Genomic DNA, 52,953 nt, shown 5'->3' on the forward strand with positions numbered 1-52,953 from the left:
TACCGACCCCACTTAGCCCTAAAATATCAAACGCCCGATGACGTACATCATCAGGCGGTGATGAGTAAAATAAGTGTCAACGTATATCAGGACTAGACACCGTCGCCTTCCAAATTGCCGCCGTGTTGGCTCAACTTAACATTGATTGAGTCTATGTTTTCAGCAAACCAGATTTCCGGGGTTGCCAACAGCCAGCGTTTACCATCAAAAGGGACAATACCGTTTTTATCCTCACGCATAATTACAGATTCAGACAATGGCAACGACACGACAACAGCCGCAGTATCTTCATTCGCTTTGACCGTCATGGTTGGACGTTCCTGTCCCTGATTGGGATTTCCTAATTCACTGCTTTGTTCTGTCAGCCACGCATCGATTAACAGCGGAATATATCGTGGATCACAATCCCTGTAGGGGAAATTCCACCATGTCATCACCGCCTCATATTTTTGGATAAACATCTGGTATTGCCCCAGCCCTAAATCCCGTTGAGCCTGAATAAAACGAATTTTCCCCATTTCACTGATAAACTCCGTTTTATCTGGCAAATTTTCTCGTAAAAATGTCGTTAATTGCTGTAATTTACTCATATCATGCATACCGCTGTTAGTTTCAATTCTTTCATTATTACGGGTAAAAAATTCGCCTTGGCTCATAAATGGGTGGCAATCCTTTGCCGAGGCGTTTTCACGCCTGATTGTGGATTAAACTGAGATATTTAATCTCTTCCGTTCAACTCAGATGTATTATTACGAATTTAATCGATCACTGCGAATAGTTTAATTCTGATAAATTCGGATATCATTCCATAACCGAATCAGGCCGAAATTTAGATTATTTATTATAAAGGTGATTTTATAAAAGCGATGGACGGAATATTTTTCTATCCCTGGCAATCCTATTTCCTCTAATTTAAATTTTATACATCGAGAAAAGTTAATTTAAAATTTGAATGCTATTCTTGGCTATCTCTTAAAGAGATTCATCATTCAGTTTCATTTCAGAGAATCAAGCGAAGATGGAGAGCTTGTCATATTCAGCAGAACTTCAAGGAAACCAGAAAATTTCCGTTCGCAAAAGTCCGGCTGACAGATGCGAACGGTCTGGATCTTTTTGAATAATCGGTTAAAAGTACCTTAGCATTAAGCCGCAGAGCCTGCTTTCAATAATGCTAATGCTTCCTGACGCTGTTGCGGGCTGAGGTTATTCACCACAGTCCGCAACAATTTGTCACTGGTTTTAGCGCTGGGGGTTAAGGTATGGGAAAAAGTCAAGTTCATGACGAATCGATACCCACATTCAATATCAGAACACGCACAGTAAAGATCTGCTATTTCAGGATGTTTACGGTTTGTTTTACCAATAGCTGCTTTAGCCCCACACTCAGGGCAAATAATTTTTAATACGCGCATGTTACTTATTTCCAAGAGATTTATTTTCAGAGATTGGAGATTGTGACTATTGGCGTATTTTACCCAAAAGTTAGGTGATCTTAATTAATAGGGGTATGTAATGTTACTGATACATCAGCTTGCCTACTCGATCATGATTCTCCAAACGAGATGATTTACCTTCATAAATCTTTTCACTCATGAGTATCAGTTTTTCTCGTTGTATCTCTGTGTAAGAAACAGCTATAGTCCGCACCACTCAAAGTCATTGAGTGACTTACCTACTGCTTAAATCACCAAGATATATCCCAGTCCTTGGCATATATCGTGATCGCCATTCGGCAAAATCTTGATGAGAAGCAGCGCATTTCTGGCTGATTTTTTTATGTGGAGACGACAGTAGTGAAACTGCTGCGCAACAATGACAGTGCATTTGTACCTGTTACGGGTTTGACTGTTTTTGCAATTGCTTCTGGTTACCTAATGAGCTTAATTCCATTGTCGATGGCAAGTTTCAACATCGATACGATTTATGCCAGTTGGTTAGCCAGTGCTTATTATACAGGTCTATTAATAGGCTCAATGATGATTGAACCTGTTATTGCGAAGATAGGTCACCGTCTTTCCTTTATTGTTTTTTTGTTGCTTCTGGCTGCAACAGTGATTGTATTGCCTTTTTTTCCAAATAAAGAAATCTGGTTGCTTATTCGTTGTGTGGCTGGCATCGCTGTTGCCGGGATTTTTGTCGTGGTCGAGTCTTGGCTATTGATTGGCGATAATCCCAAAGAGCGTGCAAAACGCTTAGGCTTCTACATGACATCACTCTACGGCGGAACAACTTTGGGTCAGTTGTTGATTGGGCCTATCGGGACTCAGGGAATGCTCCCTTTTATGGTCGTTTCTGCTCTGCTGCTGTTAGCGATTTTGCCACCATTATTCGTGCGTCATGGGCAACCACCTTCGCTTCATCATCAGAGTTTATCACTGAGAAAAATCACCCAATTCAGTAAGCCCGCTATCGTTGGTTGTATAACATCCGGCATTGTCATGGGCACTATCTACGGGTTGATGCCTTTGTCATTAAGCCAAAGTCATTTCAATGCCGATCAAGTTGGTGTGTTGATGGCTGCAATTATTCTGGGTGGAATGGTTATACAGCCAATTATCAGTAAGCTATCTATTATCATGAGCAAAACTTTCCTACTGGCCTTAGTTTCATTACTGGGTGTGTTTGCCGTAGGAATGACGTATCTTTTTGAACATTATATTGTGACGATAGTGGCGCTGGCTCTGTTGGGAATGTCTTCTTTTGCCCTGTATCCCGTTGCTATCACTCTGGCCTGTGACAAACTGGATTCATCCTATATCGTAGCCGCAAGCCAAGTCATGCTGTTAAGTTACAGTATCGGTTCTGCTATCGGGCCTCTGGGCGCGGGGCATTTTATGCTGCAACACTATTTCAATGGACAGCATAACGGGTTAATGAGCTTCTTTTTTATTGTTTTGTTAGCTACTGCAATTTATATGCTACTGGCAAGTTTGCGTCGCAAAGACCGCGTATTGGCAAGCTAATACAAAATAATCCTGAATCTGATGAAAGCGCCACAAACTGTGGCGCTTTTTTACTTTTAATATGCTTACGCACAACGAATGATATTAGCCCAATTGCATTACATTATTTTTACTTTAAGATAGCCGAAAAACACTCAACCAAAAACCGAAAGCGATAAAAATATGTGGAGATATTAAATGCAAATACAACAAGCCACCGAAGCTGATTTCACAGCACTTATTCAGATTTGGGAAGCCTCCGTACTTGCTACTCATGATTTTCTTCCTAAGGCCATGATTGAGATCTTGCGTCCACAAATCCTTAATGATTATTTGCCTAATCTCACTGTCTATAAGGCGTTGGATGAGCAACATAACATCGTCGGATTTATCAGTACCGCTCAACATCGCGTGGAAATGTTGTTTATTACACCACAAGCCCGGGGTACAGGGGTTGGCAAGATGTTGCTGAAATTTGCCATTGATAAATTAAAAATCAGTGAGTTGGATGTCAATGAACAAAATACACAAGGTGTTGGCTTCTACCAACATATGGGATTTCAGGTTTTTTCCCGCTCAGAGCTTGATGGGCAAGGAAATCCGTTTCCACTATTACATATGAAACTGACACATATGAAACTGGCCTGAACGCTCAATATCCCAATAAAAATAGAATCATTATCTGAATGCTAAACCTCGTTCTGAGGTTTTCTGGATAATCAATAATAGCCATCCTATAGAAAAACCAAGACTTATCCAATACTTATATAGGACACAAAAAAGAACAATCATTAGTAAAATTAAACAAATGCTAATTAATTCATTAAAAGGATGATTATTATAAATTAATCTGTATTACAATAGGATTTAAAAATACCAACAAAGCAAATAGGCTTTATATAAAATACATAAACCTAAAGTAATGGAATGTTTTGTAAACATTTAAGTAAAGTTTACAAAATCAATGATATAATCGGGAGCGTATAAGTATTTTTATTTCTATTGAGTCTGAGCATTAATGAATTATCTACAACAACCTGCAACTTCAGGAGTGAAGCTATTTGCCGATCTCGTCAGAAAACGTGTTACTCCAGGGGAACATTGGCATTCTTCCAGTAACCGCACTAAATTTGCATTTCGCAGCATTCTGACACCTGTTTCTACGTTGAAGCTCTTGGATAGTCTTGCCAAGACGCCACGCTATTTGGATATTTTAAAAAAACAACCCAGTTTACCTTGCAAATTACATCGCCCGTATTTGAGCATTAATTTTAAACGCAGACAGATTGTCTGTGCACTGAATGAACATTATAAATTACTGTTCCAGCAATTAGAGCCAACTGTTATTAGCAAAATATTTGATGTTCATGCTTATCTATTGACAACCATTCAGGGAAAGAATGAATCATTTATGATTTACATTGATTCACTGGATAATTTGAACAAAGAAGGGGAGCTTTCTTTATATATTACCACCGCAGAAAATGTCATTCTGGCAAAGTGTGCATTTACTTTATTAGCGGTAGATGGCAAACAAACATTATTCATCGGGGTATTACAAGGGCCAGCCAAAGGGGATAATTCTCTGGAGATTATCCGCCATGCAACGAAAGAGTGTTATGGATTATTTCCTAAGCGCCTATTGATTGAAGCTATCTGCTGTTTTGCCGCACATGTGGATTGCGGGCAAATTTTGGCGGTCAGTAATGAGACTCATATCTACCGCAGCATTCGTTATTGGCATAAAAAGAAAAACCAGATGGTAGCCGATTATAACTCCTTCTGGGAATCATTAAGTGGGGTCAGAAAGGAAAATAATGATTTCCATTTACCCTCAATCATAGAAAGAAAAGCGCTGGATGATATCCCCAGTAAAAAACGCGCCGAATATCGTCGTCGTTATCAATTACTGGATGAATTGGAAAACAGCATCAAAGCATCCCTTACTGCCTGATCCCGGTCAGAAAGGGATACTTTGGCTGACATTTAACGCGGCTGCGCCATTAACCATGTAAGATGTGCCTTAATGGCGGGCCATTCATTAAGAAGAATACTATAGACGCAAGTGTCTCGTATCGAACCATTCTTAGCTCTCGAGTGACTGCGCAGAATACCATCCAGTTTTGCCCCCAACCGTTCAATCGCTCTGCGGCTCTGTTGATTCAGAAAATGAGTCCGAAATTCCACCGCTACACATCCCAATTCTTCAAAGGCATACTGCAATAGCAAAAACTTTGCTTCCGTATTAATTGCGGTACGTTGAACAGAACGTGCATACCATGTAGAACCAATTTCCAATCTGGGAGTATTGGCATCAATATTCATATAGGTTGTCATCCCAACGGCGGCTCCCGTTGCATTATCGATGACAGTAAAAGGCAGCATACTTCCCTTGGCATGCAGGGCTAGACGACGTTCAATCTCCGCCTGGACATTTGTCGGATCAGGTACGCTGGTATACCACAGTTTATGTAATTGCCCATCGTCTATGGCACGAACGAATTCATCATGTTTATCATGTGACAACGGCGCTAAGGTTACACTTTTTCCTGCCAAGGTGACCCGATCAGTGATTTTTTTCATGCTTATCTACCATTGTTGAAGAATACATTGGCAGTATGCCTAGTTAAGAAATACACAACAATCATAAATAAAAGCCATTTCTTGCCTAATAGACTCTTATTCAAATGCTGTTGATATTTTTTCTATACCCAATAGATTTCATGATACTTGTCACAATCAATTAACAAAGAGATTCCAATCAAGCTGGAACTGTCTAAATTTGATCACTATCTCATCCGACCACTTAGCCATAACCAAGTGAAAAACTTAAGCCATACGAAAAAAATAATACTTTTTGAGTAACCAAATATTTGATGGAGAATGCAATGAGCAATTACCCTCACCTGCTTGCACCGCTGGATTTGGGCTTTACCACGTTAAAAAATCGTGTATTGATGGGATCAATGCATACGGGACTTGAGGAACATCCTAATGGTGCCCAACGGCTGGCCAAGTTCTATGCAGAACGGGCGGCCGGCGGCGTCGCATTAATTGTGACGGGCGGTATCGCGCCAAATCCACAGGGCGTTGTTACTGCCGGAGCAAGCGTCCTGAATAGTGAAGATTCCCTGCCCCACCATAAGATTGTCACGGATGCAGTCCATCAGGCTGGTGGGAAAATTGCCCTGCAAATCCTGCATGCGGGACGTTACAGCTACCAAAAAAATCTCGTCGCGCCCTCCGCCATTCAGGCACCCATTAATCCCTTTACGCCCCGGGAAATGTCCGAGGAAGATATCCAGCAAACAATCAAGGACTTCGCCCGCTGCGCCCAGCTTGCCCAACAGGCAGGCTATGATGGGGTTGAAGTCATGGGTTCAGAAGGTTATCTCATCAATCAATTTCTGGTCTCCCGCACTAATCATCGGCAAGATAAATGGGGAGGCTCTTTCGACAACCGGATGCGCTTTGCTCTGGAAATTGTCAAAGCCGTCCGAGCTATAGCGGGAGAGCACTTTATCATTATCTATCGCCTTTCCATGCTGGATTTAGTGGAAGATGGTTCTAACTGGCAGGAAATAGAGCAACTGGCGCTGGAGATTGAAAAAGCAGGTGCATCCATCATCAATACCGGCATCGGCTGGCATGAAGCCCGTATTCCAACGATTGCAACTATGGTGCCCAGAGCCGGATTCAGTTGGGTGACTCAAAAATTAATGGGGAAAGTCAGCATCCCTTTAATTACGACCAACCGTATCAACGATCCTCAAGTTGCCGAACAAATTCTCAGTGAAGGTTGTGCCGATATGGTTTCCATGGCTCGCCCTTTCCTTGCTGATGCAGAATTTGTGTTGAAGACTGAGCAGAACCGTGCGGATGAAATCAATACCTGCATCGGCTGCAACCAAGCTTGTCTGGATAGAATATTTGTCGGCAAGCTGACCTCGTGTTTGGTTAATCCACGCGCCTGCCACGAAACTGAATTCATTGCCGAACCCGCAAAAGCCCCCAAAACCATTGCTGTTATCGGCGCAGGGCCGGCGGGTTTATCCTTTGCAGTCACAGCCGCCAGCCGTGGACATCATGTCACACTATTTGAACGTGAGAACAGAATTGGCGGACAATTTAATATCGCCAAACAAATCCCCGGCAAAGAAGAATTCCATGAAACTTTGCGTTATTTTGATCGCCAATTGGCATTAAATGGCGTTGAAGTTCGTCTCAATCAGACCGCAACAGCCGATCAACTTTCCTCATTTGATGAAGTTGTCATCGCGACAGGTATTACACCACGCACTCCCAATATTGACGGCATTGACCATGAAAAAGTGCTGACTTATCTGGATGTATTGAAACACAAGCGGCAAGTCGGAAAACATGTCGCCATTATCGGTGCTGGCGGCATTGGTTTTGATACCGCAGAATATCTGAGCCAAAGCGGGCAAAGCTCCAGCTTGAGCAGCCATGCGTTTAGCCAAGAATGGGGAATTGATCAGACAATTATACATCGGGGCGGATTATGCCCAGAAGGAGCAAAAGCCGAGCATTCCCCACGGAAAATTTACCTGCTGCAACGCAAGGACTCGAAAGTCGGTGATGGTTTAGGAAAGACCACGGGGTGGGTACATAGAGCCAGCCTGTTAATGCGGGGGGTGACGATGCTAAACAGCGTGCAATACCTGAAAATTGATGATCAAGGGCTGCATATTCGTCGTGGTGATGAGCAACAATGCCTTGCAGTGGATAACGTCATTATTTGTGCGGGACAAGAGCCGCTGAAAGAGCTGTACTCACCTTTACAAGCAATGGGAAAAAGCGTGCATGTGATTGGTGGTGCGGATGTCGCTGCTGAACTGGATGCCCGCCAGGCAATTGATCAAGGGACTCGATTAGCGCTTAAAATCTAATGGATAGAAGCCCAATAAGTGGCGTTTAATAAAAAAACGGTGATAATTTGTAACTTATTATCACCGTTTCATTCCGGCTAGCAAATCAACCCAGCGAATAATTAACGTTGCGCTAATTGGTCTGACGCGAGGCGATTATCTTCTGCCTGACAAGCCGCAGCGGTAAACAACACATCGGTAGAAGAGTTCAGCCCGGTTTCAGCAGAGTCCTGCAATACGCCAATGATAAAGCCTACCGCAACAACCTGCATGGCAATGTCATTGGAAATACCAAACATGCTACACGCCAACGGGATCAACAATAATGATCCTCCCGCAACGCCTGATGCTCCACATGCTGCAATGGCTGAAACCACACTCAACAATATTGCATTAGGAATATCTACCGTTATACCCAGAGTATTAACTGCCGCCAGTGTCAATACAGTGATAGTCACTGCCGCCCCGGCCATATTGACGGTTGCCCCTAAAGGAATGGAAACGGAGTAAGTATCTTCATCCAAATTCATCCGACGACACATTGCCATATTGACGGGAATATTAGCGGCAGAACTACGCGTAAAGAATGCCGTGATACCACTTTCACGCAGGCATTCAAAAACCAGCGGGTAAGGATTGCGACGGATTTTCCAGTACACAATCAACGGGTTAACGATCAGCGCAACGATAATCATGCAGCTAATGAGTACCGTTAACAGGTGAGCATAACCCAATAGCGTCTCAAAACCCGTTGTGGCAATGGCTGAAGACACCAGACCGAAAATACCGACAGGGGCCAGACGGATAACAACGCGAACGAGTTTTGTCACAGCTTCTGATAAGTCTTGAACCAGTAATTTAGTTGACTCATTAGCGTGACGTAAAGCTATCCCCAAGCCAATTGACCATGCCAGAATCCCGACATAGTTTCCCTTTAAGATTGCATCAATCGGATTGGCAACGATGTTGAGCAACACTTCTCTCAGCACTTCAATAATATTTTCTGGTGGTGATATCTGAGCATCATTTGTCACCAATGCCAATGTCGACGGGAACAGCATACTGCCAATGACGGCCACAACCGCAGCTAAGAAAGTGCCAATCAGATACAAGAACAGGATGGGGCGAATGTTACTTTTCTTCTGGCCTGCTTTATGATTTGCGATCGAAGACATGACCAGAACCCATACTAAAACAGGCGCTACCGCTTTTAGTGCCCCGACAAAGAATTTTCCTAACAGTTCAACTGACTTAGCCGCAGAAGGCGCCAGCCATGCCAGTAATACTCCCAGAATTAATCCGAGTAAGATTTGTTTTACTAGGCTTCCTTGTACAATATATTGCACAAAGCCTTTTTGTTGTTTTTCCATAGCCTATCCATTTGATATTTTTGCTCGATGAGCCTGGTGTTTGCTTTCCCGAGTATAAGGAAATTAAGAAAATCGCAAAGAATAACTAGTTGCAATATACAGAGTACGCAATATTTGATAACAAATTGCTTACATTTGTGTGATCAAAACGTCAGTTTTTCCATTTAAATAATCTCATGGAGTAAAAAGCATTACGATAAAAGTTATTATTTTTCTTTATATTCATAAAGTTAAAAAATAACACTCTCAATAATGATCACAGATTATTTTTCTGTCACCAAAAGTGCGGATAGATTACTTTTCGGCACGAAGCGATCAACAGGAATGGATTTAACTGGCAAAAAACATAAATTCAACCCATCCACAGGTAAAATAGGGTATTCATGTTATTTTATAAAACTTTAATAAATAATTAATCAAACGATATAACGGGATGAATTTAATTTCACATTTTGACTAATGTTCAATTGATCACCAAAATTTTCTGTTTCGCCAGTGCTGATTTTGTTAAAGTGTCACAGTCAATCTTTATGCCATCTTGAAGGGATTTTGAGGGCATTTTATGACAGCGGATATTTAATGCTTTGTGTTTACTCAGCATCCAATAGAAATTCACCATAAATGCACCATAAAAGTAAGATGCAGTCCTTAACCGGCGTTTTAGGAACATTTGATGGAAATTGTAACAGACCTTATTTATGCACTTTGGCACCAGGATTACGAAACATTAGCTAATCCATCGTTAGTATGGGCAATCTACATCCTGCTATTTATCATCCTGTTTCTGGAAAATGGGATATTACCTGCCGCATTTTTACCGGGCGACAGCCTATTGATATTAGTCGGCGTCTTAATCTCCAAAGAAACCATGAGCTTTCCAGTGACATTAGTCATTCTCACCGCCGGTGCAAGCCTTGGCTGCTGGATTGGATATCTTCAGGGGCGGTGGCTTGGCAATACCAAATTAGTTCAAGGCTGGCTATCACATCTTCCCGCCCATTATCATCAACGCGCACATAATTTATTCCACCGTCATGGCTTATCCGCCTTGCTGGTAGGACGCTTCCTTGCTTTTATCAGAACCTTGCTGCCAACATTGGCGGGCCTTGCGGGGCTGAAGAGCGGACGATTTCAGCTATTCAACTGGCTCAGCGGGTTCTTGTGGGTGGTTATTCTTACAACATTGGGCTATATACTGGGTAAAAGCCCTCTGTTCCGTCAGTACGAAGAGTATCTGATGAGCTTTCTGGTACTGTTACCTGTATGTCTGTTACTTATCGGCTTGATTGGCAGCCTGACAGTTATTTGGCGCAAGAAACGCTCCAATAATACCCTTTCATAATCCTCCATTTTTTCCTGTGGTATTTTTCCTGTGATTGATATTGTGGAGAAACATACCGCAGGACATCCTGCTTGGTTACCCACAGCATCTTGTCCATTAAACTGTTACGTTTATCCACTTAAACAATATTTAAGATTAATTTGCGATATATTGTGACAATTTTTCATCTATTCTCACTTTAAACTCCTTATAAAAGCGACTATGGTAGAAATTCAACCATCGTATATTTAAGGAGCCAGGCCATGCCACAGAAAAAAAATTCTGAAGATCTACGTGCTGAATTACAATCCCTTGCGGATACTCTGGAAGAAGTGCTCAATAACTCTGGTGATAAATCAAAAGCGGAACTGGAAAAACTGCGTAGCAAAGCAGAAAAAACGCTGAAAGATGCGCGTGTTACCCTCAGTGATGCCAGTGATAAGCTGATCAACCAAACGAAAGAATTTGCAGGTCATGCAGATAATTATGTCCGTGAAAACCCATGGACAGGTGTTGGTATTGGTGCAGCCGTTGGCATCGTCTTAGGTGTATTGCTATCAAGGCGCTGAGATGACTTCACCATCCCATTCACAAGGCCCAGGAAAAGGGCTATTTGACACTTTACGGCGGGTAGCAGCGATTATTGTTAGCATGGTTGAAAAGCGTATCCAACTCGTTGCAGTTGAGTTGGAGGAAGGTACTGCGATGCTGACACAACTGCTGCTGATGGTAGGGTTCACATTGTTATTCGCAGGCTTTGGCCTGATGTGCTTACTCATGCTGATATTCTGGGCCATCGATCCGAACTATCGGGTAATGGCAATGGTTATTACTGCCGGAACGCTACTGATTCTCGCCGTATTTAGTGCAATCTGGACGGTCAGAAAAGCCCGAAAACTCACCTTTTTTAATACAACCCGTGAACAACTGCAAATTGATCGCAAAATGCTGGAGGATGATCATCATGAATAAAGCGTGGCATCATCAACGAGAGTTACGAAAGCAACAGTTATTAAAAGAGATCCAGCAGCAACGTCAATCACTCTCTGCTTGCTGTCAGCAATGGCTTGATATCACACAGCCCTATGATAAAGGCTGGCAGACTCTCCTTGCTTTCAAACCCTATGTTGCCATCGGTGCTGGCATTACCCTGTTTTATGGGCTATGCCGTCATCCGCAAAAATGTTATCGTTGGTCACGCCGGATGATCACTATTCTTGGTGTCATAAAAACGATACGAAACATGCTGAATAGATATTAGCCAATCAGCCTCAATAGCTAAACCTCAATAACTCTCTTTCAAAAAAACTGCATTAAATTGTTAGTATTCTTTACTATCAACAAATAACGCCTCTTCTTAGAATGCCACCATCAGATAATGATTAACAAATTGTGCTTTTTTGTCCGTTTTTTGGTCATTTTAATCTAGGCAGACAACTTATTTATCGTTACCCGCAGTATTCTTGGAGACAATAATGAAAAAATTTGAAGATAGTGGCTTGCTGATCGCTCGTATTTTAATATCCGTTCTTTTCATCATCGCAGGATATGGAAAATTGGGTGATGCCTATGCGGGGACGCAAGAATTTATGGAAGCCATGAAAGTGCCAGGCATTTTACTGCCATTAACAATTTTGCTTGAACTCGGTGGTGGGCTTGCTGTGATGTTCGGCCTGTTAACGCGTACCACATCCGTATTTATATTTATTTTCTGTATCCTGACAGCGGTCCTGTTCCACAATGATTTTTCAGATGGAATGAACCTGACGATGTTCCTGAAAAACTTCTCCATTGGTGCAGGCTATCTGATGCTGGCAATGATGGGGCCGGGTAAATTTAGTATTGATGGTGCATTGAAGAAAAACTGGTAATCAATAATACAAAAGCCCCTTGCTTTGAATAATCAGCAAGGGGCTTTTTTTATTTCTTCATAAATAGCTTAGGAATTTCACGCAAGCACCAAGACTTGGCTTCTCCCATACTATCTCGCCGCCATGCCATAATGATGTTGGTTTCATGGCTATATTCTGAACCAATAACACGCAATCGACCTTCAGCAATATCCTGTTCTACCATCGGATATGGCATCGTCGCCACTCCCAATCCTGCCAAAAGCGCCCGGCGCTTGTCTTCCAGTGAACTGACCGTCAGGCGCCGTTGTTTATCCAACAACTGAACCGTCAATACAGGACGCTCCCGTGCTGTATCCGCTACCGCGATCCCACGGTACTTCACCCGTGTGGCATCAGACAATGGTTCAGGTTCATGATGAATAGGATGATCCACACTGGCAACATAGACGTTATTAATAGAATAAAGTGCACGTGAATTTATTTCAGCCGAGGCCCGGAAATGGAGATCCGGTGCAATTACAATGTCAGCATGTCCCGTTTCCAGGCGCTCCCAAGCTCCTGCCAATACTTCTGTCATTAACGAAAGCTGAGTGTTCGATTTTTTTGCCAATCGATCCACAAGAGGAAAAAGCGATGAAATCGGAAACAAAGCTTCACATACAATGGTCAGATGCGTTTCCCAACCACGAGCAAGCGATTCCGCATCTGCTGTCAATTTATCCGCCGCCTCAAGCAATAACCGCCCCCGCTCCAGCAGCATCCGGCCAACATTGGTAAATTTCGTACGATGACCGGAACGATCAAACAGCACCACATCCAGCTCTTCTTCCAACTTCTGCATGGTATAACTCAATGCAGAGGGAACTCGCCCCAATTCATCCGCTGCCGCCGCAAAACTTCCCCGTCGATCTATCGCATCCATGACTCGTAGGGATTCCAATGTAAGCGCACGTTCTTTGCCCATATTTTTCTCAATCAGGAATTTTGAATATAGCCACCAGATTAACTGGCTAACATTTCAACGTCCAGATAATTAAGATCGGGACCAATAGGTTTATTGGTTAAAGAGATGACAGCTATGATGATAACGAGAACAGCAAAGCAATGCGGTACAGCCGATTATGGCTGGTTACAAGCTCGCTATACTTTTTCATTCGGCCATTATTTTGACCCAAAATTTTTGAACTACCGGGCGCTACGTGTTCTTAATCAGGAGGTTTTAGCGCCTAACGCCGAATTCCAGCCCAAGTCTTACCCCCATGTTGATATTCTGAATATTATCCTGCAAGGAGAGGCTCAATACCGTGACAGCGAAGGAAACCATTTCCACGCGAGGCAAGGGGATTGTCTGCTGTTTTCTGCCCGTCAGGGCATTAGTTACAGTGAACATAATTCCAGTGACAAAATCCCCCTTACACGGTTGCAACTCTGGCTTAATGCCTGCCCCCAGCAAGAACCCCTGCCATTACAACATAAGGTTCTGCCAAATGTACCATTAACATTGCTGGCTTCCCCTACATCAGAAAACAACAGCATGTATCTGCGCCAACAGGTATGGATAAGCTATCTTGCGGTGAAAAGCCATGATAGCCAAATTCTGACTTTGCGAGGCAAACATGCCTACCTGCAATCTATCAGTGGCAATGCCCGCATTCACGGCAATAAAAATAATAATCTCGAGATTAAATGTGGGGATGGCGTTTTTATTCAGGAAGAACAGGAAGTCACATTGCTGGCAGATACCCCATTCCGGGGACTGTTGATTGATTTAGCTGACTGATTCAGCATCGTTTTCTTTTTTCCCGGAAATTTTCCCAGAAATTGTTCCCAGAAATAAAGAAAAGCCCTATAAAGCAAATACTTTATAGGGCTGAATTTGTGAAGTTGACCGATAAGCCGGGTTCTGTCTTGGACAGCCATTCATCTAGGCCAGCACTTGCGCACTGGCTCAAGCAACCTACCCGGGTTCGGTACGGGCCGTACCCTATGAACCCCTATTTGGTCTTGCTCCGGGTGGAGTTTACCGTGCCACGAACTGTTACCAGTCGCGCGGTGCGCTCTTACCGCACCCTTTCACCCTTACCTGATCCCGACTTTCTTTTTGCAAAGAAACGGGCCATCGGCGGTTTGCTCTCTGTTGCACTGGTCGTAGGCTTTCACCTCCCAGACGTTATCTGGCACCCTGCCCTGTGGAGCCCGGACTTTCCTCCCCTCTATTTCTCCTGAAAGAGAGATAAAGCGGCGACTGTCTGGTCAACTCCGGCGCGGATTATAAGAGGTTTGCTATCCAATGTATAGGGATTTTCACGCGTCTTCTTCAATTTGTTCAAGGGCTGAATTTTGATCCAAGGCGTAGCGGTACAACGCATTTTTCTTCACACCGTGGATTTCCGCAGCCAATGCCGCTGCCTTTTTCAATGGCAACTCGTTTTGCAATAATGCCAGTGTCCGCAAAGCTTCCAACGGTAAACTATCTTCTGCCGGTTTGCGATACCCTTCCACAATCAGCACCATTTCACCCCGGCGGCGCATTTCATCTTCTTTGATCCATGCCAGAAGTTCACCCGCAGGCATCCCCTGAATGGATTCCCACGTTTTAGTCAACTCCCGTGCCAACACAATATAGCGATCTGCACCCCACACTTTCACAATATCTTCTAAACTGTCCAACAACCGATGTGTCGATTCGTAGAAGATCAACGTGCGTGTTTCTTGCGCCAACTCACGCAGGGTATCTTGACGCCCCTTACTTTTTGCAGGAAGGAAGCCTTCATAGCAGAAACGATCAGACGGCAGGCCAGCAGCGGACAGTGCCGTAATCGCTGCACAAGGGCCCGGCAATGGGACTACATTGATGCCTGCTTCACGACAACGACGAACAAGATGATAGCCGGGATCGTTAATCAAAGGCGTACCTGCATCAGAGACTAATGCGATGCTCGTTCCTTGTTCCAGCTTCGCAATTAATTGATCTGCTTTTTGCTGTTCATTATGATCATGAAGTGCGAACATGCGCGCATTAATGGCAAAATGTTGAAGCAACAAGCCAGTGTGTCGCGTATCTTCGGCTGCAATCAAATCGACATGTTTAAGAACTTCAAGAGCACGCTGAGTTATATCCCCCAGATTTCCAATAGGGGTTGGCACAACATACAGCGTGGATGTCGTAACCACTGCTCGATTGGTTTGATTCATTGTTTCATCCGAATGACCGATTTAAAATTGAGCATCTTTGAAAAAAACATCACTGGATACAGTATGCTTCCCTCAATTTTTGTGCGTTTCAAAACTGTTTTAGTCTACACAGCCTTACTGTCGACTATGATTATTGCAGGGTGTACCATGCCCGAACGGCAAGGGCAACCAACTTCTCAGCCTCAAGACAAGATCAGCGCAGAGATTAACCGCTATCAGGCCATTATTGACGCAGCCCATAACCAACCATCACTTGATGTGATCCGTGCTTACATTGCACTGGAGCCTCATGTGACAGATGAAGCTGGCCGACAGAAGAATATTGATGAGACATGGCAAGTTCTGACGCATCTTTCTCCACAACAACTCAGTGAGTTGGTGATTAACGCCAATGAATATACGTTGCAGGGCTGGCTCGATTTACTCAATGCTTACCAGACTAATAGGCAGGATCTCGATAAATTGCGTTCTGCCATCCACGATTGGCAAATCCGCTATTCAAATAATCCTGCTGCACGTAGCTTACCTACCGAACTGCAACAAATGCTGCAAAAATCAAAAGATGGTCATGCAATCATTGGCCTGTTCCTGCCGTTGAGCGGTCAGGCAAAAGTGTTTGGTGAAGCTATTCGTCAGGGTTTCCTTGATGCACAAAAAGGATTGCCAAAGCCGTCATTGCCAGCCAATGTTACAGATTCAGGCAGTAACGATACAACCAACGCTGCACATACTCAGAATACAGACGCCACCGCTGCGGCATCAACACCAGAAGGAGAATCAGTGGCTGGTACTTCAGTTGCCAGTATTTCAGATGCTAGTAACACACCGCTTGCGGATGAAACTAACCGATCATCTTCAACCGAAATTTCAGCAACCACTACTTCTTCCACAATCAATGATGCCCCGGTTAATGATCAAGCCGTAAAAGTCTATGATACCAACAGCCAGCCACTCGCAAATCTACTCGCGCAAGCAGAGCAAGATGGCGTGACATTGGTTGTTGGGCCATTATTAAAACCTAATGTGGAACAATTGGTACAGGTTGAGACGCCATTGAATATTCTGGCCCTCAATGAATTGGATGTGCCACAAGTACGGCCGAATATCTGTTATTTCTCACTGTCTCCTGAAGATGAAGCGAAAAGTGCTGCCATACATATTTGGCAGCAACAGAAGCGTAATCCCCTGATCTTAATACCTCGTACCGATTTGGGCAGCAGGGTTGCAAAAGCCTTTGCAAAAGAATGGCAGAAACTAGGCGGTCAGGCGGTATTACAGCAAACTTTCGGGACTACGGGAGAAATGAGACAATCCATGAACCGTGGCGTTGGCATTCGCATGTCTGGCACACGGGTTCCGGTCAGTGCTTCTGTGACAGATTCAGCTCAGGGCAATATTTCCCAGAGCAATATTTCTCAGGACAATATTTCTCAGAACAATATTTCTCAGAACAATACCAATACACCGGTTATTTCCCCAAGCTCAGCCAATGGCCCGGTGGATGCGGTTTACATTGTTGCAACAGCGGATGAACTGTCAATTATTAAGCCAATGATCGATATGGCGATCAGTTCCCGCAAAAAACCAGCTCTTTATGCCAATTCACGCAGTAATAAATCAGGTACAGGCCCGGATTTCCGACTAGAAATGGATGGCATGCAGTTCAGCGATATCCCATTGCTGACAGGTACGAACGTTCCGCTGATGCAGCAAGCAGCCAAAAAATTTACCAATGATTATAGCCTGATGCGCCTTTACGCAATGGGGATAGATGCGTGGTCACTGGCAAATCAGTTTACGCAGATGCAACAAGAGAGTGGGTTCCGTTTGAATGGCGCATCAGGGGAACTTTCTGTCACAGATAATTGCATTATTTCGCGACAGCTACCCTGGATGCAGTTCAGCAATGGCCGTATCACACCTGAAAATTCCAACCACGTGGGAAATAGCACTGGCACTGACGGCATAAATAACCCCGACAATGTGAACGATTCAGATAATGTAAATAATTCGGGTCAAAGTAATGCGGTACAATAAGTACCGGACTGACGTAATAAATAACGCAAATACATGGCGTGAGTATAGGCGCGTTCAACTGTTGGCGCGCCTTCTGCCTCACTGACTGTAAATCAATAGGTATCATGTTTTATTGGTTATTTTAGGATGAAAAAACTAACAACTAATCGCTATGCGCAGGGACGCCATTACGAACATCAGGCTAAACAGTTTTTACAGAAACAAGGGCTTGCCTTTGTTGCAGAGAATGTGAAAATTCGTGGCGGGGAAATCGATCTGATCATGCGTGATAAACACACATGGGTATTCGTTGAAGTCCGTTTCCGTCAGAACTCACAATACGGAGATGCCATTGCTACAATTACCAAAAACAAGCGTAAGAAGCTGCTGCATACAGCCGCTGTTTGGTTGTATCAACGCAATGAATGTCTGGAAACGGCCTCGTGCCGCTTTGATGTTTGTGCGATAACAGGTCAGAAATTTGAATGGCTGAAAAATGCTTTCACCCTGAATGAGAACCTATTCCTGTAGATTCTCAGTTTTCTCGCTAAATAAACATACCCAATATACATAGGTCATAACGTGCTGGATAGAATTAAAGTCTGCTTCACAGAAAGTATTCAAACTCAGATCGCAGCAGCAGAAGCATTACCCGACGCAATATCACGCGCCGCAATGATGCTGGTTCAATCACTGCTGAACGGCAACAAAATTCTTTGCTGTGGTAACGGCGGGTCTGCCGCAACCGCACAGCGTTTTGCCGCCAGCATGATAAATCGCTTTGAAACAGAGCGCCCAAGTCTGCCAGCTTTGTCACTGAATACTGATAATGTGGTGATCACTGCCATCACCAGTAGTAAACAGCCTGACGAAATCTACGCTAAACAAGTCAGAGCATTAGGGCATGCCGGAGATGTTCTGCTCGCCATTTCTACGCATGGAAACAGCCGGGATATCATCAAAGCAGTGGAAGCGGCTGTCACGCGTGATATGACGATTGTTGCGCTAACAGGTTACGATGGTGGAGAAGTGGCGGGATTACTGGGGCCGCAGGATGTTGAAATCCGGATCCCCTCACACCATAGCATCAGGATCCAAGAGGTTCATATGTTGACAATCAATTGTCTGTGCGACTTAATCGACAATACGTTATTTCCTCATCAGGATGAATAAGGAGCCAACTAATGCGATTATTTTCTCTATTATTGGTATGTTTCAGTGCAATGTTATTACAAGGATGTATTGGCGCTGCTGTCGTGGGTTCCGCCGCGATTGCGACAAAAGCAGGTTCAGATCCACGGACTATCGGGCAGCAAGTTGACGATACGACTTTGGAAGCCCGGGTCAGCAATGCGATTAGCAAAGACCCACAAATTAAGGCACAAGCCCGGGTCGTGGTCACTGTATATCAAGGCAAAGTTCTTTTGACTGGGCAAAGCCCCGATATGGCTCTGGCTGATCGGGCAAAGCAGATTGCTTCAAAAGTTGAAGGCACCGACGTGGTATATAACGAGATCCGCCAAGGCAATCCGGTTGCTCTGGGTACTGCCTCCGCAGATACTTGGCTGACAACCAAAGTTCGTTCGAAAATTTTAACCAGTGATGCAGTCAAATCCTCCAGCATCAAAGTAGTGACTGAAAACGGTGAAGTCTTCTTGTTCGGTATTGTGACTAAACAAGAAGGGGCAGCCGCAGCGAAAATAGCCAGTGAAACCAGCGGCGTCAGACGCGTGACAACAGCCTTTACTGATCTCAACTAAAGAATTCGATTTAAACGCTCAACGACAGCCTACAAGCGGCACAAATCAGTGCCGCTTTTTTATTGGTTTTCCACTCTTACCTCAGTGGATTTTCTATCTCAAATGATGTTGCTTTAGGAAGTTCTCTCCCCCCATTAACTGCATTTGCCGCAAAACCCATTGTTGACGTTGCAATATATAGGCAGAAGGCGCATTGATTTTATAACGGTGAGGATTTGGTAATACAGCCGCGAGCAACGCAGCTTCAGACGCGGTCAATCGGCTGGCGGGTTTACCGAAGTAATGCTGAGCCGCTTCTTCCACGCCAAAAATGCCATTGCCAAAATCAGCAATATTGAGATAGACCGTCAGGATACGCTTCTTTGACCACAATAATTCCAGTACTGCCGTTATTCCCGCTTCCAGTCCTTTTCTTACCCAACTACGCCCTTCCCACAAAAATAAATTTTTGGCTGTTTGCTGAGAAATCGTCGATGCTCCCCGCATGCGCGACTGATATTTTTTGTTATGCTCCATTGCAGTTTCGATAGCATCAAAATCAAATCCCCAATGTTTTGGGAATTTTTGATCTTCGGCGGCAATAACGGCTAATGTCATATAAGGCGAAATTTGATTCTGATCCACCCATGAAGAACGAGAAACATAAGATAAATTAATTGAGATTAAGGCGCTTATTTGTCGCTCTATCATCACCATAGAAAACGGCACCGGCAGAAATGAAAACGCGATTACAGCAACAAACCATAGGAGTGTGATCCATACGGCAATTCTTTTCAGCCAGCACCATAATATTGAAAAAGGATTTTTCATCCGCTTACTCAATCATTTCCAATATTTTCCTAACCAATTTATCAATACCTTTTTCTGCCTGGGACAAAGATTCTGCGAGCATATAGGCTGGGGTTGTTACAATTTTGTTTTCAAAATCAACGACAATGTCATCAACAGGACATTCAACGTGTATGCCGCCCATTTTCTCTATTTGTGCAGCCGTTTCAGGATCATTACCTATGGTGACTTTTATCGGTTTGCCTAATATTTTAGGTACCATAACAGGCGAAATGCACATAAACCCCATAGGTTTGCCTTGTTGATACATTCCCTGTATAATACTTAATAATTCTTTATTTATTTCGCAATCTGACCCTTTAAATGCGAAATTACATAAATTCTTGGCTGCACCAAATCCTCCCGGAATAATTAAAGCATCCAACTCATTAATATCAACTTGCGATAAAGGTTGTATATTTCCCCGTGTTATACGGGCAGATTCTTCCATTACATGGCGGATTTCTTTTTTCTCTTCCCCATTAAGGTGATTAATAACATGGTGTTGTACCTCATCAGGTGAAAAAAAAGACACTTTAGCGCCAAGACGGCTTAAAGAGAGCATAGTCAGAACTGATTCGTGAATTTCACTTCCATCGTACACTCCGCAACCACTCAATATAACGGCAATAGATTTCATATTTCTCTCCATTTGTAGTAGATTAATGCTTAACCCCTTAGAGGGTTAAACACCAATCTTCATCACAGATTTTAATGAATCTTGTAACAAAAAATCTTATCTTTGCTATGTTGGTACCTGTGTTCTGTGTAGAAGAATTCTTTCATTACTCGCATCGAAAATAAATCTTAGATAAGCGGGTAAACAAGTTTCCCTGGTGTTGGCGCAGTATTAGCGCACCCCAACTTCGGTTGGGGTTATTTTTTTGTAACGTCCGACAACCAATTTCTCAATATTTCTATATCATTCTTCCACTCCAGCTTTAACTCATCCACCCATTCCTGCACATTATCCCACCATGCCGGTAAATCAGGTGATTGAATCTGCTGGGCCAACTGCTGTAAATGACGCAATCCAACAGAACCCGCAGCACCCTTGATCTTATGCGCTTCTTCCGTAATGCCTTTTTGATCTCTGGCAGTCATGTTCGAATCCAGTAAAGCGAGGTAACCGGGCATCATGGTTTCGAAAATAGCCAGATTGTCAGCAATCATCTTTGGCCCAACCAATTCGATATACTGGTTAAGCAATTCCATATCGAGTCGTTCTTCATCTTTTTTCACAATATCAGCCTCTGGTAATTTGCCTTCAGAATCAGATGCCTTACCCCAATATCTTTCCATCGTGGCAATCAACTCCTTGACGGAAAGCGGCTTATTGAGAACGTCATCCATACCTGCATCAAGGTATTCTTTCTTATCCTTTAACACATTGGCTGTCAGGGCGATTAATGGAGGTAAGGATTGAGAGGAGTAACGCTGGTGTAACTGACGCGCAATATCGAGCCCTGTCATATCCGGCAATTGGATATCCAGTAACACCAAGTCATATTCGTCAGGATCAAACATCGCCAGCGCATCATGCCCGTTCATGGCAACATCGACACTATTTCCCAATTTCTCCAATACCGAACGGGCAACGATGACGTTCAGTTCAATATCTTCCACCAGCAAAATATTAAGAGCAGGCAATGGCAAAGTATCTTGATCTTCTTTTCCTTCGGGATGTTCATCAATGGCCGGAGCAACCACAGACAAAGTAAAGCAAGAGCCTTGACCTAGCGTGCTTGTCACGGCAATGTCTCCTCCCATGCTTTGAGCAAGGCGTTTCGAGACAGCCAGACCAATCCCTGTTCCTGTCGCAGGGCGTCCGCCAGCACTGTCTGTCACCTGGTAGTACATGGCAAAGATCTTTTCCAGCTCATCAGAAGGAATACCGATGCCAGAATCCGTAACTTCAAATAACAGCCGCTCTCCTTCTTCACGCCAGATACGCACCCGAATTTCCCCTTTAGGCGTAAATTTCACGGCATTGCTAATCAGGTTCCATAAAATTTGTCGCAGGCGTGTTCCATCGGTCAAAACCTTAGCAGGCAGTGACGATGCAGGTTCCAGTACGAATTTAATGCCTTTCGGCTGTGCCAGTAATCCCGAGATGTTTTCCAAATCCACCATAAAACCGGTGAAATCGATCGGCTGATTGTCCAACTGGATTTTACGCCGCTCAATTTTATCCAACTCAATAATATCATTGAAAATATTTCCAAGAGTAATGGCACTGACATGGATAGTTTCCAAATATTTACTCTGCTCTGGTGTCAAGTCGGTATCCATCAAGATCCGGCTCAACCCAACAATGCCATTTAAAGGCGTACGAAGCTCATGGCTAATCGTAGAGATAAAAGTGGTCTTATCCCTGCTGGCATTCTCCAAAGCATCCTGATAGCGCTTACGCTCCGTTATATCCCGTCCGAATCCCATTAATCCATGTCGCTTTCCAACGCGATCATAAAAAGGGACTTTTCTGAGTTCAAAACAGGCCTTGCGCCCATCGGGATAAACCAGCCATTGTTCGTAAGTCAGGGAGACATTATGGCGAAATACTTTTTCGTCAGTTTCCATCACTTTACTGGCAATTTCTTTATCGTAAACTTCCGTCGGGGTCAGGCCAATAAGCTGTTTTTCACTTCTGCCAGTCAGCAGTTCCATCGCCCGATTACAGCCGGAAAATTCATTGTCTTCATTGCGGTAATAAACCAAATCCGGAGAAGCATCCAAAAATGAACGCAATAGTACTGATTGCTGTTCAAGCTCAATCTGCGTTTTTTCACGATGCTCCATTTCCAATTTAAGTTTATCCAGCAATATCAGATGCGCTTTTTCCGCTTTTTCCCTGTCGCTGATCTCTTGATTCAATTGAGCAATGTTTTCTTTGAGTTGCAGATTCAAAATAGCATCACGCTGACGCATCTCTTCCAGCTTATCGACCAGGCTGGATAAACGTTGGCGAGATTCTTCAAGTTGTTCCACAACGATGGAAAGAAAGTAAACGGCCCAAGGGGTAATCACCAAACCAAAAAAGATAGAGCGAATTAAATCAATACGCTGTACTTCCCCATGCAATACAAATGTAACTGCCATTTGCATGACCATCGCAAGAATAACCAGAGCAGAGGCAAGCAATATCGAAAAACGCACCAACCCCAGTTTCATCATCAAATCTACATAATATTGGGCAAGCCCTCGAATCAGCTTCATAACCGTTCCCAGTAAAGTAATTTCCAGTAAAGTCACCAGATTGAATCATAACGTAAAAAAGGCTCGACTTCGTTGAGGGATATCACTCCTAATTCACAATAGAATAAAAACACATAAAAACAGAATAATTATTCATTTAACTTTTTAACCTCTTTTTTAGCCCAAGAAACAATCAATCATTTATTCTTATCAAACATAAAATACACAACAAAATTCCTAAAAAATAAAAAACTATAGATTAAAACACTGGTAACATCGTGTTTTAGAGCATATCTAAAATAGATAATGCGACAATTTTAGTGATATAGCTCACACCATTTAAGGCTCATGATCTTGGTCACAAAACACAAAACAACATTATTTACTATTTAAATTCAATTACATAAATAAAACATCATTGCAATAAACCTCATTTGACATTATTTGACCTGCTCTCTTTTTACCGTTAAGTTGGGGATTCACTGAAAATCACCTGCCGGATAATTACTCGGCTCATATTTATGCAGTAACACAACATCATTTTGATTTACCGCTTGTTATTGCCAATAAAGTTATTGCCAATAAAACAAGTGGCGATTGACTGAGGGCGCAAATCAGACGCCTGTAGAAATAATATATCTATATCATCTCGCGAGTGATGTGAGAGCTGGACAGAACTTGGGGAGCTTTACAATGTTGTATGATAATTTGCAGGAAAAAGACAACTGTGGTTTTGGATTAATCGCACATATTGAAGGAGAGCCAAGCCACAAAGTGGTGCGCACCGCCATACATGCACTGGCTCGGATGCAGCACCGGGGCGCGATTTTAGCGGATGGAAAAACGGGCGATGGTTGTGGCTTATTAATGCAAAAGCCCCATCGTTTTTTTCAGATGATTGCCAACGAACATTCATGGCGGCTAGCCAAGAACTACGCCGTCGGTATGCTGTTTCTGAGTCAGGATGCCAAAATAGCCCAATCATGCCGTGACATCATCGAACAAGAATTACAAAACGAAACCTTATCTATTGTGGGTTGGCGGGAAGTTCCCATCAATCGCGATATTTTGGGGAATATTGCCCTATCAAGCCTGCCTCGTATTGAACAGATTTTTGTCAATGCACCTGCCGGATGGCGCTCGCAGGATTTAGAACGCCGGTTATTCGTCGCCCGACGCCGTATAGAAAAACGCATCACTGACAATGATTTTTATATTTGCAGCCTGTCTAATCTGGTCACAATTTACAAAGGGCTGTGCATGGCTGCGGATTTACCCCGTTTCTATCCAGATTTGGCCGACTTGCGGATGGAATCTTCCATCTGTTTATTCCACCAACGTTTTTCAACCAATACGGTTCCCCGCTGGCCTCTGGCACAACCGTTTCGTTATCTGGCGCATAATGGGGAAATTAATACCATTACAGGTAACCGTGAATGGGCTAAAGCGAGAGCCTATAAGTTTCGCACGCCACTGATCCCTGATTTGCATACCGCGGCACCTTTCGTAAATGAAACAGGCTCAGATTCCAGTTCATTGGACAATATGCTGGAGCTGTTCCTCAATGGCGGTATGGATTTAATTCGCGCGATGCGACTGCTGGTTCCGCCTGCATGGCAGAATAACCCGGATATGGATGATGACCTGCGCTCATTCTTCGATTTCAATTCCATGCACATGGAACCGTGGGATGGCCCTGCCGGCATCGTTATTTCTGATGGGCGCTATGCGGCTTGTAATCTGGATCGCAATGGCCTGCGCCCTGCCCGTTATGTGATTACCAAAGATAAGCTGATTACCTGTGCTTCTGAAGTGGGGATTTGGGATTACCAGCCCGATGAAGTCGTGGAGAAAGGCCGCGTTGGGCCGGGTGAATTAATGGTCATTGATACCTATGCAGGCCGCATTCTTCATTCCGCTGAAACGGATAATGATTTGAAACTCAGACATCCCTATAAAGAATGGCTGGAGAAGAATGTTAAACGTTTAACCCCATTTGAAGAATTGCCGGAAGATCAAGTAGGTCAAAGGGATTTAGATGATCGGCTGTTAGCAACTTACCACAAGCAATTTGCCTACAGTAATGAGGAATTGGATCAGATTATCCGTACCCTTGGTGAAAATGCCCAGGAAGCTACCGGTTCAATGGGAGATGATACGCCGTTTGCCGTACTCTCCAGCCGCCCGCGCATTATTTATGATTACTTCCGTCAACAATTTGCCCAAGTCACCAATCCCCCCATCGATCCGCTGCGTGAAGCCCATGTGATGTCATTGGCTACCCGTATTGGGCGGGAAATGAATGTCTTTTGTGAAGCGGAAGGGCAAGCGCATCGACTGAGTTTTGAATCTCCGGTTCTGCTCTACTCTGATTTCGTGCAACTGACTACGCAGCAAGAATCCTATTATCGTGCTGATACGCTGGATTTAACCTTCAATCCACAGGAAACCAGCCTTAAAAGTGCAGTTGCAACCTTATGTGAAAGTGCCGAAAAACTCGTCCGTAATGGCGCGGTATTACTGGTGCTATCCGATCGCAATATTTCACCCGAAAAGCTGCCAATCCCTGCCCCAATGGCTGTCGGCGCCATTCAGCACTGTTTGGTTGAGAAAAACCTGCGCTGCGATGCCAACGTGATCGTAGAAACGGCCAGCGCGCGTGATCCACATCATTTTGCTGTATTGCTAGGCTTTGGTGCCACTGCGGTTTACCCTTATCTGGCCTATGAGTCACTGGGAAAAATGGTGGATGATGGCACAATCAATACGCCATATGCCCGCGTTATGCTGAATTATCGCAACGGGGTTAATAAAGGGCTGTATAAGATTATGTCCAAAATGGGCATATCCACTATCTCTTCTTATCGCTGCTCTAAATTGTTCGAGGCTGTCGGCCTGCATCCTGAGGTGACAGATGTCTGTTTCAATGGGGTTGTCAGCCGTATTGGAGGGGCGGATTTCAGCGATTTTGAACAAGACCTGCGGAACCTTTCCAAACGCGCATGGCTACATCGTCACACCATCGATCAGGGCGGGTTGCTGAAATATGTCCATAATGGGGAGTACCATGCTTATAACCCTGATGTCGTCAATGCCTTGCAGGCTGCGGTTCACAGCGGCAAATACAGAGATTACCAAAAATATTCCGCATTAGTGAATGGACGCCCTGTCACAACGCTGCGGGATTTACTGGCTATTGCACCGAAAGGCGAGCCGATAGCCATTGAGGATGTTGAACCCGCAGAAGCCCTGTTCAAACGTTTTGACACAGCAGCCATGTCGATTGGGGCGCTAAGCCCTGAAGCTCATGAAGCGCTGGCAGAAGCGATGAATACCTTGGGTGGTTTTTCCAATTCTGGCGAAGGCGGGGAAGATCCCGCTCGTTACGGGACAAAGAAAGTTTCCCGCATCAAACAGGTCGCATCGGGTCGGTTCGGGGTTACGCCAGCGTATCTGACCAGCGCCGATGTGATTCAGATAAAAGTCGCACAAGGCGCAAAACCGGGGGAAGGCGGTCAGTTACCGGGAGATAAGGTAACGCCTTATATTGCCAAATTGCGTTACTCCGTACCGGGAGTCACACTGATTTCTCCACCACCACATCATGATATTTACTCTATCGAAGACCTGGCTCAACTGATTTTCGATCTTAAGCAAGTGAATCCGAAGGCGCTGATTTCAGTGAAACTGGTTTCAGAGCCGGGTGTGGGAACGATTGCCACAGGTGTCGCCAAAGCCTACGCCGATCTGATTACTATTGCCGGTTATGACGGGGGAACCGGTGCGAGTCCCTTGTCTTCCGTAAAATATGCCGGTTGTCCGTGGGAATTGGGGCTGGTGGAAACGCAACAGGCACTGGTTGCCAATGGGCTGCGCCATAAAATCCGCCTTCAGGTTGATGGGGGATTGAAAACAGGTCTGGATATCATCAAAGCCGCTATTTTAGGGGCGGAAAGTTTTGGTTTTGGTACTGGCCCGATGGTGGCCCTCGGCTGTAAATATCTGCGTATCTGCCACTTAAATAACTGTGCGACGGGCGTTGCGACGCAAGATGAAAAACTGCGTCAATCTCACTATCACGGCCTGCCAGAAAGAGTCATTAATTACTTTCACTTTATTGCGCAGGAGACACGTGAGCTGATGGCGCAATTAGGCGTGAAGCGGCTTATTGATTTGATTGGCCGAACAGACCTGCTGGAAATACTTGAGGGGATTTCTGCCAAACAAAGTAAGCTCAGTCTTGAGCCTTTACTGGAAACCGCAGAGCCTCACGCGGGCAAAGATTTACATTGTACGGAGGATAACCCTCCCTTCGATCAAGGTGGGTTAAATAAATCCATTGTCACTCAAGCCATGCCTTATGTGGAAAATGCACAGAGTAAGACGTTCTATTTTGATATCCAAAATACTGACCGCTCTGTGGGGGCATCACTCTCCGGCGAGATTGCGGCGCGATATGGCGACCAAGGATTAGCGGCCGATCCGATCAAACTGCATTTCTCCGGTACGGCCGGGCAAAGTTTTGGCGTCTGGAATGCAAGTGGCGTCGAATTGACCTTAGCCGGCGATGCCAATGATTATGTCGGTAAGGGTATGGCAGGAGGCAGAATTGTTATCCTCCCTCCTGTGGGTTCAGCCTTCAAGAGTAACGAAGCCACCATTATCGGCAATACCTGTCTTTATGGCGCGACAGGTGGAAAATTATTTGCCGCAGGGCGTGCCGGTGAACGCTTCGCGGTACGTAATTCCGGTGCTATCACTGTGGTCGAGGGGATCGGCGATAACGGCTGCGAATATATGACCGGTGGCATCGTCTGTGTCCTCGGCAATACCGGCGTAAACTTCGGGGCAGGCATGACCGGCGGATTCGCTTACGTGCTTGATGAGTCCGATGATTTCCGCAAACGTGTTAATCCAGAGCTGGTGGAAGTTCTCTCCATGGATGCCCTCGCCATTCACAAGGAACATCTGCGGGGATTAATCACCGAACATGTCCGTCTGACGGGTTCTCAACATGGCGAAAGCCTATTGGAGAATTGGTCACAATGGGTCAATAAATTTGCGCTGGTTAAACCCAAATCCAGTGATGTCAGCGCGTTGTTGGGACACCGTAGCCGTTCTTCTGCGGAATTGCGGGTTCAGGCACAGTAAGGAGTCAATAATGAGCCAGAATGTTTATCAATTTATCGACTTACAGCGTGTCGATCCGCCGAAGAAGCCATTGAAAATCCGGAAAATAGAATTTGTGGAAATTTATGAATCATTTTCAGAAATTCAGGCGCAAGCACAAGCAGATCGTTGTCTTGCATGCGGGAACCCGTACTGTGAATGGAAATGTCCCGTACATAACTATATTCCAAACTGGCTGAAACTTGCCAATGAAGGGCGCATCATCGAAGCCGCAGAGTTATCACACCAGACCAACAGCCTGCCAGAAGTCTGTGGACGAGTTTGTCCACAAGATCGCCTGTGTGAAGGCGCCTGTACGCTGAATGATGACTTTGGTGCAGTCACTATTGGCAACATTGAACGCTACATTAACGACACGGCGATAGCCATGGGTTGGAAACCGGATATGTCACATGTAACCCCGACAGGCAAACGGGTGGCAGTGATTGGCGCTGGCCCTGCGGGATTGGCCTGCGCAGATGTCCTCACTCGTAACGGCGTGCAAGTTGTGGTTTATGATCGCCACCCTGAAATCGGAGGCTTGCTCACATTTGGCATTCCTGCTTTCAAACTGGAAAAAGAGGTGATGATTCGCCGCCGTGAAATGTTTTCCGATATGGGTATCGAATTCCGCTTAGATACTGAAATCGGTAAAGACATCTCACTGACCGAACTTACAAAAGAATTTGATGCTGTATTTCTTGGTGTGGGCACTTACCAATCCATTCACGCCGGGCTGGAAAACGAAGATGCAGACGGGGTATATGATGCCCTGCCTTTTTTAATCGCTAATACGCGTCAGTTGATGGGCTTCTCTTCCCTGCCAGAACAGCCTTATGTTGATATGAAAGGTAAACGTGTCTTGGTTCTGGGTGGCGGTGATACAGCCATGGACTGCGTTCGTACTTCAGTTCGCCAGGGCGCTACGAGCGTTATCTGTGCTTATCGCCGGGATGAAGAAAATATGCCCGGTTCTCGCCGGGAAGTGAAAAATGCTAAAGAGGAAGGTGTTGAGTTTCGCTTCAATCTTCAGCCAATGAGTATTGAAGTTAATAGCACTGGACAAGTTTGTGGCGTCAGGGTCGTGAAAACACAGCTAGGTGCCATAGATGAAAAAGGCCGTCGTGAAGCTGAAATCATTCAAGGCTCCGAATTCCTGATAGAAGCTGATGCGGTGATTATGGCGTTTGGTTTTAAGCCTCACACGATGAGCTGGCTAGACGAACATCAAGTCGATCTCGATCAAAAGGGACGCATTATCGCCCCCGAATCCAGTGAATTACCTTTCCAAACCAGTAACCCTAAAATATTCGCAGGTGGAGATGCAGTACGCGGTTCTGACTTAGTCGTCACTGCAATCGCTGAAGGCAGAAGAGCCGCTTCCAGCGTTCTTGATTATCTTGAAGTGTAATACTTAATTTTCCCTCTTTATTTCTCCCTATTTTCTCCGGCAGAAAGCCGGAGAAAATTTCAATAAATTAAAAGAATCCTGTTTTTTTATTTTGTTCTTACTACCACACTGATTTTATTTTTTGGATTTATGCGATTATTCTTATATCCTAAAGTCAAATATTCCAATTTAATCTCCCACTCGTTACAACAATACAACAATAGTGCAATACCGTAATACAGCAACAAGGTTTATTGTTTTCGAACAGAAAACTTCTCAGTGTAACTGATTAAATAGAACTAAATTAAAAGACCACTAGAGTGATAATAACTAGGAAGAAATATATGCGCTTATTCACACAAGTACTCTTCTTCTCCTTCATGTGCTTGATAAGTTTGCCATCGGTTGCCAGATTTGCTACGCCCGAAAAGATCATGCAGCAAGTGCAGGAAAGAGGGGTGAATGCTGTTGTGGCTGAATTAAGCGAAGAACGAGAATGGAGTAATATTACCCATAACATCTCAACGGGTGATAGCCAATGGGTACAACTTGCCTTCAAATTATCCCAAAATATTCACCCAACCGTTTCAAAACAGATCACCAACGCTATATCACTTGCTTTGGTTAATAATCCTGCCGAGGTATTAGAATTAACAAACAAACATCGCGTTCTTTCATTTGCTGATATTTGTAATATTCCTCCAACGATAATAGGAACATCGAAAAAGAGAGCATTTTTTAAGGACGTGATGGACAGCCTAAAAGAGGCAAATAAGTCTAATTTTGGAAAAAATCGGGACAATATCGAAACGTGTCGATGGGAAATTGAAAAGGCAGCCAGTATCTATTTTTGACAAAAATAAACGGATCTAAAAAATAAAGGAGAACAATGTCTCCTTTATTTTTACACCATTGCTATTCCTTTCTTATTTCAAACCGCTGCTTTTATAGGCTGAAATTTGAAATTCAGATTGAAATGTCGTTCACTGCGCAATTATTTTACGACACGCAAGGTTGGGCGGCCTTTTGGTGGTTGAGGTGGTTCATCGTCTGGTGACTTATCATCACGAGAAATTTTCTTATCGTGGATAAGTACCAAATTGTCTGCTACTGGCGAATCCACTTCTTCTGACTCGCTATTCTCTTCATAGGCGAGTTCAGGTTCAAACATCATTCCCGCGCCATTCTCACGGGCATAAACCGCAAGAACAGCCTCCATTGGGACAGTGACTTGACGTGCAACACCACCAAAGCGGGCATTGAATCTAACTTCATCGTTGGTCAATTCCAAATTACCAACTGCCCTCGGTGAAATATTCAGGATAATTTGCCCATTCTGTGCATATTCTAATGGAACGTTTACGCCGTACAGACTAACATCCACAACAATATGCGGGGTCATTTCATTATCCAACAACCACTCATAATGTGCCCGCAGTAGATAAGGGCGACGTGGAGACATTTGAGTCATCTCCATAAATTAACTCCGTGATTGTAAACGCATTTCACGTTCTGCTTCCGTCAACGAAGCCAAAAATGCGTCACGTTCAAATACACGCTGCATATAGACTTGAAGATCTTTTGCGCCCGGGCCTGACAACTCAACGCCCAAGACAGGCAAACGCCACAGCAGCGGAGACAAGTAACAGTCGACCAAGCTGAATTCATCACTCATGAAGAAAGGCATTTCCCTGAAAATAGGCCCAATAGCCAGCAATTCTTCAGCAAGCTGTTTCCGTGCAGCATTAGCCTCCTGAACATTTCCTTCCTGAATTTTGTACATCAGAGAATACCAGTCTTTTTCAATTCTATGCATCATCAGGCGGCTGGAGCCACGAGCAACAGGATACACAGGCATGAGTGGCGGATGTGGGAAACGCTCATCCAGATATTCCATAATGATGCGAGAATCATACAGGGTCAGTTCACGATCAACGAGAGTAGGAACTGACTGGTAAGGATTCAGATCAATTAAATCCTGAGGTAAGTTACCTGCTTCAACGTGTTCAATCTCAACGCTGACCCCCTTTTCCGCCAGTACAATTCGCACTTGATGGCTAAAAATGTCGGTCGGGCCGGAAAACAGAGTCATTACCGAACGTTTGTTGGCAGCGACAGCCATGAAAACCTCCAAGTTTATCTAAAAAAAGGAACGAACAGCCCTTCAGTGAACAGCGGCCATTCTCGCTCATATTCTCATCCTGTTTCGCGCTTATTATCCGAGGTTGTTATCCCTTCATCTTTCAAGTAACAGCATTGCTGGCGGTAACGAGAAATATTTTGAAGATATATTTTACCTCTGCCAAATCAGGCAAACTCATGGATAAGGCAAAAAATTATTACTAGTCTACCAGATTTTGCACATTTTGTGAGGAAGTACATCGAGAATTAATGATGAAATATTAGAATCTAAAGATTTGTTTCTTTAATATGCTATTTTTTGGCGAAAAATAGCGGATTATCGAAGAATGAAAAATCTCATGACATAAAAAAACCCGCCATAAAATGACGGGTTTTCAACTTTAATCCAATGCCACAAGGGTGGCAATAAATTAACGTTTGGAGAACTGTGGACGACGACGTGCTTTGCGCAGACCCACTTTTTTACGTTCAACTTCACGAGCATCGCGAGTAACGAAGCCAGCTTTGCGAAGATCAGAACGCAGAGTCTCGTCATAAGCCATCAGTGCACGGGTGATACCGTGACGGATTGCGCCTGCCTGACCAGAAATACCACCACCTTTAACAGTGATGTATAGATCCAGTTTGCCCAGCATTTCAACCAGCTCAAGTGGTTGACGAACAACCATGCGCGCAGTTTCACGACCGAAGTAAACTTCGAGGCTGCGTTGGTTGATTACGATGTTACCGCTACCTGGCTTAATGAAGACACGCGCGGAAGAGCTTTTGCGGCGACCAGTGCCGTAGTATTGATTTTCAGCCATTGCCTATAATCCCGATTAAATGTCCAGAACTTGTGGTTGCTGTGCCGCATGGTTGTGCTCGCTGCCCGCGTAAACTTTCAGTTTACGGTACATTGCACGACCCAGTGGCCCTTTTGGCAGCATGCCTTTAACCGCGATTTCAATGACACGCTCAGGACGGCGAGCAATCATCTCTTCAAAGGTCGCTTGCTTGATACCACCGATGTGGCCAGTGTGGTGATAATAGATCTTGTCAGCACGTTTGTTGCCGGTTACAGCAACTTTTTCTGCGTTAACAATAATGATGTAATCACCAGTATCAACGTGCGGAGTATATTCCGCTTTGTGCTTGCCGCGCAGGCGACGAGCTATTTCAGTTGCAAGACGGCCTAAAGTTTTGCCATCTGCGTCAACAACATACCAGTCGCGTTTTACGGTTTCTGGTTTAGCTGTAAAAGTTTTCATTAAAGCTTACCCAATTATAAGTTACACGTTGGTGAACACTCGATGTTCAGAAACTGTTTTTGAGGTTCACACGACTCATGTCCAGCAAACCTACCCCTTCGAATAGCCTATGCCGGCACTATTGCAAGTTTTTTGGGAAAAAAATCCTGCTGTAACGTGGGGTCGCAAGATTATAGAGAAGTCATTGTAAAAAATCGACCCCAAATTCAATAATTATCCAGTAGGCCGATGCTGCCTTCTCCCATAAGAGTCAAGATATCAAGGTAAATGAGGAAGTTTCAAGTATTCTTCGCTTTGCATTTCCTGTAATCGGGACAAACAACGCCGATATTCAAACGTCAGCAATTCTCCCTGATAAATCTGCTCCATTGATACTTCAGCATTGATAATAAGCTTCACATGCCGTTCATAGAATTCATCAACTAATGCAATGAAGCGTCGTGCTGCACTTTCATACAAAGTGGTCATTATTGGCATGTCATGCAGCAACACCGAATGATAAAGTTTCGATAACGCAATGTAATCCAACTGGCTGCGGGGATCTTCGCACAAGGTTTTAAAGCTGATGGCTAATATCCCGTCAACGCTGCTGATTGCGGGCATACTGCGATGATTAATCTGCAAAACCGGATTCGGTTCACCTTCCCGCCCGGACAAACGTTGGAACATATGCTGCATCTCCTGCCGATTTTCTTCCGATAATGGTGCCAAATAGAGATGTGCCTGTGTGAGTGTCCGCAACCGATAGTCAATGCCCGCATCAACATTCATGACATCGCAATATTTTTTTATTTGCTCAATGGCTGGCAGAAACCGCGCGCGCTGCAATCCATTTCGGTATAAATCATCCGGTGGAATGTTGGATGTTGCTACCAATGCAATGCCCCGCACAAACAGGGCTTCCAGCAAAGTACCGAGGATCATGGCATCCGTGATATCAGAAACAAAAAACTCATCGAAACAGAGTATATCCGTCTCTGCCTTGAAGCCATCAGCCACTATCTCCAAAGGATCTTCATACCCTTGCAGGGCCATTAGCTCTTCATGCACCCGCAACATGAAACGATGAAAATGGAGGCGTAACTTTCGCTCTGTGGGCAGGCTCTGGAAAAACATATCCATCAACCATGTTTTCCCACGCCCGACACCGCCCCACATATAAAGCCCCTGAACTGGACGGCACGGTTCAGGGATTTGCCGCCCAAATAACCTGCCAAATATTCCTTTCAGTTTATTGGATTGTGAAGAATGGCAAGGGCTGGCATTAATAAGATCGTGATGAAGAGTATCCAAGCGTGCAACCGTATTGCGCTGCACATCATCAGGCTGGTACTGACCGTCAGACAACGCAGATTGATAGAGAGATGAAGGTGTAATCGGTGACATGAAAGTGACAATCCTTAAAAATTTTATTCTCAGCACGTATGGCATTTTACTGATATAGAGTCGCGTCAATCTCTTCTGATTTCAGTTCATTATATGATTTATTATCCAAAATTTCGCTTTACTGGCGACGCTGCAACTTAAAATCTATCGGATATAATTCACTGCATACCCTAGCAAATCTGTATAAAATTAACACATTAGATGGTGTATAAATTAATTAAATAATAATCAATATTCCACTCTGACTAAATTAGCGGTTATAGTGGTAGTAATGATATTGCAGAACTGATATTGCAAAACAATGATGTGACTAAAGGAGTTGCCATGACTTGGGAATATGCACTGATCGGATTAATCATTGGTTTTATCGTCGGCGCGCTGGCTGTCCGCTTTGGCAGCTCAAAGGTACGCCAACAGAATGAACTACAAGCAGAACTAGAGAAAAACCGGACTGAGTTAGAAGAGTATCGCAAAGAGTTGGTCAGCCATTTCGCCCGCAGCGCTGAGTTACTTGATAATATGGCTCGCGATTATCGTCAGTTATATCAGCACATGGCCAAAAGTTCCAACGACCTGATGCCTAACATGCCGATACAGGATAACCCTTTTAATTATCGCCTGAGCGGATCCGAAGCCGAGAAAAATAAAATGGCATCGGACATACCTCCACGGGATTATTCTGAGGGCGCATCCGGCCTGTTTCGTCCTATCCAAGATAAGAAACAATAAATTTTTTTGCCGTGGTAACATTCGGTGCCACGGCGCACTAACCGTGAATTCACGTAAATACCTGTAAAGAAATTCTTTGAAACTACATTATTAGTGAACTTTGCTGAATAATCAGTAGTCATAGCAGCATCGAATTAATTATGCTTAGAACCTATCCCGATAAGCGTAATTTCCGGGAAGATTAAACTCCCTGACAGGATAGGTCTCTTAAGTACAACTTCCCTTTTTTGGCTATAGGTATTAAGAGAACGTATTCAATGAAAAGAAAAAATACATTGCTTAGCGCACTTGCTATCAGTATTGGACTGTCTTTAGCTTCAGTTCCAATGGTAAGTAATGCAGCATTACCTGCTGCCGTGGCCTCTCAAGAATTGCCCAGCCTGGCACCAATGCTGGAAAAAGTACTTCCTTCCGTTGTTACCGTGCATGTTTCAGGTACTGAAGTACAAAATCAACAGCTTCAATTACCCGAAGATTTCCAATTCTTCTTTGGGCCTGCTTTTCCGCCACAAGAACAGCGAAGCCGCCCATTCAAGGGGTTAGGATCCGGCGTTATTATTGATGCCAATAAAGGCTATGTGCTGACCAATAGTCATGTCATTGAAAATGCCAACAAAATACGAGTCCAATTAAACGACGGTCGCGAATACTCCGCAAAACTGGTTGGGCGCGATCCACAAACGGATATCGCACTCTTAGAACTGAAAGATGCCAAAAACCTGACAGCCATTAAGTTCGCTGATTCCGACCAACTGCGCGTCGGGGATTATGCCGTAGCAATCGGTAATCCATTTGGGCTAGGGCAAACTGTTACATCCGGGATCATTTCCGCTCTTGGCCGCAGTGGCCTGAATTTGGAAGGTCTGGAAAACTTTATCCAGACCGATGCGTCCATTAACCGCGGTAACTCAGGTGGTGCCTTGATTAACCTGAAAGGGGAATTAATCGGTATTAACACCGCCATTATTGCACCGGGCGGTGGTAACGTGGGTATTGGTTTTGCTATCCCAAGTAATATGGCCCGGAGCCTTTCTGCACAACTCATTGCCAATGGAGAAGTCAAACGTGGCATACTCGGGATCAAAGGAACCGAAATGAGCGCAGATATCGCTAAGGCACTCAACATTGATGCACAACAAGGGGCATTTGTCAGCGAAGTTATACCTAAATCGGCTGCCGCCAAAGCGGGTATCAAACCAGGGGATGTATTGGTTTCCTTTGATGGTAAGAAGATCAACAGCTTTGCTGAATTGCGGGCAAAAATTGGCACAACCGTTCCGGGCAAAGCTATCAAAATTGGCCTGCTGCGCAAAGGGAAACCACTGGAAGTCACCGTAACATTGGATAACAGTGATGGTCAGTCAACTAAAGCAGAAAAACTGAGTATGGCCTTGCAAGGAGCAACCCTGAGCAATGCCACTGTGAAAAGCACTCAAGGCATCAAAGTAGACTCCATTGCTCAGAACTCGCCTGCCGCACTGTCTGGTTTGCAGAAAGATGACCTAATTGTTGGCGCCAATAATGCGCGTGTGCGGAATATTGGCGAATTGCGTAAGGTCATTGAAGATAAAGCTTCAGTTATCGCATTAAGCGTCATACGTGGTGACGATAATATTTATCTGTTACTGCGTAATTAATCAATTAAGTATTAAAAACGCGATCTAATACCCATGACAGACACAGTATCATGCTGTGTCTGTTCGCTTCTATGCTATTCTTCTTTTCAATCAATTATTACTGAATAATGCCATGCTGACCAAGTTATTGCGCTCTATACTGATAGGTTTATTAATTGCAGCTATTTTGCTGATTGCCATTCCTTCCCTGCAACCCAATGGCTTAAAAAATCTCCTGAGCGATAACACCAGCAATCAAGTTTACAGTTTCAGCCAAGGAGTCAGGCGGGCAGCTCCTGCTGTTGTCAATATTTATAGCAGCAGTATGGGTAGTTTTTCCCATGAAAGCCGGGAACTCCGGCCCCTGGGTTCTGGCGTTATAATGAGTGAACATGGCTATATTCTGACTAACAAGCATGTCATCAATAAAGCCGGTTCCATCATCGTCGCCCTGCAAGACGGTCGTTTCTATGAAGCCCTGTTGGTCGGTTCAGATGACCCAACCGATTTGGCGGTTTTGAAAATTAATGCCACAGATATTCCTGTGATCCCCATCAATCCTAAACGTGTAGCTCATGTAGGAGATGTCGTTCTGGCTATCGGTAATCCATACAATTTGGGGCAAACCATCACGCAAGGCATTATCAGTGCGACAGGGCGTGTTGGGCTTAGTCCGACCCGCCGCCAGAATTTCCTGCAAACAGATGCCTCAATTAATCAGGGTAACTCCGGGGGCGCTTTGGTTAATACGTTAGGGGAATTAGTCGGGATCAATACGTTAACGTTTGATAAATCAGAGTTTGGCTCAACACCTGAAGGATTGGGATTTGCCATTCCAACGAAACTGGCTACGACAATCATGCAGAAATTGATCCGTGACGGACGGGTCATTAGAGGATATATAGGTATCACAGCCAGAGAATTACCCCATATCCGCTCATCAGGCAGTAGTATCAATCAAATTCAAGGCATGCGTGTTTTTCAGGTCGCACCGGGAGGCCCTGCCGAAAAAGCAGGCATCAGAGTGGGTGATATCATTACCAGCGTCAATCACCAACCTGCCGTTTCACCCACTGAAACAATGGATCAAGTCGCAGAAATTCATCCCGGTAGCGTTGTTCCTGTCACCGTACTGCGTGATGGAAATTCATTGACCCTAAGTGTCACTATTGATGAGTTTGATGGTTAGTGAAATTAATGGCTAGTGAAATTAATGGCTAGTGAAATTAGTGTCTTGAGAATCTGCACACTCGAAACCTGAACACTGCATGGAAAAAGGTGTTTAATCCCCCGCCCCTTTATGGACGAGGGATTAAATGAACGAAGAAAAAAACTAATTTCGCTTAATCAGTTGACTTAATTCGCTCAATATTCGCCCCAAGGCCACGCAACTTATCTTCAATGTGCTCGTAACCTCGGTCGATATGATAAATACGATCTACAACTGTAGTTCCTTCAGCAATACAACCTGCCAGCACTAAACTTGCCGAAGCGCGCAAGTCAGTCGCCATCACCTGAGCGCCAGACAGCTTTTCAACGCCGTGGCATAGCACTGTATTGCTCTCGATTTCTGCCCGAGCGCCCATACGAATCAACTCAGGAATGTGCATAAAACGATTTTCAAAGATGGTTTCTGTGATCATTCCTGCACCATCCGCAACCATATTCAACAAGCTGAATTGCGCCTGCATATCGGTCGGGAAACCCGGATGCGGAGCCGTGCGGAATGTGACTGCTTTAGGGCGCTGACCGTGCATATCAAGACTAACCCAATCCTCTCCCACTTTGATGTCTGCACCCGCTTCACGCAGTTTCGCTAAAACAGCATCCAGTGTATCGGGCTTGGCATGACGGCAAACCACTTTGCCACGGGAAATCGCCGCAGCCACCAGAAAAGTGCCTGTTTCGATACGATCAGGCAGAACACGATGAACCCCACCGCCTAAACGGTCAACCCCCTCAATCACGATGCGATCAGTGCCTGCACCACTGATTTTCGCTCCCAACGTATTGAGGAAATTAGCCGTATCTTCAATTTCAGGTTCACGCGCCGCATTCTCAATGACAGTTGTACCTTCCGCCAATGTTGCCGCTGTCATAATAGTCACTGTTGCCCCGACACTGACTTTATCCATGACAATGCTGGCCCCTTTCAGACGGCCATCTACAGAAGCTTTGACATAACCTTCATCCAGCACGATTTTCGCACCAAGCTGCTCCAGCCCGGAAATATGGAGATCGACAGGACGGGCCCCAATGGCACAACCGCCCGGCAAAGAGACTTGCCCCTGACCAAAACGCGCCACCAGCGGCCCCAATGCCCAGATGGAAGCACGCATTGTCTTGACCAGTTCGTAAGGAGCACAATATTCATTGACTCCACTGGCATCAACAAAAACGGAGCCATTACGTTCCACTTTCGTTCCCAGGCGATTGAGCAATTTGATGGTGGTATCAATATCCTTCAATTCAGGAACATTCTGTAATTCAACTGGCTCTTCTGCCAACAACGCTGCGAACATAATTGGTAATGCGGCATTTTTTGCCCCGGAAATCGTAACCTCTCCCGACAGGCAAGTAGGCCCTTTCACACGAAATTTATCCATCTGTCATGATTCTCTTGTTTAATTCAAAGTGTGCTGTTCGCGGCGAAGCAAACAGCCTCAAAATCCCTGAAGCTTGCGGTCACGCTGCCACTGCGCAGGTGTATAAGCTTTGATTGACAACGCATGAATGCGATTATCTGCAATGTATTCCATCAGAGGAGCGTAAACCGTTTGCTGTTGTTTGACTCGGCTCAAGCCATCAAAAATTGCGCCAACGACAATAACCTGAAAATGGCTGCCATCACCGCTAACGATAACTTCATCAAGTGCCAGACTTTCCATCAGCACTTTTTTAATTTCATTATTATCCATAAATTGCTCACACTCATTGTTAGAAAATAGTGTCGTTAAAAAATAATAGTAGACGCCTATCCTAATGGAATCTAGACGACTCTTAAACCAAGAAAAACGCCCCTGTAAGAGGATGGCTTACAAGGGCGCTGATTATCGAAAGAAAGAATTACGCTTTGGGCTGGTTATCGTTCAGAAGACTTTGCAGACCATACAACGTAACCAACGTTTCCAGACGTTCTCCCACACCTGAAAGTGTCAGAATTCTACCCTGTTGCTGACATTCTCCCTTTAAGCGAACAAAAAGAGCCAGCCCGGTGGAATCCACATGATGAAGCTGGGAAACATCTATGTTATCGATCCCCTCCATCACTCGGTCTTTTTGTTGCCACAAAGGAAGCAGGCTGTCACGATCCAATGTTCCTTTCAGAAACAGTGTACTCTCCGTTTTCTCCCAGCTCACGGTCTCCTGACTGGCTGGTGCTTTACCGACTATGCCACTATCAAGAATATCCTGTTTCATATCACTTTTTCTTTTCTAAAGTGATTGGCGCTTTCGCGCTGATAGACAATTGTTCAGTCAGCCCATCAATACCTTTCTGACGCAGGATATCCGCCCACTCATTCTGTTTAGTGGTGATCATGCTCACGCCTTCAGCGATCATGTCGTAAGCCTGCCAGTAACCCGTTTTACTGTTTTTACGCCATTGGAAATCCAAACGAATCGGCGGTTGCCCATTGGAATCAGTAATCGTGACACGGATTGCCACTATTGTCTTATCGCCCAATGGCTGCTCTGGTGCAATTTGGTAATTTTGCCCATGATACATAGCCAAAGCCTGACCATATGCCTGTTCCAGATAGGATTCAAACGCCTTGAAATAAGCATCACGCTGCTCAGGTGTCGCTTGTTTGTAATAAGGCCCCAACACCAGTGCGCCAGCATATTTTATTTGCACATAAGGCAACAATTCTTGGCGTACAATTTGACGCAGGACTTCTGGGTTCGACTGAATCTGCGGTTGATCATTCTTCAAACGGGTAAACGTTTTTTCTGCCGCATCTTTCATCAATGCGTAGGGATTAGTTTGATCCGTAGCGCTGGCCAATGGCGCAACCACAAACAACGCAACCATGAGTAATCGCTTAAACATAAGTATTATTTCTCCTAAGCAGTGGTTTACTGGTTAGTGTGCTTGTTCAGGTGTCGAAGCGGATTTTTCCTGATTTCCGCTACCGCTCTTATACAAGAACTGACCAATCAAATCTTCAAGTACCATCGCTGGCTTGGTATCTTCAATCTTGTCTCCATCTTTCAACATGGAGGTTCCCAAATCAGGGTCATCAAAACCAATATTGAGTGCAATATATTGTTCACCCAACAACCCTGAGGTTCGGATAGAAAGCGAGCTGGTATTGGGTATATTGTCGTATTGCGTAAAAATATCCAATTCAACCTGTGGCGTATAGGTTTTGTGATCCAACCAGATTTTTTCCACACGGCCAATCACCACGCCACCGACTTTCACCGGTGAACGCACTTTCAGGCCACCAATATTGTTAAATGCGGCATAGACACGATAAGTTGGCTGACTGCCGAAAGAACGGATATCCGCCACTTTCAGACATAAGAAAATGATTGCAGCCAATGCAATCAGAACAAAAGCCCCAACCCAAATTTCATTTTTCTTGTTTTGCATCAACTTAGTTCCCAAACATCAGTGCTGTCAGCACAAAATCCAAACCCAATACCGCCAACGACGCATGAACTACTGTACGCGTTGTCGCCCTGCTGATCCCCTCCGACGTTGGGATAGCGTCATAACCATTAAACAGAGCAATCCACGTTACTGTGATGGCAAAAACGACACTTTTGAGAAAACAGTTCAGCAAGTCTTTTTGCCATTCCACCGCAGATTGCATGGACGACCAGAAAAAGCCTCCATCAATGCCTTTCCAATCCACGCCGACAATCGCGCCCCCCATGATCCCAACAGCAACAAAGATCAGAGACAACAAAGGCATGCTGATAAAACCCGCCCAAAAACGTGGAGCAATCACTCGACGCAGTGGGTCAATAGCCATCATTTCCAGACTGGAAATTTGCTCCGTCGCTTTCATCAAACCAATTTCTGCGGTCAAAGCTGAACCCGCCCGCCCCGCAAACAACAGCGCCGTCACCACAGGCCCTAACTCACGCAACAGTGAAAGCGCTACCATCATGCCAAGGCTGCCCTCGGCACTGAATGTGCTCAAAACCAGATAGCCCTGCAATGCCAGAACCATGCCGATAAACAGCCCTGAAACCACAATAATCAGCAAAGATTGAACACCCACGCTATAAAGTTGCTGACGCAAGAGTTTCCATTGTCTGGCAGGCTCCGGCTTACCAATAATTGCACTGAACAACATGAAACCCGCACGACCGAATGAAGCCGTAACCTCAATCATGCGCCGGCCCAATGCTGCCAATGCTCGTGTTAACATCACCATTCCATTATCCTAATAACTCAGTTTTGTAATCCCCAGCAGGGAAACGGAAAGGTACTGGCCCATCAGCGATACCATCCAGAAATTGCCGTACCCGCTGATCCTGATTCATTTTCAATTGTTCTGGCGTCCCTTCTGCGATCACTTTCCGTTCAGCCACAATATAGGCATAGTCAGCAATACTCAGAACTTCAGGTACATCGTGGGAAACCACAACACACGTAACACCAAGTGCGTGATTCAGTTCATCGATCAGTTTCACCAAAACCCCCATCGTGATAGGGTCTTGACCAACGAACGGTTCATCAAACATGATTAAATCAGGATCGAGTGCGATTGCCCTCGCCAATGCCGCCCGCCTTGCCATGCCGCCAGACAGTTCCGATGGCATCAAGTACGCAGCACCACGCAACCCTACCGCTTCCAACTTCATCATCACAGTTGTATGAATCAACTCTTCGGGTAATTGGGTATGCTCACGCAAAGGAAAAGCGACATTGTCAAAAACATTCAGATCGGTAAACAATGCACCTGACTGAAATAACATGCTCATTTTCTTGCGGGCAGCATAAAGACGTGGACGGGACAACGCTGGAATATTATCGCCATCAAACCAGATTTCGCCGCGTTCAGGGCGGATTTGCCCTCCAATCAGACGCAACAAAGTGGTTTTTCCTATACCGGAAGGCCCCATGATGGCGGTAATTTTTCCTTTCGGGACGGTCAGATTAATATCAGCAAAAATCGGGCGTTGACCTCGGGTGAAATACATACCGCAGATCTCAATTAGATTTGCTGTTTGTTGACTCATTGTTGATAGCCCCTAACCGTTAATAGAACTGTCTTCATTACTTTATTTAAATAATCCATGACGCATACTACAAAAAATTGCCCAGTTTGCGTTAGCAAAGTGGTGACAAATTTTACTTTTTATCTCTTGGCCGTCAGAATGTATAAGTCTAGCTGAATAAACATTTCATGTTTAGAAATCAACCACTATTAGCATTATGCTCGGAATAAATCTTATTTAAGGCGCCCCCATGTTTCTGACTATTGTACTGCTCATTACCGGGTTGATTTTACTAGTATATGCTTCTGATAGATTGGTTTATGGTGCTGCGGTTTTTGCCCGTGCCATGAAGATCCCTCCATTTATTATTGGGCTGATCATTATAGGAATCGGAACCTCACTGCCAGAACTCATGGTGTCTATTACAGCAATTTTAGACGGGCTGCCGGACATGGCCGTAGGCAATGCCATTGGTTCCAATATTACTAACCTGCTGCTGATTACAGGCGCTGCGGCTTTCATCAGGCCAATCACAGTGAAATCCAATATCCTGCGTCAGGAAGTGCCACTGATGCTGGTGATCACTGCATTTGCCGGATATCTGTTATCTAACAGCTACCTAAGCCGTCTGGATGGTATCCTTTTGTTGCTTTCAGCCCTTTTCTTCATCGCCCTGATGATCAAAATGACCTCATTATCCCAGTCTGATGGCATGGATAGTTATACTCAGGAACGAAATGCGGAATTACCTGTCGAAGGCAACAAAGGCATTGCCCTGCTTTGGGTTGTTTTGGGTTTGATTATTCTCCCCATTTCTACCCGTATGGTGATTGACAACGCAACTGTCATTGCGCGTATTTATGGAGTGAGTGAATTGGTCATCGGGCTGACTATCCTTGCCGTGGGAACCAGCTTGCCTGAACTCGCCACTACGATTGCCGCGGCCATAAAAGGTGAGAATGATATGGCAATGGGAAGTATCATTGGCTCTAATGTATTCAATATCACCCTCGTTTTGGGTATTCCCGCCATACTTTCCCCCAGCGTTATTTCACCTGAAGCTTTTTCCCGGGACTTTTGGGTCATGATGGCAGCCAGTATACTATTCACGGTATTCTGTCTGGGAAGAAAGCACCGATTGAACCGATTAAACGGCATCTTGTTATTGAGCTGTTTTATCACTTATTTTGTCGTACTTTTTGTTTCTAATTATTACGGTACGCATTAATTGCCGATTGAATGGGAAAAGAGTGGGAAATAGAAATGCCTAAGATCGATTTTCAGCAAGCAGGTAAGAAAGTATTACACATCGAACTCAACGGACTGGCTGGTCTGGAACAATATATCAATGACGATTTCAGTCAGGCCTGTGAATTGATGTTTAGTTGTGAGGGAAAAGTCATTGTCATGGGAATGGGCAAATCCGGCCACATTGGGCGGAAAATCGCTGCAACATTTGCCAGTACCGGAACGCCTTCTTTCTTCGTCCATCCCGGCGAGGCTAGCCACGGCGATCTTGGCATGGTGACATCAAAAGATATCGTTCTGGCAATTTCCAATTCAGGTGAATCAAATGAAATTCTGGCGTTGATTCCTGTTCTCAAGCGACAAAAAGTTCCGCTAATCTGCATGACAAATAACCTTATCAGTAGCATGGGAAAAGCCGCTGATGTCCATTTATGTATTAAAACGCCACAAGAAGCCTGCCCGTTGGGCCTTGCACCAACCACCAGCACGACAGCCACGCTTGTCATGGGAGATGCTTTGGCCGTTGCCCTCTTACAAGCCCGTGGTTTTACTGCCGAAGATTTTGCACTTTCCCACCCGGGGGGCACGCTGGGGCGCAAACTTCTATTACTGGCTAGTGATTTAATGACCACTGGTGATGACATTCCCCGTGTTCCACGTACAGCAACATTGCGTGAAGCTTTGGTGGAAATCACACGCAAGAAGCTAGGTATGACAGTTATTTGTGATGCTGACATGCAGATCAACGGAATTTTTACTGATGGCGATTTACGCCGGGTTTTCGATATGGGAATCGATTTAAACCATGCGAAAATCTCTGATGTGATGACCTCCGGAGGCATCCGCATCAAACCCAACGCCCTGGCCGTTGATGCGTTAAATCTGATGCAATCACGCCACATTACGTCCCTGTTGGTTACAGAAGGAGACAAATTGCTTGGTGTATTACATATGCACGACCTTTTACAGGCCGGGGTCGTATAATAGTATAAACCTTAAGAGAATCCCTTAATGAGTCAAAAAGAGTATCTGGACACCTGCTATGGTCCGGTTAACAAAGATATTATCGAAAAAGCCAGTAAAATTCGTCTCCTGATTTGTGATGTTGATGGCGTTATGTCTGATGGACTGATCTACATGGGTAATCAAGGGGAAGAGCTGAAAGCGTTTAATGTTCGTGATGGTTATGGCATCCGTTGTTTAATCACTTCGGGCATTGAAGTTGCGATTATTACCGGCCGCAAGGCAAAACTGCTGGAAGATCGCGCAAAAACATTAGGCATTACACATCTTTACCAAGGCCAAAACGATAAGCTTTTGGCGTATCAAGAACTGTTGGATAAACTAGCGTTACAGCCAGATCAAGTTGCCTATATTGGCGACGACCTTATTGACTGGCCCGTTATGACACAGGTTGGATTATCTGCTGCGGTTGCGGATGCCCATCCACTGCTGTTGCCGAAGGCAGATTATGTGACCCGGATTGCGGGTGGTCGTGGTGCAGTCAGGGAACTTTGTGATTTGGTGCTCTTCGCTCAAAATAAGCTGGAAGGTGCCAAAGGATTATCCATATAAACTAAAATTGAAAAAAGAATGAGCAAAATTCAATCCTGGCTGATTGCAACACTGATACTGATCGCGCTTGCGTTGATTGGCTGGAATTTATCTAATGTAAATGATGATACGTCATCCACCATTGTGGATGACGGTTATCCCTCTTATCAAACCCAAAAAGCCATTACTTTCGTCTACGATCCAGAAGGAAAGTTGGTTTACAAACTGGTCTCCGACGATGTTAAAAACTATGCGGAAACGAAACTGACTTGGTTTACCAAGCCCGTATTAACAACATTTGATCCGAATAGCATCCCTGGAACCCCAATCCCTACATGGACAGTACGTTCCAATCAAGCCAAACTAACCAATGATAAAATGCTCTACCTGTATGGGGATGTCCAAGTGGATAGCCTGTCCGATGCGTCACAACTGCAACGGATCACAACAGACAATGCGACCGTCAACCTCACAACTCAAGATGTCGCATCTGATGACCAAGCCACCCTTATTGGCATTGATATAAAGTCTGTTGGCATGAAAATGCGCGGCAATCTGCGAAACAAAACTGCTGAATTGATTGAAAAGGTGACCACTCGTTATGAGATTCCACATGAACAACCTAATCCGTAATACCGTTATTGCCAGTACGCTTTTTGCAGTAAGCCTGCCTGTACTGGCCTTGAAAGATGATACGAAAAAACCTATTACCATTGACTCAGCGAGACAGTCGCTGGATTTAACGGGTAACGTTGCCACATTTACGGACAGCGTTGTTGTCAAACAAGGCTCGATCGATATTCATGCAGATAAAGTCGTTGTCACCCGTCCAGAAGGGGATTCGAATAAGACTGTCATTGAAGCCTTCGGCAACCCAGCGACTTTCTACCAATTGCAGGATGACGGCAAACCCATCAAGGGGCATGCCTCAAAGATGCGCTATGAGATGAACAATGAGCTGGTTACTCTGACAGGTAATGCCTATCTTGAACAACTGGACAGTAATATCAAGGGCGATAAAATCACTTACCTGGTACCAACACAACAAATGGAAGCCTTTAGTGATAAAGGTAAACGTGTTACCACCGTCCTGTTACCTGCTCAGCTACAGGAAAAAGGCCCGGGTGCTGATGTTCAAAAAACTGATGTTCAAAAAACTGAGCTTCAAAAAACTGAACTTCAAAAAAAGAGTAAATAACGGCATATGGCAATACTAAACGCAGAAAATCTGGCTAAGGCCTATAAAGGCCGTAAGGTCGTTGAGAACGTCAGCCTAAAAGTGAATTCAGGGGAAATTGTTGGCTTACTTGGTCCCAATGGCGCAGGTAAAACCACCACTTTTTACATGGTAGTCGGCATTGTTCCACGTGATACCGGCACCATTACGATTGATGAAGAAGACATCAGCCTGATGCCGTTGCATGAACGCGCCCGTCGTGGGATAGGCTATTTACCGCAAGAACCCTCTATTTTTCGTCGTCTGAGCGTATTAGACAATTTGATGGCTGTCCTTGAGATCCGCAAAGACTTAAATCAGGAACAACGAAAAGCGCGCGCAAAAGAGTTGATGGAAGAATTTCACATCGCTCATCTGAGTGATAACCTTGGGCAATCACTCTCTGGTGGTGAACGCCGCCGTGTAGAAATTGCCCGAGCGCTGGCCGCCAATCCCAAATTCATCCTATTGGATGAGCCTTTCGCTGGTGTTGACCCAATTTCCGTACTGGATATTAAAAAGATCATTCAACACCTGCGGGATTGCGGTCTGGGAGTCCTGATTACCGATCATAATGTCCGTGAAACACTGGATGTTTGCGAGCGGGCTTATATCGTTAGTCAAGGCAACTTGATTGCCCACGGAACGCCTGATGAAATCCTGAGTAACGAACAGGTCAAACGCGTCTATCTGGGTGAAGGCTTCCGCCTTTAATACTCATTCTTCTGTCAGCCAGACGCAATGCAGGAAATCATTCAAGCTAGATTTAAGGAGAAAGTAGTAACGCTATGAAGCAAAGTTTGCAACTCAGGCTCAGTCAACAATTGGCGATGACGCCCCAGCTCCAGCAAGCTATCCGTTTGTTGCAACTTTCTACGCTTGAACTTCAGCAAGAGATCCAGCAAGCGTTGGAAACCAACCCGCTGCTTGAACAAGATGATCTGCATCAGGAAGTGGATAGCCAAGAGCTTCCTGACGCTGATTTTGAAACAGCAGCGATGGATACCCGCGAAGCACTTGAACAGAAAAATATGCCTGAAGAGTTGCCATTGGATACCAGTTGGGATGAGATTTACTCCGCTGGCACGTCTTCAGGGACCAGCAGTGACTACAACGCGGATGATTTTCCCATGTATCAGGGAGAAACCACCCAGACACTGCAAGATTATCTGATGTGGCAGGCAGATTTGACGCCGTTTACCGAAACGGATGCCGCCATTGCCACTTCGATTATTGATGCGATTGATGATACTGGTTACCTGACCATCTCGACTGACGAAATTCTTACCGGCATGGGTGATGATGAACTCACTCTGGAAGAGGTTGAAACTGTTCTCAAGCGTATACAGCATTTTGATCCCATTGGCGTTGCTGCCCGTGATTTACGTGAATGCCTGCTTATCCAGCTTTCAATGCTGCCGTCAGAGACGCCTCACTTAAACGACACCAAACTCGTTGTCAGCAAGTACCTTGAATTGCTGGGCAACCGGGACTTCCGTAATTTATTACGTCAGAGCAAATTAAAAGAGAGCGCCCTAAAAGGGGCAATTGATATCATTCAATCTCTGGAGCCGAAACCGGGGTTGGCAGTCAACACCGGTGAATCCGAGTATGTTATTCCTGATGTATTGGTGCAGAAAGAAAATGAAAGCTGGCAAGTCAGGCTAAATACCGATAGCATCCCCCGTCTGCGCATCAACCAACATTACGCAGCACTGGGACAGCAGGCCCACAATGAGAGTGACAGCCTGTTCATTCGCAATAATTTGCAAGAGGCCAAGTGGCTGATAAAAAGCCTCGAAAGCCGCAATGAGACATTATTGAAAGTCGCAAGCAGCATTGTCGAACGGCAACAAGACTTTTTTGAATATGGTGAGGAACACATGAAACCGCTGGTACTGGCTGATATCGCCTATCAGGTTGACATGCATGAATCCACCATTTCCCGTGTGACGACACAGAAATACCTGTATAGCCCACGAGGAATTTTTGAACTTAAATATTTTTTCTCCAGTCATGTCAACACCGATAGCGGGGGCGAAGCTTCTTCTACCGCAATACGTGCTCTGGTGAAAAAACTGGTCGCGGCAGAAAACCCGGCCAAGCCTCTGAGTGACAGTAAATTAACCAGTATACTGGCTGAACAAGGCATTCAAGTGGCGCGGCGAACTGTCGCAAAATATAGAGAGTCGTTATCCATCCCGCCTTCAAACCAACGCAAAAAGCTGGTTTGAACAACACAGAGAAGGAAAACACTATGCAACTCAATGTTACAGGCCACAATATTGAAATCACAGATGCACTGCGCAACATTGTAAACACCAAATGCGGCAAGCTGGATCAATATTTCGATAAGATTAACCTCATTCAGGTCATCCTCCGAGTGGAAAAGGTGCAGAAGATTGCCGAAGCCACAGTACATGTTAATGGAGGTGAGTTGCATGCAACCTCAGAGCATGAAGACATGTATGCGGCAATTGATGCACTGGCAGATAAGCTAGCGCGTCAATTGACCAAACACAAAAGTAAATTGAGACAACATTAACAGCTTTCAGGCAACGGGGCCGTCATACAATTATTGCTGTTCTATCTCTATACCCAATGAATTTCAAGATGCAGCCAACAAAGCGGCAACTTGAAAGACGGCGGGTATAAACAGTGCATCAATACCGGATGCCTCAATTAGGTATCCGGTATAACAAGGCCCTAAGTGAATAAAGAAATGAACAACGAAACAGATTTACCACTAAGCTCAGTGCTTTCGCCCGAATGTACACGTAACAACGTACCGTGTTCGAGTAAAAAGCGTGCCTTAGAAATTATCAGTGAGCTGGCATCAAAACAGCTTGGATTACCAGAATATGCTGTATTCGAAGCCATTCTTTCCCGCGAGAAAGTGGGAACAACTGGCATTGGCAACGGGATTGCAATTCCCCATGGCAAATTGGACAAAGAATGCTCTAAAAATGCCGTTGGCGTATTTTTGCATCTGGAACAACCCATCACCTTTGATGCCATAGATAATCAACCTGTTGACCTCTTGTTCGCTTTATTGGTGCCATCGGATCAGTGTCAAACTCATTTACACTCACTATCATTGATTGCAAAGCGCCTTGCAGATAAAACTCTCTGCCGTCGTCTGCGCTCAGCACAGAGTGACGAAGAGCTATACAAAATCATTACTGAATAAACAGCGATTACAATTATAAACATATAGGGGAGTCGCCTCATGGTGCTGATGATAGTCAGTGGTCGTTCAGGTTCCGGAAAATCCGTTGCCCTGCGTGCGTTGGAAGATATGGGCTTCTATTGCGTGGATAACCTACCAGTTGTATTGCTGCCAGAACTGGCAAACACGCTGGCTGAACGCGATATTTCAGCAGCAGTTAGCATTGATGTCAGAAATATGCCGGAATCACCAGAAGTCTTCGAAGAGGCTCTCACGCAATTACCGGACAGTTTTTCACCACAATTGCTGTTTCTTGATGCAGATCGCAATACTCTGATCCGTCGCTACAGTGACACGCGTCGTTTACATCCGCTATCAAGTAAAAATCTGTCACTGGAAAGTGCAATTGACCAAGAAAGTGATCTGCTGGAACCTCTGCGCTCTCGTGCCGATTTGATCATCGATACCTCTGAAATGTCTGTCCATGAACTGGCAGAAATGCTCAGGACGCGTTTACTGGGTAAACGGGAACGTGAACTTACCATGGTATTTGAATCTTTTGGTTTCAAACATGGCATCCCGATCGACGCAGACTATGTTTTCGATGTGCGTTTCCTGCCAAACCCTCACTGGGATCCAAAACTGCGCCCAATGACCGGTTTGGATCGTCCTGTTGCAGCATTTTTGGATCGCCATACAGAAGTGCATAACTTCATTTACCAGACCCGCAGTTATCTTGAACTTTGGCTGCCTATGTTGGAAACCAATAACCGCAGCTACCTGACTGTTGCCATTGGCTGTACAGGCGGTAAACACCGCTCTGTCTATGTTGCTGAACAGCTGGCAGATTACTTCCGTTCTCGTGGTAAAAACGTGCAATCACGTCACCGCACACTGGAAAAACGTAAATAGTGCAGCCAATGTAAGTAAAGCATGACAGTCAAACAACAGCTTGAGATTAAAAATCGGCTTGGTATACATGCCAGACCTGCGATGAAACTGTATGACCTTGTGCAGCAATTTCAATCGCAGGTGATCCTGCGCAACAGCAATAACTTACAAGCCGAAGCTGATAGCGTGATTGCCATGCTTATGCTGGATTCCGAACAAGGCAGCTATATTGAAGTCGAAGCAACCGGGCCTGATGAACAGCAGGCGCTGGCAGCTATTGTTGAACTCTTTAATTCTGGTTTTGACGAAGAATAGTATCCTCTTTCTAAGAACATTGGCTCGGAAGGCTTCTTATCAAAAAGAGTAACCTTCTCTCCGCCTCAAAAACTTCATGGTTTAATCGGTTGGGGGCAGCTACCCGGTCGCCACCCCTTATTGGAGAGAGTATAAAATCTATGCTCACCCCGTTTTTGCAACACCGATTTTGAGCTTGATACTTTGCAGCATGAATATTTACTTATTATCCATTGCTTAGATTTGATTTTTTATGAACAAAATCAACTTAAAAAACACCCCAAAAAGGGGGTATTTTAAGCGGAACAATGAGTATCATATCAACAATTTTTGATTATAACTCTATCTGAATGAAATTGAGGTATTCATATTCTCACCCTAGGGTATTATCCTGATTATTTGATAAGGCGTTAGTTATCGATCTTAATGCACTAAGAAAGAAATAAATATTCATGCTCTTTTCCTGACTGGATATATTATATATTGTATAGTGATCTGCAATATTTATACTTTAACAATATTTATTTTTTATATTTAAATGATCAAATATTAATTGATTTTTAATAATCATACACATTAAACAATCAGACAATAGATGACATGTTTTTTTAAAACGAATAACATTACTTGTATTCCCAATATGACTTGTATACATTGTATTCACCTTGCAGGTCATGTATTTAAGGTGTTGATCATACTCAAACATAATATTCACATTCAATGAAAATACCGATAACTTTGTCATGCTTCCCAGATTTTTGAATAACCAAGAGTCTTACGGTTCAGACGGTTAATCCGGTTATGTAAGGTTAAGTTTTCACGTTCGATACGTTGGGTAAAATATTTCCCAACCAGATGTTTGGCTGAAGGCAGTAAATTATAGGCACGGTAGTTATCAGTACACCAAAAGGCTACCTTGAATTTAGACAGTCTTTTCAAGAACTTTTTTAGTGTTTTCTTTTTTCGTCTACCAAAAGCATGCGCAATGATACGTTTTAGGCGAAACTCCCAAGCATACCATAACCAACGTTGACACTTTTTATTCCCGACGAATGACCTCCGTAATGTTAAAGCAGGCCGAAGTGACAGTGACTTTGACGGTCTTAGGAGGACAGGAATGTTACTTAAATATTAAGAAAAACAAGAAGGAAGTGAAAAGACAAAATAGAAAAATCTTGAGGACCAATTAAAATTAAAGTTTATTTATCATAATGTTATGATAAATTCTCTATATTTACTAAACAACCACAAAATAATTTAACCCGAATTCTGCTTAAGCCATCACTGGAAGATCTTCTTCTGAGTAGAAAACTTTAAGTGATGGTTTTTTCAATTTAAGGCAGTAAGCAATGACTG

52 protein-coding genes, 1 other RNA gene and 1 pseudogene are annotated in these 52,953 nt (G+C 44.5%); 31 read left to right on the forward strand and 23 right to left on the reverse strand.

Annotated features, from left to right (window positions below; all coding sequences use genetic code 11):
- Positions 1-92: 92 nt before the first annotated feature.
- Together Xmir_RS18295 and Xmir_RS18300 are read right to left on the reverse strand one after the other, a co-directional pair.
- On the reverse strand, positions 93-656 hold the full coding sequence (locus Xmir_RS18295; RefSeq protein WP_244170982.1) for a phage tail protein: 564 nt from the start codon (positions 654-656) through the stop codon (positions 93-95).
- Between the two features lie 486 nt (positions 657-1,142).
- Entirely contained in the window at positions 1,143-1,412 is a 270-nt protein-coding gene (locus Xmir_RS18300; RefSeq protein ID WP_099115560.1) for an Ogr/Delta-like zinc finger protein, read from the reverse strand.
- A gap of 381 nt (positions 1,413-1,793) precedes the next feature.
- Here Xmir_RS18300 and Xmir_RS18305 point away from each other — a divergent pair, with 381 nt between their 5' ends.
- From Xmir_RS18305 to Xmir_RS18315, 3 genes are all read left to right on the forward strand, one after another.
- Positions 1,794-2,963, forward strand: coding sequence for an MFS transporter (locus Xmir_RS18305; protein ID WP_099115561.1), 1,170 nt, complete (start codon positions 1,794-1,796; stop codon positions 2,961-2,963).
- A gap of 177 nt (positions 2,964-3,140) precedes the next feature.
- Positions 3,141-3,590 (forward strand): acetyltransferase, encoded by a 450-nt coding sequence (locus tag Xmir_RS18310; protein ID WP_099115562.1) that lies wholly within the window; start codon positions 3,141-3,143, stop codon positions 3,588-3,590.
- A 370-nt stretch (positions 3,591-3,960) separates the two neighbouring features.
- A complete protein-coding gene (locus Xmir_RS18315; protein ID WP_099115563.1) occupies positions 3,961-4,896 on the forward strand; it encodes a VirK/YbjX family protein in 936 nt (311 codons plus the stop codon).
- Positions 4,897-4,928: 32 nt separating this feature from the next.
- Here Xmir_RS18315 and Xmir_RS18320 read toward each other — a convergent pair whose 3' ends face one another.
- A complete protein-coding gene (locus Xmir_RS18320; RefSeq protein ID WP_099115564.1) occupies positions 4,929-5,525 on the reverse strand; it encodes a GNAT family N-acetyltransferase in 597 nt (198 codons plus the stop codon).
- Positions 5,526-5,830: 305 nt separating this feature from the next.
- On the opposite strand from Xmir_RS18320, the gene Xmir_RS18325 reads away from it, so the two are divergent.
- On the forward strand, positions 5,831-7,852 hold the full coding sequence (locus Xmir_RS18325; RefSeq protein WP_099115565.1) for an NADPH-dependent 2,4-dienoyl-CoA reductase: 2,022 nt from the start codon (positions 5,831-5,833) through the stop codon (positions 7,850-7,852).
- A gap of 101 nt (positions 7,853-7,953) precedes the next feature.
- Here the strand turns inward: Xmir_RS18325 and sstT are convergent, their stop codons facing one another.
- Positions 7,954-9,201, reverse strand: coding sequence for a serine/threonine transporter SstT (gene sstT / locus Xmir_RS18330; RefSeq protein WP_099115566.1), 1,248 nt, complete (start codon positions 9,199-9,201; stop codon positions 7,954-7,956).
- A gap of 673 nt (positions 9,202-9,874) precedes the next feature.
- Here sstT and Xmir_RS18335 point away from each other — a divergent pair.
- The 5 genes from Xmir_RS18335 (at position 9,875) to Xmir_RS18355 (ending at position 12,393) form a co-directional block, all read left to right on the forward strand.
- Positions 9,875-10,543 (forward strand): DedA family protein, encoded by a 669-nt coding sequence (locus Xmir_RS18335; protein ID WP_099115567.1) that lies wholly within the window; start codon positions 9,875-9,877, stop codon positions 10,541-10,543.
- A gap of 242 nt (positions 10,544-10,785) precedes the next feature.
- A complete protein-coding gene (locus tag Xmir_RS18340; RefSeq protein WP_099115568.1) occupies positions 10,786-11,091 on the forward strand; it encodes an ElaB/YgaM/YqjD family protein in 306 nt (101 codons plus the stop codon).
- 1 nt (position 11,092) lies between these two features.
- Positions 11,093-11,494 (forward strand): phage holin family protein, encoded by a 402-nt coding sequence (locus Xmir_RS18345; protein ID WP_099115569.1) that lies wholly within the window; start codon positions 11,093-11,095, stop codon positions 11,492-11,494.
- Positions 11,487-11,783 (forward strand): YqjK-like family protein, encoded by a 297-nt coding sequence (locus tag Xmir_RS18350; protein WP_099115570.1) that lies wholly within the window; start codon positions 11,487-11,489, stop codon positions 11,781-11,783. Before Xmir_RS18345 ends, Xmir_RS18350 begins: the two co-directional genes overlap by 8 nt.
- Before the next feature lie 214 nt (positions 11,784-11,997).
- The gene (locus tag Xmir_RS18355) at positions 11,998-12,393 is read left to right on the forward strand and encodes a DoxX family protein (protein WP_099115571.1); all 396 of its coding nucleotides are present in this window, start codon (positions 11,998-12,000) and stop codon (positions 12,391-12,393) included.
- 49 nt (positions 12,394-12,442) lie between these two features.
- On the opposite strand, the gene Xmir_RS18360 is transcribed toward Xmir_RS18355, so the two are convergent.
- On the reverse strand, positions 12,443-13,339 hold the full coding sequence (locus Xmir_RS18360) for a LysR family transcriptional regulator (protein WP_099115572.1): 897 nt from the start codon (positions 13,337-13,339) through the stop codon (positions 12,443-12,445).
- Positions 13,340-13,453: 114 nt separating this feature from the next.
- On the opposite strand from Xmir_RS18360, the gene Xmir_RS18365 reads away from it, so the two are divergent.
- A complete protein-coding gene (locus Xmir_RS18365) occupies positions 13,454-14,155 on the forward strand; it encodes a pirin family protein (RefSeq protein ID WP_099115573.1) in 702 nt (233 codons plus the stop codon).
- A 96-nt stretch (positions 14,156-14,251) separates the two neighbouring features.
- On the opposite strand, the gene rnpB is transcribed toward Xmir_RS18365, so the two are convergent.
- Together rnpB and rsmI are read right to left on the reverse strand one after the other, a co-directional pair.
- An RNA gene (rnpB, locus tag Xmir_RS18370) (RNase P RNA component class A) lies at positions 14,252-14,636 on the reverse strand.
- Positions 14,637-14,679: 43 nt separating this feature from the next.
- On the reverse strand, positions 14,680-15,570 hold the full coding sequence (gene rsmI, locus Xmir_RS18375) for a 16S rRNA (cytidine(1402)-2'-O)-methyltransferase (protein ID WP_099115574.1): 891 nt from the start codon (positions 15,568-15,570) through the stop codon (positions 14,680-14,682).
- A gap of 63 nt (positions 15,571-15,633) precedes the next feature.
- On the opposite strand from rsmI, the gene Xmir_RS18380 reads away from it, so the two are divergent.
- From Xmir_RS18380 to dolP, 4 genes are all read left to right on the forward strand, one after another.
- A complete protein-coding gene (locus Xmir_RS18380; protein WP_099115575.1) occupies positions 15,634-17,607 on the forward strand; it encodes a penicillin-binding protein activator in 1,974 nt (657 codons plus the stop codon).
- A gap of 126 nt (positions 17,608-17,733) precedes the next feature.
- Positions 17,734-18,117 carry a YraN family protein gene (locus Xmir_RS18385; RefSeq protein WP_099115576.1) on the forward strand — a complete coding sequence of 128 codons (384 nt, stop codon included), beginning with the start codon at positions 17,734-17,736 and terminating at the stop codon, positions 18,115-18,117.
- 51 nt (positions 18,118-18,168) lie between these two features.
- Positions 18,169-18,759 carry a DnaA initiator-associating protein DiaA gene (diaA, locus tag Xmir_RS18390; protein WP_047964279.1) on the forward strand — a complete coding sequence of 197 codons (591 nt, stop codon included), beginning with the start codon at positions 18,169-18,171 and terminating at the stop codon, positions 18,757-18,759.
- 11 nt (positions 18,760-18,770) lie between these two features.
- Positions 18,771-19,346: a division/outer membrane stress-associated lipid-binding lipoprotein gene (dolP, locus tag Xmir_RS18395; protein ID WP_099115577.1), complete on the forward strand. Its 576-nt coding sequence runs from the start codon at positions 18,771-18,773 to the stop codon at positions 19,344-19,346.
- 93 nt (positions 19,347-19,439) lie between these two features.
- Here dolP and mtgA read toward each other — a convergent pair whose 3' ends face one another.
- From mtgA to arcB, 3 genes are all read right to left on the reverse strand, one after another.
- On the reverse strand, positions 19,440-20,156 hold the full coding sequence (gene mtgA, locus Xmir_RS18400; RefSeq protein WP_099115578.1) for a monofunctional biosynthetic peptidoglycan transglycosylase: 717 nt from the start codon (positions 20,154-20,156) through the stop codon (positions 19,440-19,442).
- 4 nt (positions 20,157-20,160) lie between these two features.
- Positions 20,161-20,814: an isoprenoid biosynthesis glyoxalase ElbB gene (elbB, locus tag Xmir_RS18405; RefSeq protein ID WP_099115579.1), complete on the reverse strand. Its 654-nt coding sequence runs from the start codon at positions 20,812-20,814 to the stop codon at positions 20,161-20,163.
- 236 nt (positions 20,815-21,050) lie between these two features.
- Positions 21,051-23,390: an aerobic respiration two-component sensor histidine kinase ArcB gene (gene arcB / locus Xmir_RS18410; RefSeq protein WP_099115580.1), complete on the reverse strand. Its 2,340-nt coding sequence runs from the start codon at positions 23,388-23,390 to the stop codon at positions 21,051-21,053.
- A 672-nt stretch (positions 23,391-24,062) separates the two neighbouring features.
- Here arcB and gltB point away from each other — a divergent pair.
- From gltB to Xmir_RS18425, 3 genes are all read left to right on the forward strand, one after another.
- Positions 24,063-28,520: a glutamate synthase large subunit gene (gene gltB / locus Xmir_RS18415; protein ID WP_099115581.1), complete on the forward strand. Its 4,458-nt coding sequence runs from the start codon at positions 24,063-24,065 to the stop codon at positions 28,518-28,520.
- Positions 28,521-28,530: 10 nt separating this feature from the next.
- The gene (locus Xmir_RS18420) at positions 28,531-29,949 is read left to right on the forward strand and encodes a glutamate synthase small subunit (protein WP_099115582.1); all 1,419 of its coding nucleotides are present in this window, start codon (positions 28,531-28,533) and stop codon (positions 29,947-29,949) included.
- A 323-nt stretch (positions 29,950-30,272) separates the two neighbouring features.
- The gene (locus Xmir_RS18425) at positions 30,273-30,782 is read left to right on the forward strand and encodes a hypothetical protein (protein ID WP_099115583.1); all 510 of its coding nucleotides are present in this window, start codon (positions 30,273-30,275) and stop codon (positions 30,780-30,782) included.
- Positions 30,783-30,922: 140 nt separating this feature from the next.
- Here Xmir_RS18425 and sspB read toward each other — a convergent pair whose 3' ends face one another.
- The 5 genes from sspB to zapE form a co-directional block, all read right to left on the reverse strand.
- Complete coding sequence (sspB, locus tag Xmir_RS18430) at positions 30,923-31,405, reverse strand: ClpXP protease specificity-enhancing factor (RefSeq protein WP_099115584.1); 483 nt, start codon at positions 31,403-31,405, stop codon at positions 30,923-30,925.
- 3 nt (positions 31,406-31,408) lie between these two features.
- Positions 31,409-32,050, reverse strand: a complete 642-nt coding sequence (gene sspA / locus Xmir_RS18435; RefSeq protein WP_099115585.1) for a stringent starvation protein SspA — start codon at positions 32,048-32,050, stop codon at positions 31,409-31,411.
- 430 nt (positions 32,051-32,480) lie between these two features.
- Positions 32,481-32,873 carry a 30S ribosomal protein S9 gene (rpsI, locus tag Xmir_RS18440; RefSeq protein ID WP_010847761.1) on the reverse strand — a complete coding sequence of 131 codons (393 nt, stop codon included), beginning with the start codon at positions 32,871-32,873 and terminating at the stop codon, positions 32,481-32,483.
- Positions 32,874-32,888: 15 nt separating this feature from the next.
- On the reverse strand, positions 32,889-33,317 hold the full coding sequence (gene rplM, locus Xmir_RS18445) for a 50S ribosomal protein L13 (RefSeq protein WP_038259580.1): 429 nt from the start codon (positions 33,315-33,317) through the stop codon (positions 32,889-32,891).
- A 258-nt stretch (positions 33,318-33,575) separates the two neighbouring features.
- Positions 33,576-34,703 carry a cell division protein ZapE gene (zapE, locus tag Xmir_RS18450; RefSeq protein ID WP_099115586.1) on the reverse strand — a complete coding sequence of 376 codons (1,128 nt, stop codon included), beginning with the start codon at positions 34,701-34,703 and terminating at the stop codon, positions 33,576-33,578.
- Positions 34,704-35,027: 324 nt separating this feature from the next.
- Here zapE and zapG point away from each other — a divergent pair, with 324 nt between their 5' ends.
- The 3 genes from zapG (at position 35,028) to degS (ending at position 38,237) form a co-directional block, all read left to right on the forward strand.
- Positions 35,028-35,432, forward strand: coding sequence for a Z-ring associated protein ZapG (gene zapG, locus Xmir_RS18455; RefSeq protein WP_099115587.1), 405 nt, complete (start codon positions 35,028-35,030; stop codon positions 35,430-35,432).
- Positions 35,433-35,689: 257 nt separating this feature from the next.
- Positions 35,690-37,069 (forward strand): serine endoprotease DegQ, encoded by a 1,380-nt coding sequence (degQ, locus tag Xmir_RS18460; protein WP_099115588.1) that lies wholly within the window; start codon positions 35,690-35,692, stop codon positions 37,067-37,069.
- A 112-nt stretch (positions 37,070-37,181) separates the two neighbouring features.
- A complete protein-coding gene (gene degS / locus Xmir_RS18465; protein WP_099115589.1) occupies positions 37,182-38,237 on the forward strand; it encodes an outer membrane-stress sensor serine endopeptidase DegS in 1,056 nt (351 codons plus the stop codon).
- Positions 38,238-38,391: 154 nt separating this feature from the next.
- Here the strand turns inward: degS and murA are convergent, their stop codons facing one another.
- From murA to mlaF, 7 genes are all read right to left on the reverse strand, one after another.
- Complete coding sequence (murA, locus tag Xmir_RS18470; protein ID WP_099115590.1) at positions 38,392-39,654, reverse strand: UDP-N-acetylglucosamine 1-carboxyvinyltransferase; 1,263 nt, start codon at positions 39,652-39,654, stop codon at positions 38,392-38,394.
- A gap of 57 nt (positions 39,655-39,711) precedes the next feature.
- Positions 39,712-39,966 (reverse strand): BolA family iron metabolism protein IbaG, encoded by a 255-nt coding sequence (gene ibaG, locus Xmir_RS18475; RefSeq protein WP_099115591.1) that lies wholly within the window; start codon positions 39,964-39,966, stop codon positions 39,712-39,714.
- 148 nt (positions 39,967-40,114) lie between these two features.
- On the reverse strand, positions 40,115-40,468 hold the full coding sequence (gene mlaB / locus Xmir_RS18480; protein WP_099115592.1) for a lipid asymmetry maintenance protein MlaB: 354 nt from the start codon (positions 40,466-40,468) through the stop codon (positions 40,115-40,117).
- A gap of 1 nt (position 40,469) precedes the next feature.
- On the reverse strand, positions 40,470-41,099 hold the full coding sequence (gene mlaC / locus Xmir_RS18485; protein WP_099115593.1) for a phospholipid-binding protein MlaC: 630 nt from the start codon (positions 41,097-41,099) through the stop codon (positions 40,470-40,472).
- Between the two features lie 33 nt (positions 41,100-41,132).
- The gene (gene mlaD / locus Xmir_RS18490) at positions 41,133-41,645 is read right to left on the reverse strand and encodes an outer membrane lipid asymmetry maintenance protein MlaD (protein WP_099115594.1); all 513 of its coding nucleotides are present in this window, start codon (positions 41,643-41,645) and stop codon (positions 41,133-41,135) included.
- A 4-nt stretch (positions 41,646-41,649) separates the two neighbouring features.
- Positions 41,650-42,432: a lipid asymmetry maintenance ABC transporter permease subunit MlaE gene (gene mlaE, locus Xmir_RS18495; RefSeq protein WP_099115606.1), complete on the reverse strand. Its 783-nt coding sequence runs from the start codon at positions 42,430-42,432 to the stop codon at positions 41,650-41,652.
- A gap of 10 nt (positions 42,433-42,442) precedes the next feature.
- Complete coding sequence (mlaF, locus tag Xmir_RS18500; RefSeq protein WP_099115595.1) at positions 42,443-43,246, reverse strand: phospholipid ABC transporter ATP-binding protein MlaF; 804 nt, start codon at positions 43,244-43,246, stop codon at positions 42,443-42,445.
- 229 nt (positions 43,247-43,475) lie between these two features.
- Here mlaF and Xmir_RS18505 point away from each other — a divergent pair, with 229 nt between their 5' ends.
- The 11 genes from Xmir_RS18505 (at position 43,476) to npr (ending at position 51,618) form a co-directional block, all read left to right on the forward strand.
- Complete coding sequence (locus tag Xmir_RS18505; RefSeq protein WP_099115596.1) at positions 43,476-44,453, forward strand: calcium/sodium antiporter; 978 nt, start codon at positions 43,476-43,478, stop codon at positions 44,451-44,453.
- A 35-nt stretch (positions 44,454-44,488) separates the two neighbouring features.
- A complete protein-coding gene (kdsD, locus tag Xmir_RS18510; protein WP_099115597.1) occupies positions 44,489-45,457 on the forward strand; it encodes an arabinose-5-phosphate isomerase KdsD in 969 nt (322 codons plus the stop codon).
- A gap of 27 nt (positions 45,458-45,484) precedes the next feature.
- Positions 45,485-46,048, forward strand: coding sequence for a 3-deoxy-manno-octulosonate-8-phosphatase KdsC (gene kdsC / locus Xmir_RS18515; protein WP_099115598.1), 564 nt, complete (start codon positions 45,485-45,487; stop codon positions 46,046-46,048).
- 18 nt (positions 46,049-46,066) lie between these two features.
- On the forward strand, positions 46,067-46,660 hold the full coding sequence (gene lptC / locus Xmir_RS18520; RefSeq protein WP_099115599.1) for an LPS export ABC transporter periplasmic protein LptC: 594 nt from the start codon (positions 46,067-46,069) through the stop codon (positions 46,658-46,660).
- On the forward strand, positions 46,641-47,225 hold the full coding sequence (gene lptA / locus Xmir_RS18525; RefSeq protein WP_099115600.1) for a lipopolysaccharide ABC transporter substrate-binding protein LptA: 585 nt from the start codon (positions 46,641-46,643) through the stop codon (positions 47,223-47,225). The genes lptC and lptA overlap by 20 nt, the downstream gene beginning before the upstream one ends.
- Positions 47,226-47,231: 6 nt before the next feature.
- Positions 47,232-47,957: an LPS export ABC transporter ATP-binding protein gene (gene lptB / locus Xmir_RS18530; RefSeq protein ID WP_099115601.1), complete on the forward strand. Its 726-nt coding sequence runs from the start codon at positions 47,232-47,234 to the stop codon at positions 47,955-47,957.
- Positions 47,958-48,031: 74 nt separating this feature from the next.
- Complete coding sequence (rpoN, locus tag Xmir_RS18535) at positions 48,032-49,477, forward strand: RNA polymerase factor sigma-54 (RefSeq protein ID WP_099115602.1); 1,446 nt, start codon at positions 48,032-48,034, stop codon at positions 49,475-49,477.
- A gap of 23 nt (positions 49,478-49,500) precedes the next feature.
- A complete protein-coding gene (hpf, locus tag Xmir_RS18540) occupies positions 49,501-49,788 on the forward strand; it encodes a ribosome hibernation promoting factor (RefSeq protein ID WP_099115603.1) in 288 nt (95 codons plus the stop codon).
- Positions 49,789-49,965: 177 nt separating this feature from the next.
- Positions 49,966-50,433: a PTS IIA-like nitrogen regulatory protein PtsN gene (gene ptsN, locus Xmir_RS18545; RefSeq protein ID WP_047963569.1), complete on the forward strand. Its 468-nt coding sequence runs from the start codon at positions 49,966-49,968 to the stop codon at positions 50,431-50,433.
- 39 nt (positions 50,434-50,472) lie between these two features.
- Complete coding sequence (gene rapZ, locus Xmir_RS18550; protein WP_047963568.1) at positions 50,473-51,324, forward strand: RNase adapter RapZ; 852 nt, start codon at positions 50,473-50,475, stop codon at positions 51,322-51,324.
- A gap of 21 nt (positions 51,325-51,345) precedes the next feature.
- Positions 51,346-51,618, forward strand: a complete 273-nt coding sequence (gene npr, locus Xmir_RS18555) for a PTS phosphocarrier protein NPr (RefSeq protein WP_099115604.1) — start codon at positions 51,346-51,348, stop codon at positions 51,616-51,618.
- Positions 51,619-52,295: 677 nt separating this feature from the next.
- On the opposite strand, the pseudogene Xmir_RS18560 reads toward npr, so the two are convergent.
- Positions 52,296-52,653, reverse strand: a pseudogene (locus tag Xmir_RS18560) (IS1 family transposase); the annotation flags it as partial.
- Positions 52,654-52,953: the final 300 nt, after the last annotated feature.

It is taken from the genome of Xenorhabdus miraniensis (genome assembly GCF_002632615.1).

Bases quoted from the DNA above. Each gene is read 5' to 3' on its own strand.
- Xmir_RS18295 (WP_244170982.1), bottom strand. From the start codon at position 656: ATGAGCCAAGGCGAATTTTTTACCCGTAATAATGAAAGAATTGAAACT.
- Xmir_RS18300 (WP_099115560.1), bottom strand. From the start codon at position 1,412: ATGCGCGTATTAAAAATTATTTGCCCTGAGTGTGGGGCTAAAGCAGCT.
- Xmir_RS18310 (WP_099115562.1), top strand. From the start codon at position 3,141: ATGCAAATACAACAAGCCACCGAAGCTGATTTCACAGCACTTATTCAG.
- Xmir_RS18315 (WP_099115563.1), top strand. From the start codon at position 3,961: ATGAATTATCTACAACAACCTGCAACTTCAGGAGTGAAGCTATTTGCC.
- Xmir_RS18320 (WP_099115564.1), bottom strand. From the start codon at position 5,525: ATGAAAAAAATCACTGATCGGGTCACCTTGGCAGGAAAAAGTGTAACC.
- Xmir_RS18325 (WP_099115565.1), top strand. From the start codon at position 5,831: ATGAGCAATTACCCTCACCTGCTTGCACCGCTGGATTTGGGCTTTACC.
- sstT (WP_099115566.1), bottom strand. From the start codon at position 9,201: ATGGAAAAACAACAAAAAGGCTTTGTGCAATATATTGTACAAGGAAGC.
- Xmir_RS18335 (WP_099115567.1), top strand. From the start codon at position 9,875: ATGGAAATTGTAACAGACCTTATTTATGCACTTTGGCACCAGGATTAC.
- Xmir_RS18340 (WP_099115568.1), top strand. From the start codon at position 10,786: ATGCCACAGAAAAAAAATTCTGAAGATCTACGTGCTGAATTACAATCC.
- Xmir_RS18345 (WP_099115569.1), top strand. From the start codon at position 11,093: ATGACTTCACCATCCCATTCACAAGGCCCAGGAAAAGGGCTATTTGAC.
- Xmir_RS18350 (WP_099115570.1), top strand. From the start codon at position 11,487: ATGAATAAAGCGTGGCATCATCAACGAGAGTTACGAAAGCAACAGTTA.
- Xmir_RS18355 (WP_099115571.1), top strand. From the start codon at position 11,998: ATGAAAAAATTTGAAGATAGTGGCTTGCTGATCGCTCGTATTTTAATA.
- Xmir_RS18360 (WP_099115572.1), bottom strand. From the start codon at position 13,339: ATGGGCAAAGAACGTGCGCTTACATTGGAATCCCTACGAGTCATGGAT.
- Xmir_RS18365 (WP_099115573.1), top strand. From the start codon at position 13,454: ATGATGATAACGAGAACAGCAAAGCAATGCGGTACAGCCGATTATGGC.
- rsmI (WP_099115574.1), bottom strand. From the start codon at position 15,570: ATGAATCAAACCAATCGAGCAGTGGTTACGACATCCACGCTGTATGTT.
- Xmir_RS18380 (WP_099115575.1), top strand. From the start codon at position 15,634: ATGCTTCCCTCAATTTTTGTGCGTTTCAAAACTGTTTTAGTCTACACA.
- Xmir_RS18385 (WP_099115576.1), top strand. From the start codon at position 17,734: ATGAAAAAACTAACAACTAATCGCTATGCGCAGGGACGCCATTACGAA.
- dolP (WP_099115577.1), top strand. From the start codon at position 18,771: ATGCGATTATTTTCTCTATTATTGGTATGTTTCAGTGCAATGTTATTA.
- mtgA (WP_099115578.1), bottom strand. From the start codon at position 20,156: ATGAAAAATCCTTTTTCAATATTATGGTGCTGGCTGAAAAGAATTGCC.
- elbB (WP_099115579.1), bottom strand. From the start codon at position 20,814: ATGAAATCTATTGCCGTTATATTGAGTGGTTGCGGAGTGTACGATGGA.
- arcB (WP_099115580.1), bottom strand. From the start codon at position 23,390: ATGAAGCTGATTCGAGGGCTTGCCCAATATTATGTAGATTTGATGATG.
- gltB (WP_099115581.1), top strand. From the start codon at position 24,063: ATGTTGTATGATAATTTGCAGGAAAAAGACAACTGTGGTTTTGGATTA.
- Xmir_RS18420 (WP_099115582.1), top strand. From the start codon at position 28,531: ATGAGCCAGAATGTTTATCAATTTATCGACTTACAGCGTGTCGATCCG.
- Xmir_RS18425 (WP_099115583.1), top strand. From the start codon at position 30,273: ATGCGCTTATTCACACAAGTACTCTTCTTCTCCTTCATGTGCTTGATA.
- sspB (WP_099115584.1), bottom strand. From the start codon at position 31,405: ATGGAGATGACTCAAATGTCTCCACGTCGCCCTTATCTACTGCGGGCA.
- sspA (WP_099115585.1), bottom strand. From the start codon at position 32,050: ATGGCTGTCGCTGCCAACAAACGTTCGGTAATGACTCTGTTTTCCGGC.
- rpsI (WP_010847761.1), bottom strand. From the start codon at position 32,873: ATGGCTGAAAATCAATACTACGGCACTGGTCGCCGCAAAAGCTCTTCC.
- rplM (WP_038259580.1), bottom strand. From the start codon at position 33,317: ATGAAAACTTTTACAGCTAAACCAGAAACCGTAAAACGCGACTGGTAT.
- zapE (WP_099115586.1), bottom strand. From the start codon at position 34,703: ATGTCACCGATTACACCTTCATCTCTCTATCAATCTGCGTTGTCTGAC.
- zapG (WP_099115587.1), top strand. From the start codon at position 35,028: ATGACTTGGGAATATGCACTGATCGGATTAATCATTGGTTTTATCGTC.
- degQ (WP_099115588.1), top strand. From the start codon at position 35,690: ATGAAAAGAAAAAATACATTGCTTAGCGCACTTGCTATCAGTATTGGA.
- degS (WP_099115589.1), top strand. From the start codon at position 37,182: ATGCTGACCAAGTTATTGCGCTCTATACTGATAGGTTTATTAATTGCA.
- murA (WP_099115590.1), bottom strand. From the start codon at position 39,654: ATGGATAAATTTCGTGTGAAAGGGCCTACTTGCCTGTCGGGAGAGGTT.
- ibaG (WP_099115591.1), bottom strand. From the start codon at position 39,966: ATGGATAATAATGAAATTAAAAAAGTGCTGATGGAAAGTCTGGCACTT.
- mlaB (WP_099115592.1), bottom strand. From the start codon at position 40,468: ATGAAACAGGATATTCTTGATAGTGGCATAGTCGGTAAAGCACCAGCC.
- mlaC (WP_099115593.1), bottom strand. From the start codon at position 41,099: ATGTTTAAGCGATTACTCATGGTTGCGTTGTTTGTGGTTGCGCCATTG.
- mlaD (WP_099115594.1), bottom strand. From the start codon at position 41,645: ATGCAAAACAAGAAAAATGAAATTTGGGTTGGGGCTTTTGTTCTGATT.
- mlaE (WP_099115606.1), bottom strand. From the start codon at position 42,432: ATGTTAACACGAGCATTGGCAGCATTGGGCCGGCGCATGATTGAGGTT.
- mlaF (WP_099115595.1), bottom strand. From the start codon at position 43,246: ATGAGTCAACAAACAGCAAATCTAATTGAGATCTGCGGTATGTATTTC.
- Xmir_RS18505 (WP_099115596.1), top strand. From the start codon at position 43,476: ATGTTTCTGACTATTGTACTGCTCATTACCGGGTTGATTTTACTAGTA.
- kdsD (WP_099115597.1), top strand. From the start codon at position 44,489: ATGCCTAAGATCGATTTTCAGCAAGCAGGTAAGAAAGTATTACACATC.
- kdsC (WP_099115598.1), top strand. From the start codon at position 45,485: ATGAGTCAAAAAGAGTATCTGGACACCTGCTATGGTCCGGTTAACAAA.
- lptC (WP_099115599.1), top strand. From the start codon at position 46,067: ATGAGCAAAATTCAATCCTGGCTGATTGCAACACTGATACTGATCGCG.
- lptA (WP_099115600.1), top strand. From the start codon at position 46,641: ATGAACAACCTAATCCGTAATACCGTTATTGCCAGTACGCTTTTTGCA.
- lptB (WP_099115601.1), top strand. From the start codon at position 47,232: ATGGCAATACTAAACGCAGAAAATCTGGCTAAGGCCTATAAAGGCCGT.
- rpoN (WP_099115602.1), top strand. From the start codon at position 48,032: ATGAAGCAAAGTTTGCAACTCAGGCTCAGTCAACAATTGGCGATGACG.
- hpf (WP_099115603.1), top strand. From the start codon at position 49,501: ATGCAACTCAATGTTACAGGCCACAATATTGAAATCACAGATGCACTG.
- ptsN (WP_047963569.1), top strand. From the start codon at position 49,966: ATGAACAACGAAACAGATTTACCACTAAGCTCAGTGCTTTCGCCCGAA.
- rapZ (WP_047963568.1), top strand. From the start codon at position 50,473: ATGGTGCTGATGATAGTCAGTGGTCGTTCAGGTTCCGGAAAATCCGTT.
- npr (WP_099115604.1), top strand. From the start codon at position 51,346: ATGACAGTCAAACAACAGCTTGAGATTAAAAATCGGCTTGGTATACAT.